Raw genomic sequence first — 56,197 nt, forward strand, 5'->3', positions numbered from 1 at the left:
GGTCGCCGAAGAAGCGTGCGAGGCCCGTGCGCGCGAGCGCCGCCTCGACGTATGCGCGATAGCTGTTGCTCGCGCAGGCCGTCGTCAACGGGATCGCGGCCAGCGCCGCATCGATGCCGTCGACCATCGGCGCATTGACGGCCGCCGCCTCGACCGCGGCGCGGATTTCGACGACGTCGTCGTTCGACAGCGTGCGGCCCACCGCCTCGGAAGCACCGGCCAGCACGCGCTCGATGCGCAGCCCGAGCAGCGGCATCACGGCCGGCCGCGCATCGACGCCCGGCCAGCGGGCATCGAGTTCGTGCACGAGCACGTCGGCCGCCACTGCCTCGCTGTCGATCAGCACGCCGTCGCAATCGCAGATCAGGACGTTCGTCGCGCTCATTTGACCGCCCCGAACGTGAGCCCGCGCACGAGCTGCTTCTGCGACAGCCAGCCGACGATCAGGATCGGCGCGACCGCCAGCAGCGACGCCGCGGACAGCTTCGCCCAGAACAACCCTTCGGGGCTCGAGTACGACGCGATGAACACGGTCAGCGGCGCGGCGTTCGAACTCGACAGGTTGATGCTCCAGAACGCCTCGTTCCACGACAGGATCACGAGCAGCAGCGCGGTCGATGCAAGCCCCGGCAGCGCCATCGGCATCAGCAGGTAGACGATCTCCTGCCACGTCGATGCGCCGTCGATGCGCCCGGCTTCGAGGATGTCCTTCGGGATTTCGTTGAAGTACGTGAAGGTCATCCACACCGCGATCGGCAGGTTGATCAGCGTGTAGACGATCACGAGCCCCGACACCGTGTCGAGCAGCCCCGCGTTCTTCCACAGCAGGTAGATCGGCACCAGCACGCCGACCGACGGCATCATCTTCGTCGACAGCATCCACAGCAGCACCTTCTGCGTGCGGTGGTTCGGGAAGAACGCCATCGCGTACGCGGCCGGCACCGCGAACAGCAGCGAGATCACCGTGACGCCGGCCGAGATCAGCACCGAATTCCACGCGAACGCGAAGTAGTTGCTGCGCGCGAACACCTCGCGGAAGCTGTCGAGGGTCGGCATGAAGAACAGCGTCGACGCGTATGCCTGCTGCTCGGTCTTGAACGCGGTGATCGCCATCCAGAAGATCGGGAAGAACAGCAGCAGCGCGATCAGCCACGCGAGCGTGCCGGGCAGCGCGCGCCGCACGAGGTCGAATGCAGCCGGCGCGCGCCGGCCTGCGATAGTCAGATCGCTCATTTTTCGTACTCCCCCTTCAGGTTGCGCGCGAGCATCCGCACGAGGAAGAACGACACGACGTTCGCGACCACCACGGCGATGATGCCGCCCGCGGACGCGAGGCCGACGTCGAACTGCTGCAGACCGAGCGCGTAGATCAGGTAGGACAGGTTGGTCGTCGCGTCGCCGGGGCCGCCGCCGGTCGTCGTGTAGATCTCCGCGAAGATCGACAGCAGGAAGATCGTTTCCATCATCACGACCACGGCGATCGCACGCTTCAGGTGCGGCAGCGTGATGTAGAAGAACATCGCGATCGGGCCCGCGCCGTCGATGCGCGCGGCTTCCTTCTGCTCCTGGTCGAGCGACTGGATCGCGGTGAACAGGATCAGGAACGCGAACGGCAGCCACTGCCACGCGACGATGATGATCACGGCGGTGAGCGGGTAATCGGCGAACCAGTCGATCGGCGTCATCCCGAGCGCGCGCATCGCGTTCGCGACGAGCCCGTACACCGGATGCAGGATCATGTTCTTCCAGATCAGCGCGGACACCGTCGGCATCACGAAGAACGGCGCGATCGCGAGCAGGCGCGCGACGCCCTGCCCGTAGAATTTGCGGTCGAACAGCACGGCCATCAGCACGCCGCCGACCACGGTGATCGCGAGCACCGCGCCGATCAGCACGAGCGTGTGCCAGATCGCGGGCAGGAACGACGGATCGGTGGCGAGGAAGCGGTAGTTGTCGAACCCGGCGAAACCCTTCACGTCGGGGTTCAGCAGGTTGTAGCGCGAAAACGAATACCAGATCGTCATCGCGAGCGGAATCGACATCCACAGCAGCAGCACCGCGACGGATGGCGACACGAGCCAGCTCGCGCCGCCGCGCGCGCGGCGCGGCGCGCCGGGCGGCGACGACGCGTCGCCGACCGACGGCGCGTGAGCGTGACTCAGGGGAAGACGCAGGTGACGCATGATCGGAGTCCCTCCGGTTGATGCGCGGGCGCGAACGGCCTGCCCGCGTTTCAGCTTCGCCGGCCCGCGGCGTGTGCAACGGCGCACGCCGCAGGCCGCACGACGGCTGACGCGTTACTTCTTGTAGCCGGCCTGCCGCACCGCGCGGTCGGCGGCGGCCTGGCCCGCGGCGAGCGCCTGGTCGACCGTCATCTGGCCCGCGACCGCACCGGCGATCGACTGGCCGACCACCGTGCCGAACGACTGGAATTCAGGAATCCCGACGTACTGCACACCCGTGTACGGCACCTTCTTCAGCGACGGATCGTTCGGATCGGCCGTCTCGATCGCCTTCAGCACGAAGTCCGAGAACGGCGCGGCGGCCTTGTACTCGGGCCGCTGATACGTCGACGTGCGCGTGCCCGGCGGCACCGACGCCCAACCCTCGTCCTTGCCGACCATCTCGATGTACTGCTTCGACGTCGCCCACGCGATGAACTTGCGCGCGGCATCCTGCTGCTTCGACGTCTTCGGCACCGCGAGCGCCCACGCCCACAGCCAGTGCGAGCCCTTCGGCGTGGCGGCGACCGGCGCGGCCGCGAAGCCGATCTTGTCGGCCACCTGCGACTGCTGCTTGTTGTAGAGCATCCCGGCCGCGACCGTCGCGTCGATCCACATCGCGCACTTGCCCGATGCGGTCAGCGTCAGGTTCTCGTTGAAGCCGTTCGAGCTCGCGCCCGGCGGCCCGTTCTTCTTCAGCAGGTTCACGTAGAAATTGATCGCCTTCTTCCACTCGGGCGACGTGAGCTGCGCGTTCCAGTTCTCGTCGAACCAGCGCCCGCCGTACGTGTTCACGACCGTCGACACGAACGCCATGTTCTCGCCCCAGCCGGCCTTGCCGCGCAGGCAGATCCCGTAGGTGCCCTTCGACTTGTCGGTGAGCTTGTCCGCGAATTCCGCGATCTGGTCGTAGGTCGGCTGATCGGGCATCTTCAGCCCCTTCGCCGCGAACAGGTCCTTGCGGTAGAACGTCATCGAGCTTTCGACGTAGAACGGCAGCGCGTAGAGCTGGCCGTTGTACGACAGGCTGTCGCGCGCGGTCTTCACGATGTCGTTCAGGTCGTAGTCGGCCGGCAGGCCCGTCATCGGCGCGAGCCAGCCGCGCTTGCCCCACTGCGGCGTCTCGTAGGTGCCGATCGCCATCACGTCGAACTGGCCGCTGCCGGTCGTGATGTCGGTCGTCGCGCGCTGGCGCAGCACGTTCTCCTCGAGGATCACCCAGTTCAGCTTGATGTCGGGGTTCGCCTTCTCGAACGCCGGCGACAGCTTCTTCAGCTCGATCATGTCGGGGTTGTTCAGCGTCGCGATCGTCAGCGTGCCGGCGGACGCGGCGCAGGCCGCCGTCGCGAGCGCGGCTCCGGCGAAGCAGCGTGCGGCGGCGTCGAGCATCTTTCGTTGCATGGCATGTCTCCTGTGTTTGTTCGAAGTGTCGTCGGTCTTGCGTCGTTTCCTTCGCGGCCCGTCACGCCGGCCGCTGCATTCCGCACGCGCGCGCATAGTGCGCGATCACGTCGCGTATCCGATGGCGCACCCACGCACGCGGCTCCCTGGCGAGCCCGCCCGCGCGGCACGCCGCGTAGACGTCCGGCAGCCATTGCGCGACGAGCGTCTCCGGCACCGGCTGCCGCGCGAGGTTGCCGAACAGCTGCTCGACCGCGGCCGCGACGGCCGGCTGCAGCCAGTAGTAGCGAATGCGGTCGCTGTAGCTAAACTGGCGCGCGAGCCGCTGCTCCGTCTCGTCGCCTCGGTAGTACGGCGCCCAGTGTTCGGGCTGCGCGCGCATCGCGGTGTCGACGACGTCGCGCAGCCGCGAGCGCTGCGCGACGTCGTCGATCAGCGCATCCTCGATGAACGTCAGCGCGAACAGCGCCTCGCGCAGCGCGAACGTCAGCGCGGGGCCGACCTTCAGCACCGCGAAGTGGTCGCGCACGAGCGCGGCGAGCGCGCCTTCGGTCTGGTAATCGGTCGAATGCGCCTCGAATACGAGGCGCGGTGTCTGCAGGATACTCGCGCCGAGCGACGCCGCCTTCGCACTGTCGTAGTCGAGCACGTGGCGATCGTCGAAGTCGACACCCGGCTGCGCGACGATCGCGACGACGCGCGTCCATGCATCGTCGAGCCCGGCTGCCGCAAACGCGCGGCGGTGCGCGTCGAGCGTCGCCGCGATGCTGTCGCTGCGCGTGACCGCGATCCGCGCGATCGCCGCATCGTCCCCGTCGTTCGCACTGCCGCTCACTTCGCCGCCGGGTGTCGGCACCTCGGTGCCGATCACGTAGACGGGCGCGATCCCGGCGCGCTGCGCCGCAGCTTCCGCCGCGCGGCACAGCTCGGCCGCGCGTGCGGCGATCGTGCGGTCGTCGAGCCGTACCGGATCGTCCGCGCACGCCATGCTCGCATCGAGATGGATCTTCTCGAAGCCGGCCTCGACATAGGCGGCGACCATCGCGACGGCCTCGCGCATCGCGTCGGCCGCGCGGCGATGGCGCCACGGATTCGGGCCGAGGTGATCGCCGCCGAGCACGAGCGCCGACGGCGCGAGCCCGCAACGCGCGGCGATCGCATCGACGTCGCGGCGGAAATCGGCGGGCGTCATGCCCGTATAGCCGCCGAGATGGTTCACCTGGTTGCAGGTCGCCTCGATCAGCAGCGGCGAACCGTCCGCGCGCGCAGCCTCGCACGCGGCCTCCAGCACGAGCCGGTGCGCGCTGCAGATCGAATAGATGCCGCGCTGCGCGTCGGCGCGGTTCGCGTCGAAGATCATCCGCAGCACCGCGTCCGCATGCGCGGTGCGCGGGCGTTCAGCGAAGGACGTCAGGCCGGACATGCGACACCTCGTTCGGTCAGGAAGCGGTCGATCTCGGCCGCGCTGCTGTTGCCTTCCATCGGGCCGCGCCGCGTGACCGCGATCGCGCCGGCCGCGTTCGCGCGGCGCAGTGCGGCATCGATCGGCACACCCGCGACGAGGCTCGCGACCAGCGTGCCGCCGAAGCAGTCGCCGGCGCCGGTCGGGTCGACTTCGGCGACCGGAAAGGCCGGCGCGTCGACGCGGTTCGCACGGTCGAACGCGACGCTGCCCTCCGCGCCGCGCTTCAGCACGACGCGCTCGAGCAGCGGATGCGTCGCGAGCAGGCCCGCGATCGCGCGCTCGGCCGGCTGCGGGCCGCAGAAGAACGGCAGGTCGGCCTCGCTCGGCAGGAACAGGTGGCACGCGGCGAGCATCTCGTCGAGCGCCGCGCGCATCGGACGAAAACTCAGCATCTCAGGGCGCACGTTCGGATCGAACGATACCTTCGCGCCGGTGCGCGCGGCCTCGATTACGCCGCGCTGCACGGCGGCGATCGCCGATTCGCTCGTCAGCGACGAACCCATCACATGAAAGTAGCGGCAGCCGTCGAACATCGCGGTATCGACATCGGATGCATCGACGCACGCGGCCGCGCTGGTGGACAGCGTAAACACGAAGCTGCGCGAGCCGTCGTCGCGATACGCGACGAACGCGGTGCCGGTCGGGCGTGCGACGCGGCGGATGCGCGCGACCTCGACGCCGTCGCGTTCGAGCCGCGCGACGATCGCGTCGCCGAACGCGTCGCGGCCGACGCAGCCCGCATACGCGACACGCGCGCCGAGCCGCGCGGCCTGGTCGGCGAAGATCGCCGGCGCGCCGCTCGGGAACGGCCCCGCGAACAGGCCGGGCATCTCGAAACCCTGGCCGCGCTCGGCGGCGACGAATTCGGCGAGCAGTTCGCCGGCGACGACGATCTCGGCCATCAGGCGTGCCCTCCTCGTTCGCCGGCGGCCACTTCGTCGCAGGCCGGCCGGCAGGTTACGCGTGCGAGCGGCGCCATGTCAGCTCATCCAGTTGCCGCCGTCGACGTTCAGCGTCTGGGCGGTGATGTAGTCGGCGTCGGCCGACGCGAGGAACAGCGCGGCACCCGTCAGGTCGCCCGGCACGCCCATGCGGCCGAGCGGCACGGCTTCGCCCACGAGCCGCTTCTTCTCGCCGAGCGGCCGGTTCTCGTAGCGCGCGAACAGCGCGTCGACCTGCTCCCACATCGGCGTGTCGACGACGCCCGGCGCGATCCCGTTCACATTGATCCGGTGCGGCGCGAGCGCGAGCGCGGCCGATTGCGTATAGCTGATCACCGCGGCCTTGGTCGCGCAGTAGTGCGAAACGAGCGCCTCGCCGCGACGGCCGGCCTGCGACGACATATTGACGATCTTGCCGCCGTGCCCCTGCTCGACCATTCGCTGCGCGACCGCTTGCATCAGGAAGAATAGCCCTTTGACGTTGACCGCGAACAGCCGGTCGAACACGTCCCACGATTCGTCGAGGATCGGGCGCATGTCGAACAGCGCCGCGTTGTTGAACAGGATGTCGACGCCACCGAAGCGTTCGACCGCCGTTGCGACGATCCGCTCGATGTCGTCGCGGCGCGTGACGTCCGCGGTGACGGCCACCGCGCGGCCGGGGTTCGCCTCGATCAGCCGCGCGAGCGAGCCGCCGGCGGGCTTCAGGTCGACGAGCACGCAGCGCGCGCCCTCGTCCAGATAGCGTTGCGCGACCGCCTCGCCGATGCCGCTTGCGGCGCCCGTCAGGATCGCGACCTTGTCTTCCAGTCTCACTGGCTGTCTCCGGTTCATTCTGCTGTACGACGGCCACGAGGTGAGCGAACGCTCGCTGACCGATCAATTGCTCTGTTAGTGATCGAATGATCGGATACGCGATTCGCGCTGTCAAGACGATGCGACGGCTTTCTATGACGCGCTGCGGCACAGGGGCGCACGATGACGTCCCGCCGCGCCCGCACCGCAAGGCGCGGGGCGCACGGTGCGGCGCAGTGGCATCGACGATGAAGGGGACGGAGCGAGGACGGAAAAACGGAATTCGCGCTGCACGGCGCGACGATACGTTATATCATCGCCGTACTTTGTTTCATCGCCCTGCTTCACGCCATGGCTACCTCCTCGTCCATTGACGCCCGGCTGTCCCGGGCCGACGCATTCGCCGCCGAGCACGGGCTCGCGTGGACGCCGCTGCGCCGTCAGGTCTACGAACGCGTGCTGGCCGCGCAGCGCCCGATCGGCGCATACGACCTGCTCGCCGAACTCGAACCGCAGCGCGGCCGCGTGCCGCCGACCACCGTCTATCGCGCGCTGGATTTCCTCGTCGAGCACGGCTTCATCCACCGGATCGAATCGAAGAATGCGTTCCTCGCGTGCTGCGAGATCGGCGTGCCGCACGAAGGTCAGTTCCTGATCTGCGATTCGTGCGGCGACACCGTCGAGATTCCCGGCGGCGATCTCGCGAAGCAGCTGTCCGCGAGCGAGCCCGCGCACGGTTTCGAAGTCCACCACCAGGTCGTCGAGCTGAGCGGCCTGTGCGGACACTGCAAGCGCAAGCCCGCCCAGCGCTGACGTCGTATCGCGCGGCTCACGCGCCGCCCTTCCAACGAGGAGTTCCATGTCCATTGCCCTGAAGTGCGTGCCGCGGCGCGCCTTGTCGCCTGTCCGCTGGCTGGCCACCGCCGTCGCCACGCTGTCGTTCGCCGCGCCCGTGGTTGCGCAGGCGGCGACCGTCAACGTCGTCGCCGCCGAGAATTTCTACGGCGACGTCGCATCGCAGATCGGCGGCCGCCACGTCGCGGTCACGAGCATCCTCAGCAATCCCGACCAGGATCCGCACCTGTTCGAAGCGAGCCCGAAGACGGCCCGCGCGCTCCAGCGCGCGCAGGTCGTGATCTACAACGGCGCCGACTACGATCCGTGGATGGGCAAGCTGCTCGGCGCATCGAAACAGGCGAAACGCGCGACGATCGTCGTTGCCGACCTGGTCGGCAAGAAGGCCGGCGACAACCCGCACCTCTGGTACGACCCGGCGACGATGCCGGCGGCCGCGCGCGCGATCGCGGCCGAGCTCGGCCGCGCCGACCCGGCGAACAAGGCCGACTACGATGCGAACCTGCAGAAGTTCGTCGCGTCGCTGAAGCCCGTCGACGACAAGGTCGCCGCGCTGCGCGCGAAATACAAGGGCGTGCCCGTGACGGCCACCGAGCCCGTGTTCGGCTACATGTCGGATGCGATCGGCCTCGACATGCGCAACCAGCGCTTCCAGCTCGCGACGATGAACAACACCGAAGCCAGCGCGCAGGATGTCGCCGCGTTCGAGAACGACCTGCGCAAAAAGCAGGTGCGCGTGCTGATCTACAACAGCCAGGCCGAAGAACCGATGACCAAGCGCATGCTGAAGATCGCGCGCGACGGCGGCGTGCCGACCGTCAGCGTCACCGAGACGCAGCCGGCCGGCAAGACCTTCCAGCAATGGATGGCCGGCCAGCTCGACGCGCTCGGCAACGCGCTTGCAGCCGGCAAGTAATAGCTAACCGTAACGACATGACCGCCACTCCCCACGCACTCGCCGTCGATCGCGTCACGCTCGAACTGGGCGGACGCACGATCCTGCGCGATGTCAGCTTCTCGATCGAACCCGGCGAATTCGTCGGCGTGCTCGGGCCGAACGGCGCGGGCAAGACGACGCTGATGCGCGCGGTGCTCGGCCTCGTGCCCGTGTCGGCCGGCACGCTGTCCGTCGGCGGCGTGCCGGTCGTGCGCGGCAACCCGTCGATCGGCTACATGCCGCAGATCAGGAGCGGCCTCGCGAACCGCCGGATGCGCGGCTACGACTTCGTCGCGATGGCCGCCGACGGCCACCGCTGGGGCTTGCCGCACACGAACGCGGCCACGCGCCGCGACGTCGATCGCGTGCTCGATCTCGTCGGCGGCCAGACGCTCGCGCGCCGGCCACTGTCCGAGCTGTCGGGCGGCGAACGCCAGCGCCTGCTGCTCGCGCAGTGCCTGCTCGGCAATCCGAAGCTGCTGCTGCTCGACGAGCCGCTGATCAGCCTCGACCCGAACCACCAGCGCGGTGTCGTCGAACTCGTGCGCAACGTGCAGCGCGAGCTCGGCATCACCGTACTGTTCTCCGCGCACGAACTGAATCCGCTGCTGAACGCGCTCGACCGCGTGCTGTATCTCGGCAACGGCGTCGCGGCGCTCGGCACCGTCGACGAGGTGATCACGAAGCCGGTGCTGTCGCGGCTCTACGGGTCGCCGATCGACGTGATGCGTGTGAACGGCAAGATCTTCGTGATGTCCGGCGACGTCGAGGTCGAGAAACACGACCACGAACACGAGGACGACGACGGTCACTCGCACGGCGGTGGCGGCGGCCACGGCCATCACCACCACGGACACGCTCATCCCGGGCATTCGCACGATGTTTGAATACGACTTCATGATCAACGCCTTCGCGGCGTCGGGCATCGTCGCGGTGCTCGCGGGCATCGTCGGCTACTTCCTGGTGCTGCGCGGGCAGACCTTCGCCGGTCACGCGCTGTCGCACGTCGGCTTCACAGGCGCGACGGGCGCGGTGCTGCTCGGCATCTCGCCGATCTGGGGGATGGTCGGCTTCACGCTCGCGGCCGGGATCGGGATGGGCGCGCTCGGCGAAAAGCTCGCGGGCCGCGACGTCGCGATCGGTGTGATCCTGTCGGGTGCGCTCGGCTTCGGCCTGCTGTTCCTGCATTTCTATACGTCGTTCGCGACGCAGGTCACCGCGCTGCTGTTCGGCAACGTGCTCGCGGTGAGCCACGACACGCTCGCGGTGCTTGCGGGCATCGGCGCGGTGAGCCTCGCCGCGCTCGCGCTGATCGCGCGGCCGCTGCTGTTCGCGTCGCTGCAGCCGGAACTGGCCGAAGCGAAGGGTGTGTCGCTGCGCACGGTGTCGATGCTGTTCCTCGCGGTGTGCGCGCTCGCGGTGGCCGCGGCGACGCAGATCGTCGGCGTGCTGCTCGTATTCACGTTGCTGGTCGGGCCGGCGGCGGCCGCGCAGAACGTGTCGACGCGACTATCGACGGGCGTGCTGCTCGCCGCGCTGTTCGCGCTGTTCGAGGCGTGGGCCGGCATCGTGCTCGCGTATCACACTGATTGGCCGACGAGCTTCTGGATCACTGCGCTGTCGGCGCTCGTGTACGGAGCGAGCTTGTTGCGGCGCAACTGATCGCCGTCCGACGGATCGCCGTCCGATGCAAATGAAAACGCCGGCGTGCCCGAGGGCAGCGCCGGCGTTTTTTTATGCATTCGCGATTTCGCGCGGAACGTCGTATGCGTTATCGGCTTACCTTCCCGCTCACCGAGCCAGCACCCGCGCATGATGCTCAATGTGATCGGCGATGAACGTCGAGATGAAGTAGTAGCCGTGGTCGTAGCCCGGATGACGGCGCAGCGTCAGCGGCTGGCCGGCCTTCGCGCACGCGGCTTCGAACACGTCGGGATTCAGCTGGTTCGCGAGGAACTGATCGGCCAGCCCCTGGTCGACGAGGATGCCGTCCGCGAACTTCGGCGCATCGGCGCGCGCGACGAGCTCGCTCGCGTCATGCGCCTTCCACGCGTCGCGATCGTCGCCGAGGTAGCCCGAGAATGCCTTCTCGCCCCACGGGCAGCGCGTCGGCGCGGCGATCGGCGCGAACGCCGACACCGACCGGTACAGGCCCGGATGGCGCAGCGCGAGCGTCAGCGCGCCGTGCCCGCCCATCGAGTGGCCGAAGATCCCGAGCCGCGTACCGTCGATCGGCAGCTCGGCCGCGACGAGCTCGCGCAGCTCGCCCGTCACGTACGACTCCATCCGGTAATGCGTGGACCACGGCGCCTCGGTCGCGTCGACGTAGAAGCCCGCGCCGACACCAAAATCCCACGCGTCGGTTTCACCCGGCACGCCCGCGCCGCGCGGGCTCGTGTCGGGCATCACGAGCGCGATGCCGTGCTGCGCCGCGTATTGCTGCGCACCGCCCTTGATCGCGAACGTCTCGTCGGTGCACGTGAGCCCCGCGAGATAGAACAGCGCCGGCACGCGGCCGTGCGCCGCCTGCGGCGGCAGGTACACCGAGAACTTCATCGGCAGGCCGATGGCCGCCGAATCGTGACGGTAGAAGCGCTGCTCGCCGCCGTGGCACGCATGCGAGGAAACGAGTTCGAGCATGACGGTGCGCTCCCGGTCAGTACAGCACGACCGAGCGGATCGACTCGCCGGCCTTCATCAGGTCGAAGCCTTCGTTGATCCGCTCGAGCGGCAGCGTGTGCGTGATCAGGTCGTCGATGTTGATCTTGCCTTCCATGTACCAGTCGACGATCTTCGGCACGTCGGTGCGGCCGCGCGCGCCGCCGAACGCCGAGCCCTTCCACTCGCGGCCCGTGACCAGCTGGAACGGACGCGTGCTGATTTCCTCGCCCGCCGCGGCCACGCCGATGATGAACGACTGGCCCCAGCCCTTGTGCGTGCATTCCAGCGCCTGGCGCATCAGCTTCACGTTGCCGACGCATTCGAACGAGTAGTCGGCGCCGCCGTCGGTCAGTTGCACGATGTGGTCGACGACGTTCTCGACTTCGTTCGGGTTGATGAAGTGCGTCATCCCGAACTTCTTCGCGAGCTCGACGCGCTTCGGATTGATGTCGACGCCGATGATCTTGTCCGCGCCGACCATCTTCGCGCCCTGGATCACGTTCAGGCCGATCCCGCCGAGGCCGAACACGACCACGTTCGCACCGGCCTCGACCTTCGCCGAGTACACGACCGCGCCGACGCCCGTCGTCACGCCGCAGCCGATATAGCAGATCTTGTCGAACGGCGCGTCCTCGCGCACTTTCGCGACGGCGATTTCCGGCACGACGATGTAGTTCGAGAAGGTCGACGTGCCCATGTAGTGGAACAGCGGCTTGCCGTCGAGCGAGAAGCGCGACGTCGCGTCGGGCATCAGGCCCTTGCCCTGCGTCGCGCGGATCTTCTGGCACAGGTTGGTCTTGCGCGACAGGCAGAACTTGCACTCGCGGCATTCCGGCGTATAGAGCGGAATCACGTGATCGCCCTTGCGCACGGTGCCGACGCCGGGGCCGACGTCGACCACCACGCCCGCGCCTTCATGGCCGAGGATCGCCGGGAAGATTCCTTCCGGATCGGCGCCCGACAGCGTGTAGTAGTCGGTGTGGCAGATGCCCGTCGCCTTCACTTCGATCAGCACTTCGCCTGCGCGCGGCCCTTCGAGATCGACTTCCTCGATCGTCAGCGGCGCACCCGCCTTCCAGGCAATCGCGGCTTTCGTTTTCATCGTGTCACTCCTGTGTGTCTGTGAGGTCGGCCCGCACGCGCGCATCGGCGCCCGCCGGGTTCCATGCAAAGCTGTCGAAGCCGTGCCGCGCGGCATCGCGCGCGACACGAAGAAAGCATTCCGTGCTCGCCATGATGGCCGGTCCCGCCACGCGCCGCGTGCGGGAAACGGCCGCCGGCTTGCCACGATGCGTCATCGCTGGCGCAAAAGAACAAGTGTTCGAGTTTAAACGCCCGTCGTGAACCATGCATCCGTGCGCACGTACAGATCGATGAAGCGCGCATGACGCGCGGCCAGCGAGCGGTCGTCGCGCGGCACCGCGACCGGCGACGCGGCCGGCGCCAACGCACGCAATGCGTCTTCCCGCCAGTGCCCGATCGCGACGCCCGCGAGCAGCGCGGCGCCGCGCGTCGCGGCATTCGGACAGTCGATCGCGTGCAGCGACGCGCCGAGCGCGTCGGCGAGCAACTGGCGCCAGCGCGGATCGACCGAGCCGCCGCCCGCGAGGCGCAGCGTGGTCACCGGGTCGCGGCGATCGGCATCGCGGATCGCGTCGAGCCCCGCGCGCAACGCGAACGCGACGCCCTCGAACGCCGCGCGCATCATCGCGCCGCGCGTATCGCCGAGCCCGAGGCCGAGCCAGCCGCCGCGCGCATCGGGGTTCATCCACGGCGAACGCTCGCCCGTCAGGTACGGCAGGAAGCACAGCCGTTCCGACACCGGCTGCGCGAACGCATCGTCATACGCGTCGGCCCATCCCGCATAGCCGAGCCAGCCGCGCACGGCCTCGAGCGCGAGCCCGACGTTCTGCATCGCGGCCATCGTGTAGTAGCCGCCGCCGGCCGCCGTGCGATAGCGATGCAGCCCGCGCCGCGCGGGCGGCAGCGCATCCGCGAGCACGACGATCTGGCCGCCGCTGCCGGTCGTCAGCAGGGCGTCGCCCGCGGCAACCAGCCCGCTGCCGAGCGCCGCGCAGGCGGTGTCGGCGGCGCCCGTCGCGAGCGGCACGCCGGTAGGCAGCCCGAGCGCGGCGGCCGCCTGCGCGCCGAGCGTGCCGCAGCGCGCAGTCGATGCACGCACCGGCGCGAAGCGGTCGGCCGGCAGGCCGAGCGCGTCGATCAAGGTGACGTCCCACGCGCCGTCGGGTGTCGCCAGCGCGGTCGCGCACGCGTCGCTCGGATCGGCCGCGACGTCGCCGCCGAGCGCGATGCGCAGCCAGTCCTTCGGCTGTACGGCCCGGCGCGCGGCGCGCAGCGCATCGGGTTCGTGCGCGGCCAACCAGCACAGCAGCGGGCCGGCCATGCCCGGCGCGACGGGATTCGGTGCATCGGGCCAGACCGCCGCGTCCGCTTCGCGCACCGCGCGCGTGTCGGGCCACAGCAGCGCGGGTCGCACCGGCCGGCCGGCCGCGTCGATCAGCACGACGCCGTGCATCTGGCCCGAGAAGCCGATCGCGGCGACCTGTGCGCGCTCGCCGGCCGGCAGCCGCGCGGCCGCGCGCACGAGCGCCTGCCACCACGTATCGGGCGCGATCTCGGCCCAACCGGGCTGCGGCGACGACAGCGCGTAAGGTTCGCTCGCGACTGCCCGCTCGGCGCCATCGGCATCGAGCGTGACGAGTTTGACGGAGCCGGTGCCGAGGTCGATTCCGAGCAGGCGCATGACGGTAGGAAAATTCGTATGAACGGATCCCGATGATAACGGGATCGCGATACGCGCCCCGGTTTTTACCGTCCGCTCGATGCGCCGGATGCGCGCTCGAAATCATGGGTTTCACCGGGCTGCACCTTGCGTGCAAAAGCGGCCGTTCGCGGGTTAACCCGGCACGATTTCTCGACACCCCTTTTTGCCACTATGCGCGCGGCCCGATACACACCATAAAGCGGCCCATATTTGACATGGGGGCCGGCGCTATTTTGAAGGGCTATAAAACCGGGGAACCTCACTCCTGCGGCTGTTTCCCGATGATCGACACCCTGCTCCATGCCGAATTGGCATATCGAACCAGCAAAGAACGGAATAGTACCCAGCGCTCTTGTTGCGTGGATTCATTCCGCATAACTTCGTATCACCCCGAAAACAAGATCATGGAGTGAGACAGATGCAATCGAACACGGTCCATCCGTGCGATGAGGTGCTGCCGACCGGCAAGCTGGTAACGCTTGGCCTGCAGCACGTCCTCGTCATGTACGCCGGCGCCGTCGCCGTGCCGCTTATCGTCGGCGCGGCGCTCAAGCTGCCGAAAGACCAGATCGCGTTCCTGATCAGCGCCGATCTGTTTTCGTGCGGCATCGCCACGCTGATCCAGACGCTGGGCCTGTGGATCTTCGGGATCCGCCTGCCCGTCATCATGGGCTGCACGTTCGCCGCAGTCGGCCCGATGATCGCGATCGGCACGAACCCCGGCCTCGGCATTCTCGACATCTTCGGATCGACGATCGCGGCCGGCATCATCGGCATCGTGCTCGCGCCGATGATCGGCAAGCTGTTGCGGTTCTTCCCGCCGGTGGTCGTCGGCACCGTGATCGCGGTGATCGGGCTGTCGCTGATGGAAGTCGGCATCAACTGGGCGGCCGGCGGCGTCGGCAACCCCGAGTACGGCAGCCCCGTCTATCTCGGCCTGTCGCTGCTCGTGCTGACGCTGATCCTGCTGATCAACAAGTTCGGCCGCGGCTTCATCGCGAACATCTCGGTACTGCTCGGCATCGTCGCCGGCTTCGCGATCGCGTTCGCGATCGGCCGCGTGAATACCGACGGCGTCGCGCACGCACCGTGGGTCGGCATCGTGATGCCGTTCCACTTCGGCATGCCGCACTTCGACCCGCTGTCGATCGTGACGATGGTCACGGTGATGTTCGTCACGTTCATCGAATCGACCGGCATGTTCCTCGCGGTCGGCGACATGGTCGATCGTCCGGTCAACCAGGAGCGCCTGGTGCGCGGCCTGCGCGTCGACGGCCTCGGCACGCTGATCGGCGGCATCTTCAACTCGTTCCCGCATACGTCGTTCTCGCAGAACGTCGGCCTGATCGGCGTGACGGGCGTGAAGAGCCGGTTCGTGTGTGCGACGGGCGGCGTGATCCTCGTGCTGCTCGGCCTGTTCCCGAAGATGGCGCAGGTCGTCGCATCGGTACCGCCGTTCGTGCTCGGCGGCGCAGGCATCGTGATGTTCGGGATGGTCGCCGCGAACGGCATCAAGGTGCTGTCGAAGGTCGACTTCGTGAACAATTCGCACAACCTGTTCATCGTCGCCGTGAGCGTCGGCATGGGCCTCGTGCCGGTCGTGTCGCCGCACTTCTTCTCGAAGCTGCCGCCGGCGCTCGCGCCGATCCTGCACAGCGGCATCCTGCTGGCCTCGGCCTCGGCCGTGATCCTGAACATCGTGTTCAACGGCGTGAAAGGCGAAAAGGATGCGCGCTGCGAGATTCGGCGCGCCGGGCACGACTTCGACGGGCGCCCCGTCGACGTGCACCACTGATCGCCCCGCGCCCGACGACGGCGCGACGCGGTAAAAGCAAGACGCCACGGCATGCCGTGGCGTTTTGCTTTGGGGGTGACGAAGCAGGTGGCGTGTTCACGGCGGCCACTCCTCGCGTCGCGAGGCGGGTCAGCGGAGACGCTGGGCAGCGCGGAATGCAGATGGGCCACGCAGGGCGATGTGGCCGGCGTCATCGACGTCACCGAAGTCCGATGCAGTCGTCGTCACGCCGACCATCTTCGCGCGATTCAGTCGTACAAAAGAAAACGCCACGGGCTTTCGTCCGTGGCGTTTTCGTTTCCGCGTACAGCCGGTTCGAAGGACAAGCACGCGAAACAGCGCCTGCCCTGCGTTGCGCTTACCCGTTCGTCGTCGCTGCCGACGCCGCCGCCGGAGCAGCTGCCTTGTCGTAGTCGGCCGGTGCATCCGGCGCGCGCGGCGTTTCGCCGGCCCGCTGGATCCACCCGCCGCCCAGCGCGCGATACAGGTCGACCAGGTTCGTCCAGCGCGCCAGACGCGCGCTGATCAGCGTCTGCTGCGCCGAATACAGGTCCGTCTGCGCGGTCAGCACCGACAGGTAGCTGTCGACGCCGTTCTTGTAACGCAGGTCCGACAGGTCGTAGCGACGCTGCTGCGCGTGCTCGTTGCGCTCCAGCGCCGCGATCTGCTGGTCGTACGTGCCGCGTGCGGCGAGACCATCCGCCACTTCGCGGAACGCCGACTGGATCGCCTTCTCGTAGTTCGCGATCTCGATGCGCTTCTGCACATTCGCGAGGTTCAGGTTAGCAATGTTCTGACCACCTTCGAAGATCGGCATCGTGATCTGCGGCGCGAACGACCATGCGGCCGTGCCGGCCTTGAACAGGCCGCCCAGCGTCGGGCTGCCGGTGCCGAACGCACCCGTCAGCGAGATTCGCGGGAAGAACGCCGCGCGCGCCGCGCCGATGTTCGCGTTCGCGGCCAGCAGCGTCTGCTCGGCCTGCATCACGTCGGGACGACGCGTCAGCAGATCCGACGGCAACCCGGCCGGCACGTCCGTCAACAGGTTCTGCGCGTCGAGCGGCATGCCTGCCGGCAGATCGTCCGGCAGCGGCTCGCCGATCAGCAGCACCAGCGCGTTCAGCGCCTGCGCGCGGGCACGGGCCTGCGCCTGCTGGTTCGCGAGCGCCGTCTCGACCACCGTCTGCGCCTGGCGCAGTTCGAGCTCGGAGCCCGTGCCGTTGTCGAAGCGCAGCTTCGTCAGGTCGTACTGCGCCTGAGCGGACTTCAGCGTGTCCTCCGTGACCTTCAGCAGGTCGTCGGTCGACAGCAGCGTCAGGTATTGATCGGCCACCTGCGACACCAACGAGATTTCCGACGCCTGCCGTGCGTACGACGTCGACAGGTACTGCGCGAGCGCCTGGTCCTTCAGGCTCTGCACGCGGCCGAACAGATCGAGCTCCCACGACGCCGACAGCCCGACGTTGTAGGCGCGCGAGATGTACGGCGCACCGGTCTGCGAAAGGCCCTGCGGCACGCGCTGGATGTTGCCCGTGCCCGTACCGTCTAGCGTCGGGAACAGGCCCGCGCGCGTGATCTGGTACTGCGCGCGCGCCGCCTCGATGTTCAGCACCGACACGCGCAGGTCGCGGTTGTTCTTCAGCGCGATCTCGATCAGCCGCTGCAGGCGCGGATCGACGAAGAATTCGCGCCAGCCGATGGCGGTCGCCGCCTGGCCGTTCGCGCTGCGCGCGCCGGCAGCGCCCGGCTGCGTCGCATAGACGCCGCCGGCCGGGTACGCCTGCGCGACGGGTGCATCGGGGCGCTTGTAATGCGGCGCCATCGTGCAGCCCGTGGCAAAGAGCGCGACCGCGATTGCAGTCAAAGCGTGTTTTTGCATCATCACTGTCCCTTGTTGCCTTCGTCGCCGTTGCCCGGCTTCTCTTCGTGGTGCGAGTGCTCCTGAGCCAGGCGCAGCGCCTCGTCGACGTCTTCCTTCTCGCCGCTGAAGATCGCGCGGATCTTCACGAAGAACATCGGGATCATGAAGATCGCGAGGAACGTCGCCGTGATCATCCCGCCGATCACGCCCGTACCGATCGCGTGCTGGCTGGCCGAACCCGCGCCGTTGCTGATCGCGAGCGGCATCACACCGAGAATGAACGCGAGCGACGTCATCAGGATAGGACGCAGCCGCAGGCGCGCCGCTTCCAGCGCGGCCTCGATCGGCCCCATCTTCTCCGTCTGCTGCAACTCTCGCGCGAATTCCACGATCAGGATCGCGTTCTTCGCCGACAAGCCCACGGTCGTCAGCAGGCCGACCTGGAAGAACACGTCGTTCTCGAGGCCGCGCATCGTGGCCGCGAGCAGCGCACCGATCACGCCGAGCGGCACGACCATGATCACCGAGAACGGGATCGACCAGCTTTCATACAGTGCCGCCAGACACAGGAACACGACGAGGATCGAGATCGCGTACAGGATCGGCGCCTGCGAACCGGACTGGATTTCCTGGAACGACAGGCCCGTCCACGAATAGCCGATACCGACCGGCAGCTTCTTCGCGAGCGTTTCCATCGCGGCCATCGCCTGACCGGTCGACTTGCCCGGTGCGGCCTGACCCTGGATTTCCATCGCCGACACGCCGTTGTAGCGCTCGAGCTTCGGCGAACCATACGTCCAGTGACCGGTCGCGAACGAACTGAACGGCACCATCCCGCCCGACCCGTTGCGCACGTACCAGATGTTCATGTCTTCCGGCGTCATCCGGAACGGCGCGTCTGCCTGCACGTAGACCTTCTTGATCCGGCCGTCGGTGTCGAGGAAGTTGTTCACGTACTTCGACGCCCACGCGATCGAGAACGTCTGGTCGATCGCATCCGCCGTCACGCCCAGCGCATTCGCCTTTTCGCGGTCGATGTTGACCTTGTACTGCGGCGTATCGTTCAGGCCGTTCGGACGGACACCTTGCAGCGTCGGATCCTTCGAAGCCATCCCGAGCAGCTGGTTACGCGCGGCCATCAGCGCATCGTGGCCGAGGCCGGCGTTGTCCGTCAGCTCGAAGTCGAAGCCGGCAGCCGTACCGAGTTCGGGAATCGACGGCGGGTTGAACGGGATCACGATCGCGTCCTTGTAGCCCGCATAGCGCCCGAACATCCGGCCGATCAACGCCTGCACCTTCTGGTTCGCATGCTGACGCTGCGAGTAATCCTTCAGGCGCACGAACACGAGACCGGAGTTCTGGCCGCGGCCCGCGAAGCTGAAGCCGTTGACCGTGAACGCCGATTCGACGATTTCCTTCTCGTCCTTCAGCAGGTAGTCGGAAATGTTCGCGAGCGTCTTCGCGGTCGTTTCCTGCGTCGAACCCGACGGCGTCTGCACGATCACGAACATCAGGCCCTGGTCTTCATCGGGCAGGAACGACTTCGGCAGGCGCACGAACAGCAGCCCGACCGCGACGATCACGACCAGATAGATGATGAGCCAGCGGCCCGAGCGCTTGATCACGTGGTGCACGCCGACGTGGTACTTGTCGCGGCTGTTGTTGAACGTGCGGTTGAACCAGCCGAAGAAGCCCTTCTTCTCTTCGTGATGCCCTTGCGGGATCGGCTTGAGGATCGTCGCGCACAGTGCCGGCGTCAGAATCAACGCGACGAGCACCGACAGCACCATCGCCGACACGATCGTCAGCGAGAACTGGCGATAGATGGCGCCGACCGAGCCGCCGGAGAACGCCACCGGCACGAACACCGCCGACAGCACGAGCGCCACGCCGACGAGTGCGCCGGTGATCTGGCCCATCGCCTTGCGGGTCGCCTCCTTCGGCGACAAGCCCTCTTCGGCCATCACGCGCTCGACGTTCTCGACCACCACGATCGCATCGTCGACCAGCAGGCCGATCGCGAGCACGAGGCCGAACATCGACAGCGTGTTGATCGAGAAGCCCACCATCGACATGATCGCGAACGTACCGAGCAGCACGACCGGCACCGCGATCGTCGGGATGATCGTCGCCCGCAGGTTCTGCAGGAACAGATACATCACGAGGAACACGAGCACGATACCTTCGAGCAGCGTCTTGACCACTTCCTCGATCGACAGCTTCACGAACGGCGTCGTGTCGTACGGATACTTCACGACGAGGCCGTGCGGGAAGAACGGTGCCAGTTCGTCGATCTTCGCGCGCACGGCCTTCGCGGTGGCGAGGGCGTTCGCGTTGGTCGCGAGCTGGATACCGAGTGCCGCGGTCGGCTGACCGTTGTACTTCGTGTCGAAGTTGTAGTTTTCGCCGCCAAGGCCGATCTGCGCGACGTCCTTCAGGCGAACCTGCGAGCCGTCCTGGTTGACCTTCAGCAGGATGTTGCCGAACTGCTCGGGCGTCTGCAGCAGCGTCGATTCGGTGATCGTCGCCTGCAGCATCGTGCCCGGCTTGGCCGGCGTGCCGCCGAGCTGGCCGCCCGCGATCTGCACGTTCTGCGCGGTGATCGCCGAGCTGACGTCGACCGGCGTGAGGCCGTAGTTGGTCAGGCGGGTCGGGTCGAGCCAGATCCGCATCGCGTACTGCGAGCCGAACAGCGTGACGGTACCGACGCCGTTCAACCGGCTGATCGGATCCTTCACGTGCGACGCCACGAAGTTCGCGAGGTCGTACTTGTTCATGCTGCCGTCTTCGGAGTTGAAGGCGAGCACCAGCAGGAAGCTGCTGCTCGACTTCGTCACCGACAGGCCGAGCTGCTGCACGACCTGCGGCAGAACCGGCGTCGCGAGCGACAGCTTGTTCTGCACCTGGACCTGTGCGATGTCGGCGTTGGTGCCCGGCGCGAAGGTCAGCGTGATCGTCGCGTTGCCCGAGTCGTCACTCGTCGACGACATGTACAGGAAGTTGTCGAGACCGCTCATCTGCTGCTCGATCACCTGCGTCACCGTGTCTTCCACCGTCTTCGCGGAAGCGCCCGGGTAGTTCGCGGTGATCTGGATCGATGGCGGCGCGATCGTCGGATACTGCGAGATCGGCAGCGTGAAGATCGCCGCAACCCCGGCCAGCATCAGGATGATGGCGATCACCCACGCGAAGATCGGGCGATCGATAAAAAACTTTGCCATGAAGCAGGCTCCCTGTTATTGCGCGCTCGAAGCAGCGGCGGCACTCGCGGGCGCGGCGCCCGATGCGGCGGCACCGGAAGCGGCAGCGGCGCCGGAACCGGCGGCAGCCGGCGCGGCGGAGGCAGCGGCGCCCGACGCGGCATCGGCCGCCGGTGCGAGCTGGGCGGGGACCGTCTTCACGGTCGCGCCCGGGCGCACCTTGTCGACGCCCTGGACGATCACGTGATCGCCCGCCTGCAGACCGCTTTCGACGACCCAGTTCGCGCCCTGCATGCCGGTCGTCTTCAGCGGACGCGGCTCGACCTTGTTGCTGGCGTTCACCACCATCGCGATCGCCTGCCCCTTCTGGTCATGCGTGACGCCGATCTGCGGCACCAGGAATGCGTTCTCGTTCACGCCTTCCTCGATCCGTGCGCGCACGAACATCCCCGGCAGCAGCACGCGGCCCGGGTTCGGGAACACCGCGCGGATCGTCACCGAGCCGGTGGTCTGGTCGACCGTCACGTCCGAGAACTGCAGCTTGCCCGCTTCCGAGTAGGTCTTGCCGTCTTCCAGGATCAGCGACACCTTCGCCGCGCCCGGGCCGCTCGTCTTCAGGCGGCCGCTCTGCACGTCCTGGCGCAGCTTCAAACCATCGAGGCTCGACTGCGTGAGGTCGACGTACACCGGATCGAGCTGCTGCACGGTCGACATCAGCGTCGCCTGGCTCGCCTGCACGTACGCGCCCGGCGTCACTTGCGAGATGCCGACGCGGCCCGTGATCGGCGAGACGACATCCGTATAGCCGAGGTTGATCTGCGCGGTGTCGACCGCTGCCTTGCCGGCCGCGACGTCCGCCGCGGCCTGCCCTTGCGTGGCCACTGCGTTGTCGTAGTCCTGCTTGCTGACCGCGTTCGCGGCGACCAGCACCTTGTAGCGCGCGACCAGCGCGTTCTGCGTGACGAGGTTCGCCTGCGCCTTCGCGAGCGTCGCCTTCGCGCTGTTCAGCGCGGCGACGTACGGCGCCGGGTCGATCTTGTACAGACGCTGGCCGGCCTTGACGTCGGTGCCTTCGGTGAATTCACGGCGCAGCACGATGCCGTCGACCCGTGCGCGGACCTGCGCGACGAGGAATGCACTGGTGCGGCCCGGCAGGTCGGTGAAGACCGGTACGGCTTGCGGTTGGACGGTGACGACGCCGACTTCCGGCGTTTGCGGCGGCGGTGCCGATTCTTTTTTCCCGCACGCGGCCAGGAAAACGGCGGCCGTCGCGACAGTGATTAAGCGGTATGGAACCCGTTCGACGCGCATGGAGCGACCTCTGTGTATAACCAATGGAATAAGTGCCGCACCCGACCGGAGCGCAACACGGATGCGCCTCGCGGCGCAGATCGAACACCTGAATTACTGGACTGCCAGATACAGCACGTCGGCACGAGACCTCCATGCCGACGGGGATGCCGCGAACTGCGGACAGGTACTAGGGCGGGAATCAGCAGAGTGGGATATTAACTGATTGCCACTTGGGTCATTCGATCGTAGGGTGGTATTGTATATACATTCACGAATGTATGTAAAAAGCCCGGTTGCGCTCCGCCGACTGTCCAGTCTTACGAATTGTTACCAGTGGCAAGCATAGCCCGTCCGCAAGACGGCTGCGAGGGTTGCAGACCCTATATTCACCTACGACCGATCCATTCAGGCCTGCACATGGTCAGACGTACCAAGGAGGAGGCGCTCGAGACACGCAACAGCATTCTCGACGCCGCCGAGCACGTGTTCTTCGAGAAGGGCGTGTCGCACACGTCGCTCGCGGACATCGCGCAGCACGCCGGCGTGACGCGCGGCGCGATCTACTGGCACTTCGCGAACAAGAGCGAACTGTTCGACGCGATGTTCGACCGCGTGTTTCTGCCGATCGACGAACTGAAGCGGATGCCGCTCGACGCACCGGGCGGCAATCCGCTCGAGAAGATCCGGCAGATCCTGATCTGGTGCCTGCTCGGCGTGCAGCGCGACTCGCAGCTGCGGCGCGTGTTCAGCATCCTGTTCATGAAGTGCGAGTACGTCGCGGACATGGAGCCGCTGCTGCAGCGCAACCGCGCCGGGATGAGCGAGGCGCTGCACATGATCGACGCCGATCTCGCGGTGGCTGTGGGACTCAAGCTGCTGCCCGAGCGGCTCGATACGTGGCGCGCGACGCTGATGCTGCACACGCTCGTCAGCGGCTTCGTGCGCGACATGCTGATGCTGCCCGACGAGATCGACGCCGAGCAGCACGCGGAAAAACTCGTCGACGGCTGCTTCGACATGCTGCGCTACAGCCCGGCGATGCTGAAGGACAGCGACTGACGGCGCGGCGGGGTGTGCTGCCCCGCCCCCGGCTGCCTCGTCAGGCCGCCTTCGCGCGCTGCGCACGGGCCCGCCGGCTCGACGCGGCCACCGAATCGCGCGCCGGCATCGGTGCGCCGGCCAGGCCCGCGATCCACGCGTCCGTCGGCATCACGGCCGCGAAATTCGACTGGAACACCACCGTGTACGCGCGGTGAATCTCCTCGGCGCTCGCCACGCCCGCTTCGTTCTCGTAAGGCAGCGCGCCCGTCGCGTCGGCCAGGTATTCGACCTTCAGCCCCGCATGCGCCGCGTGATAGACCGTCGCCGCATTGCAGTTGTGCGTCATGTAGCCGGCCACCGCGACCGTGTCGATCCCGTGCGCATCGAGCCACGCGGCGAGATCGGTCCCGGCGAACGAACTCGCCAGCGTCTTCTCGATCAGGTGCGCATACGGCCGGCTCGCGACCACCGCGTGCAGCGCGACGCCGTCGGAGCCCGGCGCGAAGATCGGCGCACCGGCCGGCGCGACGTGCTGCACGACGATCACGGGCACACCGGCCGCGTGCGCGGCGTCGATCGCGCGACCGATGTTCGCGAGCGACACGTCGAGCGGCGGATACTCGATCGGCAGGTTGCCCGTCACGTATTCGTTCTGGACGTCGATCACGATCAGCGCACGGCGGGCGGCAGGACTGGAAACGGAAGACGGGACGGCGTTCGCATTCGACATGGCGGGCTCCTGGCTGGGGGCGCGGCCCCGCCCCGGAACGGGGCGGCCAGCGGCGCGATGCGATGCATTGTCGGGCCGCGTCGTTCACGCGGACAGTGGCCCGATAGCCATTCTTCGATAAAATCGGGCCATCGCCATCCCGGAGCCCGTCATGGCCGCTGCCGCGCTGCCCACCCCGCCCGTTCCGACCGTCGTCGCCGTGATCGCGTACGACGGCATCAGCCCGTTCCACCTGTCGGTGCCGTCCGTCGTGTTCGGCAAGGAACGCGACGCGGCCGCGTCGCCCGTGTTCGAGTTTCGCGTCTGCTCGGCCGAACGCGGCCCGCTGTCCACGACGGGCGGCTTCACGATCACCGCGCCGTACGGGCTCGACGCGCTCGACGATGCGGACATCGTGATCGTGCCGGCGTGGCGCGACCCGGACGAAGCGCCGCCCGACGCACTGCTCGACGCGGTCCGTGCGGTCGCCGCGCGCAGTGCACAGCTCGTCGGGCTGTGCCTCGGCGCGTACGTGCTCGCCGCGGCCGGCCTGCTCGACGGCCGCCCGGCCACCACGCACTGGGCGTGGGCCGATGATTTCGCACAACGCTTTCCGCGCGTAAAGCTCGATCCCGACGTGCTGTACGTCGACGACGGCAACCTGATGACATCGGCCGGCACGGCAGCAGGCCTCGATTGCTGCCTGCACGTCGTGCGGCGGCGCTTCGGCTCGGACGCCGCGAACCAGATCGCGCGCCGCCTCGTGATCCCGCCTCACCGCCAGGGCGGCCAGGCCCAGTACGTGCCGCAGCCGGTCGCCGCGCACCCGCGCGATGCGCGGCTCGCGGGCCTGCTCGACTGGGTGCGCGCGCACCTCGACGCCGCGCACAGCGTCGATTCGCTCGCCGAACGCGTGCTGATGAGCCGGCGCACGTTCACGCGCCACTTCCGCCAGGCGACGGGCACGACCGTCACCGCCTGGCTGCAGGCCGAGCGGCTCGCACGCGCGCAGCACCTGCTGGAAACCACCGGACAATCGATCGACGCGATCGCGCAGGCGGCCGGCTACGGGTCGAGCGTGTCGCTGCGCCAGCATTTCGCGGGCGCGCTGGGCACGTCGCCGTCTGCGTATCGAAGGGAATTTCGCGGCACCGGAGCCGGAGCCGACGCCGGCCCGGTGTAACGCCGGCCGCTCAGCCGCCGTTGATCCAGCGCGCGGCGTAAAGCAGCAGCGCGACGATCACGATCATCGCCGCCCAGGCCCAGACCGGCACCGTGCCGGAGCCGCGATGCGGGAGCGCGCTGGCCGCGCGCCCCGTCAGCGCGCCGCCCAGGTGCGGCGGCAGCGCACGCTTCGTCGCGGCCATCAGCGACGCGGGCCGCAGGAACACATGCTGGCGGCGCTGCGCGGCCGAGCGCGCACGATTCGGCGCGAGACCGTGCTTGGCCTGCACGACCGCGCAGAACTCGCGGAAGAAATCGTCGGTCCATTCGCGCAGCGCGTTGTCGATCTGCCGCCCCGGCAACTCGGCAAGCGGCCCGCTCGCCGTCGCCCAGACCACGTACTCGATGCGCGTGGCGTTCACGTCGTCATCCGGCATCAGCACGAGCTCGACCTGGCCGCGCAGCGCGCCGAGGCCGTCGGCGCGCGCCTTGAAGTTGAGCACGCGGCGCGGCCGCCCTTGCGCATCACCCTGCTCGGCGGCGACGTGAACGCGCACGTCGTAGCGCGCGCGCAGCGGGCCGAGCGGTACCGTGATCGTCAGCGCGAACTCGCCGTGCGCAAGCTTCACGAACGATTCGCAATGGTCGAAGCTGGCGCGCAGCAGCGCGAGATCCTCGAACGCCTCCTGCACGACAGGTGGCGCGAGCGCGACGCGTAACGTGTCGTTCAATTCCATGACGCCTCCCCGATGAACGCGCGCCGCATCAGGACGTCTCGACGAGACTGTCGATCCGTGCGACATCGAAAGCGACGTAGTGCGCAAGCACGGCCGCCGCCTCCCGCGGTTCCTCGTAACTCCATGCGGCGTTCTCGATCACGCCGTCTTCCGTCTGCAGGTCGAAATGCACGGCCTGCCCCCTGAACGGGCACGCGCTCGTGAAACCCGACTTCACGAGCCGACGCATGTTGACGTCGCCGCGCGGCAGGTAGTGGATGTCCGGCAGTCCCGTTTCGCGCACGGTCAATGCACCGTGCGAATCGGCGTACGTGATGCCGCGATGGATCACGCGAACGCGATGGCGGTTCGGCACGATTTCGAGTCGAGGGTCGGCTGCATCGGACATCGTTTCTCCTTCGGGCGGCCCGGCAGGCAAACCGGGCGCAGGAAACGAAAAAGCCACGGCATGGGTGCCGTGGCTTTCATTATGGGCGAAACTTCGTCCGATTGCGCGACCGGGGCCCGGGCCGCGCGCGGCGGGCTACTGCGCGCTCCACTGGAACGCGGCTTTCGCGCCGCCCTTCGCGCCGACGGTGACGGTGCGCGCCTCATCGTTGCCCTGGTACGTCGCATGCACCGTATAGCGACCCGGCGGCACCTGCACGAGCATGTACGGGCCGCGCGCATCGGTCTTCAGCACTTCGGCGCCCTTGCCGTCAACGATCCGCACCTGGACGTCGGCCAGGAACTCGCCGCCCTTGCCGGTAAAGCGCAGCGCCAGCGGCCACTTCGCCTCGTTGCGCTGGAACGCCGTCGATTCGTCCTGCCCGACGCCGCCGGACACGAAGGTGACATCGCCCTGCTGGCGCGCGGCGGGCAAGCCGTCCGACTGCGCGTACGCGCCGGTCGCACCGGCTGCGAGGCCGGCGGCCAGCGCCGCGGCGACGGCAAATCGGGACACGTTGCGTAGATATTGCATGGCTCTCTCCTTGGGGTCGGAACACATACGGGCGCTGCGTCACGCGGTCGAGCGGCGGCGGCGCCTGCCACGGCCGGCCGGGCCGGCCGTCGGCTGTACCGGTCAGCTCAGGTCGACCGGCACGAAGATCTGCGCATTATCGCGCTGGATCAGAAGAGCAAGACTGTTGCCCGCGCCCTTGACCGCGTCGCGCAACTGCTCTGGGCTCGTGACCGGGCGGCCGTTGACCGCGAGAATCACGTCGCCGGGCTGGATGCCCGCATTGGCGGCCGGGCCACCGGCCTGCTGCACGATCAGCCCGTGCGACAGGTTGGCGGCACTGCGCTCCTGCGGCGACAGCGGACGCACCGCGACACCCAGGCGGCCTTGCTCGACCGGCCCGCCGTCGTTCGACGCGAGCTTCGCATCGGCCATCGCGCCGAGCGTCACGCTGAGCGACTTCTTCGACTTGTCGCGCCAGATCTGCAGGTCGGCCTTCGAACCGGGCTTCAGGTTCGCGATCTGCGCGGGCAGCGACGTCGAATCGGCGACAGGCGAACCGTTGACCGACAGGATCACGTCGCCCGGCTGCAGGCCGGCCTTCGCGGCCGGACCGTTCGGATCGACCGAGCTGACGAGCGCGCCGTCCGGCTTCTGCAGCCCGAACGAACTCGCGAGCGTCTGGTTCAGCCCCTGCACGGCGACGCCGAGGCGGCCGCGGCTCACGTGGCCCGTCTTCACGAGCTCGTCCTTGACCTTGATCGCCTCGTTGATCGGGATCGCGAACGACAGGCCCTGGAAGCCGCCCGTCTGCGAGTAGATCATCGAGTTGATGCCGATCACCTCACCCTGCAGGTTGAACAGCGGCCCGCCCGAGTTGCCGGGGTTCACCGGCACGTCGGTCTGGATGAACGGCGTGTAGTTCTCGTCCGGCAGCGCGCGCGACTTCGCGCTGATGATGCCCGACGTGACCGTGTTGTCGAAGCCGTACGGCGAGCCGATCGCGACGACCCACTGGCCGACCTTGCTCTGTGCCGGATCGCCGATCTTCACGGTCGGCAGGCCGCTCGCGTCGATCTTCAGCACGGCGACGTCGGACTGCTTGTCGGAGCCGACGACCTTCGCCTTGTATTCGCGCTTGTCGGTCAGCTTGACCGTGACGACGTTCGCGCCGTCGATCACGTGCGCATTGGTGAGGATGTACCCGTCCGGACTGACGATGAAGCCCGACCCGAGGCTCGCGCTCGGCTGGTCGTCCGGCTGCGCGTCGCCGCCCATGCCCGGCACCTGGCCGTAGAAGTGCTTGAAGAACTGGTAGAACGGGTCGCTCGGGTCGATCGGCAGCTGCGGCTGCTGCACGCGCCGCGACACCTGCTTCACGACGTGCTTCGCGCTGATGTTCACGACGGCCGGGCCGTAAGTCTCGACGAGCCCGGAGAAATCGGGGATGCCGGTCTTCGCGGCCGCTTCGGCCGGCATCAGCGCGGCCTGCGCGGGCGTGATGATCTGCGGATCGGCGCGGCGGGTACCGGCGAAATAACCGGCTGACAGGGCGGCCGCCACGGCGACCGCGACGGTGCCGCGCGCAAGGAATCGGGTGTTCATCGTAGGACCTCCTCTTTGTTAGGACGCAGCGTAACGACGCTGACTTAAAGGAGGCTTAATCAGCCTTAAGCGGGGCTTAAGCGGCCGCCCGGCGGCACGCTTCACGCGGATTCGGACGGCTGCGGCGCCTCGGCCGGCATCTCGGCGTCGCGGAACACGACGCTGACGAGCAGGCCGCCCGCCGCCGCGTCGCCGAGCGACACCGTCGCGCCCTGCTGGGCCGCGACGCGCTTGACGATCGCGAGCCCGAGCCCGCTGCCCGCGACGTCGGTGCGTGCCCGCGCGGAGCTGTCGCGGTAGAAGCGGTCGAACACGCGCTCGCGCTCGTCGGCCGGGATGCCGGGCCCGCTGTCGCCGATCTGGACGCAGGCGCGGCCGGCCGCGTCGCGGGTCAGCGACACGTCGATGCGCCCGCCGTCCGGCGTGTACTTCACCGCGTTGTCGAGCAGGTTGCCGAACATCACGCGCAGCGCGCCGACGTCCGCGACGACGCTCGCCGCGCGCGTCTCCTCGAAACCGAGATCGATGTCGCGCCGCTGCGCGAGCGGCGCGTGCGCGGCCACGCATTCGGCGAGCAGCGTCTGCAGGTCGACCGGTTCGCGCATCGTCGCGCCGTCCGGTTCGGCGCGCGCGAGCGCGAGCAGCTGCTCGGTGAGGCGCGTCGCGCGCGACACGCCGTCCAGGAGATCCGCAACCGCCTCGCGGCGCGACGCGTCGTCCTTCGCGCGGGCGACGAGCTGCGCCTGGATCTGCACGGCCGCGAGCGGCGTGCGCAGTTCGTGCGCGGCGTCGGCGACGAAGGCCTTCTGCGTATCGAGCGCGGCCGACAGCCGCGCGAGCAGCCCGTTCAGCGCACGTACGAGCGGCTGCACCTCGAGCGGCAGGCGCGCGTCGGGCAGCGAATCGAGCGCCTCCGGCCGGCGCGCCTCGACCGCGCGCGTCACGCGGCCGAGCGGCGCGAGCCCGCGCCCGACGATCACCCAGACAGCCGCGCCGAGAAACGGCAGCAGCACGATCAACGGCCACAGCGTGCGCAGCGCGACGTTCGCCGCGAGCCGGTTGCGCACCGACAGCGGCTGCGCGAGCTGCACGACGTTGTCGCCGACGATCGCGCCGTACACGCGCCATTCGCCGCGATCGGTGCGCTCGGTCGAGAAGCCGAGTTCCGCGCGCGGCGCGATCGGCGCACGCGGATGCGAGAAATACATCAGCACGCCGTTGCGGTTCCAGATCTGGATCACGATGCCTTCGTCGCCGTTGGTGCGCGAGCCGAACACCTGCGAGAACGGCTCCGACGGCAGCGCCGCGGCGATTTCCTGCAGCTGGTAGTCGAACAGTTCGTTCGCTTCCGCGAGCGCCTGCCGGTAGATGAGCCAGCCCGCGATGCCCACGCCCGCGACGACGATCGCGAGCAGCCAGATCAGCAATTGATGACGAATCGACCTCACGCGTCAGCTTTCCTTGACGACCATGTAGCCGAGCCCGCGCACGTTGCGGATCAGGTCCGAGCCGAGCTTCTTGCGCAGCGCGTGGATGTAGACCTCGACCGTGTTGCTGCCGATCTCCTCGCCCCAGCCGTACATCTTCTCCTCGAGCTGGCTCTTCGACAGCACCGCGCCCGGCCGCGCGAGCAGCGCCTCGAGCAGCGCGAACTCGCGCGCGGACAGCGCGACGGGCACGCCGTCGAGCGTCACCTGGTGCGAAGCGGGGTCGAGCGTCAGCGCGCCGTGGCGGATCAGCGATTCGCTGCGCCCGGCCTGGCGGCGGATCAGCGCGCGCATCCGCGCGCCGAGTTCATCGAGGTCGAACGGCTTGACGAGGTAGTCGTCGGCGCCCGCGTCGAGCCCCTTCACGCGGTCGGCAATGGCGTCGCGCGCGGTGACGATCAGCACGGGCAGCGACAGCCCGCGCGCGCGCAGCGTGCGCAGCACGTCGACGCCGTCGCGCTTCGGCAGGCCGAGATCGAGCAGCAGCAGGTCGTACGTCTCGCCGCCGAGCGCCGTGAGCGCCGCGTCGCCGTCCTGCACCCAGTCGACCGCAAAGCCGTCCGAGCGCAGCGCCTTGCGCACGCCTTCGGCAATCATTCGATCATCTTCGACAAGCAGTATCCGCATCGGGACTGGCATCCATGGGGCGAGTCAAACACGCCGACCATTGTAGCGCCGCGAATCGCGTGCGCGGCACCCTGCAATGCAACAGTAAGGCGGGTTGCAAGGGGCCTGCGCGGACTTGTCTCTACAATGTGCGCTTCGGCGCCGCCGCGCGCCCTGCCCGAGCCCCTGCTTCTCCCGTATTCGCCCATGCCGATTTCCGATCTTTCCGTCCGGTTCGCCCCCCGCGCCCGCCTGTGCCTGCGCGCAGCCGCCGTCGTCGCCACCTGCACGGCCCTCGCGTTCGCACCGTCCGCGCAGGCCCGCAAGCATTCCCCCAAGGGAGCGCGCAAGACCGCCGTCGTATCGCCCGCCGCGCGTGCGGCCGGCCTGCCGGCGTCCGTGCTCGTCGCGCTGCAGCGCGCGAAGGTGCCGGCCTCGGCGATGAGCGTCGTCGTCGAGCGCGTTGGCGATCCCGAACCGCTGATCGCGTGGAATGCGAGCCGGCCGATGCTGCCGGCCTCGACGATGAAGCTCGTGACGACCTTCTCGGGCCTGTCGATCCTCGGCCCCGACTACCGCTGGCGCACGACCGCGTACACGGACGGCACCATTGACCCCGACGGCACGCTGCAGGGCAACCTGTACATCAAGGGCACCGGCGATCCGAAGCTCGTGCCCGAAGAGCTGATCGACCTCGTCGACAAGCTCCGCAAGGCCGGCGTCAAGCGCGTGGCCGGCGGCCTCGTGCTCGACAAGAGCTATTTTGCGGCGTCGACGCGCGACCTGCCGTCGTTCGACGACGATGCCAGCGCGCCGTACAACGTCGGCCCCGATCCGCTGCTCTACGCGTTCAAGGCCGTATCGTTCACGGTCACGCCGGGTGAAGACGGCAAGGTGGCCGTCGACGTGCTGCCGCCGCTCGCGAACCTGTCGATCGACAACCAGCTCGTCGAAGGCTCGGGCTCGTGCAGCGCGGCCGCCGCGGCCGCGCGCCCGACGCTGTCGGCCGGCGGCGGGATCATGACGGCCTCGTTCGCGGGCGACTATCCGCTGCGCTGCGGCGCGCACACGACCAACCTCGCGATCCTCGATCACACGACGTTCTTCGCGCGCGGCTTCCTCGCGCTGTGGCAGCAGGACGGCGGCACGATCGCAGGGCCCGTGAGCGAAGGCAAGGTGCCGACCACCGCGCGGCCCCTCGCCGTGCATCACAGCCCGGTGCTCGGCAGCATCGTCTACGACATCAACAAGTTCAGCAACAACGTGATGGCGCGCAACCTGTTCCTGACGATCGGTGCGGTGAGCGGCAAGCCGCCCGCGACGCCCGAACAGTCGAGCCGCGCGATCCAGGCATTCCTGCAGAAGAACGGCATCGCGATGCCCGATCTCGTGCTCGAGAACGGCTCGGGCCTGTCGCGCGAAGAACACGTGAGCGCGCTGTCGCTCGCCGCGCTGCTGCAGGCCGCGAACGCGAGCCCCGTCGCGCAGACCTTCGTCGATTCGCTGCCGATCGCCGGCATCGACGGCACGATGAAGAACCGCCTCACCAACGCCGGCGTGCTCGGCAACGCGCACATCAAGACCGGCACGCTGCGCGACGTGCGCGCGATCGCGGGCTATGTCGGCGGCGCCGACGGCCAGAGCTACATCGTCGTCAGCTTCATCAACAACGATCACGCGGAAGGCGCGCGCGCCGCGCACGACACGCTGCTCGAGTGGATCTACGCGGGCGCGCACTGACGCGCCGCACCCCGCGCATCGGGTCGCCCTCTCGGGCGGCCCGAGCCGTTTTCCGCCGCTCCGAACACGGAATTTCGCCCTCCCCGGTTTGAAACGCCTCCGCCGCCGGCGCGCGACGCGCCGTGCGCCAATCGCGCCCGTAAAACAGGGCCGCACCGCCGGGCCCCGCGCCGCGAGGCTTCCGTAGAAACCCTGTCCTCAGAGGGAACCCTCTACGCTGCCCCCTCGCCTAGCGCGTGGCGATTGCGTAGGCTGTTGGCCTGACCGATATCTACAACGGGCCATACGCCCGGCCTCATGGCTTGCAGGGGAAAGAAGGAGACACGCCCATGCGATTCGACGTCGAATTGCTTCTGCTCGCGCTGGCGCCCGTCTTCCTGCTCTGCATCGCGTGGGAGGCCTGGCACCTCGCCCGCACCCGTGCGCAGGACCATCTCTATGCGTGGCGCGACACGCTGTGCAATGCGGCGCTCGCGCTGATGCACCAGGGCGCCGACAAGATCGCATGGCTGTTCGTGATCCCCGTCTACGCGTACTGCTACCAGCACTATCGCCTGTTCACGTGGCACGACAGCTGGCTGTCGTTCGCGGTGCTGTTCGTCGCCCAGGACTTCCTCTACTACGTGTTCCATCGCGCGAGCCATCGCGTGCGCTGGCTGTGGGCCGCGCACGTCGTGCACCACTCGTCCGAGCGGATGAATTTCTCGACCGCGTTCCGCCAGAGCCTGATGTACCCCGTCGCGGGCATGTGGGTGTTCTGGCTGCCGCTCGCGTTCGCCGGCTTTCCGCCGCAACAGGTCGTCGGCATCGTGCTGATCAACCTCGCGTTCCAGTTCTTCGTGCACACGCAGGCGATCGGCAAGCTCGGCTGGCTCGAATACGTGCTGAACACGCCGTCGATCCACCGCGCACACCATGCACGCAACGCACGCTACATCGACCGCAATTACGCAGGCGTCCTGGTGATCTGGGACCGCCTGTTCGGCAGCTATGTCGAAGAAACGCCCGACGACCCGCCGCAGTACGGGATCGTCGAGCGGCTCGGCTCGAACAACCCGCTCGTCGCGACGTTCCACGAGTGGGTGTCGATGGCGTCCGACGCGTTGCGCGTCGACGGATGGCGCAACAAGCTGCGCGCGATTTTCGGCCCGCCCGAATGGGCGAGCGCTTATCATGCGCAGATTGCCGAGGCCGCGAACCAGGACCCGCGCACCGTGCCGATGGCGGCTGCGCGTAACCAATAAACCGTTTCAGCCAACGGCCGCCGCGCAGCCCGGAACCGAGCAGGCACGCGGCAGATGAGAAACACATCAGGCCATATCAACGAGGAGATCGAACGATGCAGACACAACAACACGCACCTTCCCGCACCCGTCAGCGCATGCTGCGCACCGCGCAGGCCGCGATCGCCGGCGCCGCGCTCGCGCTGCTCGCCGCGTGCGGCGGCGGTGACGACAACAACAGCAGCAGCGCATCGAACACGCCGCCGTCGGGCGTGAAGATGCAGATCGTGTCGTTCGGCGACAGCCTGTCCGACGCGGGCACCTACTCGCAGATCAAGCTCGGCTTCGGCGGCGGCCGCTTCACGACCAACCCGGGCCAGGTGTGGACGCAGAACGTCGCGCAGTACTACGGCGACACGCTGCAGCCCGCGAACCAGGGCGGCTTCGGCATCCCGCTGCAGGCCACCGGCGGCCTCGGCTACGCACAAGGCGGCTCGCGCGTGACGCTGCAGCCGGGCATCGGCCACGCGGACGCCAGCGTGCCGAACGCCGACTACGCGCAGGCCACGACGACGCCGATCGCCGACCAGGTCAAGCAGTACATATCGCAGCACGGCAGCTTCAACGCCGGCCAGATCGTGCTGGTCAACGGCGGCGCGAACGACATCTTCTACCAGGCGCAGGTCGCGCAGGCACAAGGCAACACGCCGGCCGCGCAGCTCGCGGCCGCACAGGCGATCGGCCTGGCCGCACAGCAGCTCGGCGGCATCGTCCAGCAGATCGTCGCGGCCGGCGCGACGCACGTATTCGTCGCGAACGTGCCGGACATCGGCGGCACGCCGCTCGCACTGCAGGGCGGCACGCAGGCTGCGTTCACGCAACTGTCGGGCCTGTTCAACAAGACGCTCGTCGGCACGCTCGCCGCGCTGAAGGTCGACCCGACGAAGTATGCGGTGGTCGATGTGTTCACGTGGCAGGACGGCATCGCGGCCAACTACCAGGCGAACGGTTTCAGCGTGTCGAACACCGACACCGCCTGCAACCTGAAGGCAATGGTCCAGGCCGCCACGCAGTACGGCGTCGCGAACGCAACCGCATTCGGCTCGTCGCTGTTCTGCTCGCCGCAGACCTACACGGTCGCGAACGCGGACCAGACCTACATGTTCGCCGACACGGTCCACCCGACGACGCACCTGCACGCACTGTTCGCGCAGTTCGTCGAACAGCAGATCGCGAAGTCCGGCGTCGGCAAGTAAGCGGCCGGCCACGCGCCCAAACGAAAACGCCCGACCGGTTCGCCGGTCGGGCGTTTTTCATGCGTGAAGCGAAACGGACGTCAGTCGCGCGCTTCGAACGCGGCCGCCGCGCGGCCGAGGCGATCGTTGACCGCGATCCATTCGACGGTCTCGGGCAGTTTCTCGACGAGGATGCGTGCGACTTGCGCACGATCGAGCGCGCGCAGCATCCCGTACAGGTCGCGTGCATAGGCTTGCGGATCTTCCGGCGCCGCGACGAAATGCACGCCGTCGGCCTGCGCCCAGTGCCCCGCGCGCGATGCACGGGCGACGAGCGCAACGCGTTCGCCATCGGTTTGCGCAGCCGCGAGCAGCGGTCCGAGCGCATCGAACGGCAGCAATGCGAGCGGCGTGCGCGGCGCGTAATGCGCTTTCAGCGTGCCCGACGCGCGCGGTGCCGTTGCATCGCTGCCGTCCGGCAGCTGTGGCGCGCGGCCAAGCACGTCGGCGATCTGTTGCGGCGTCACGTGGCCCGGGCGCAGCAGCGCCGGGAAGCCGCGCGACAGGTCGAGGATCGTCGATTCGATGCCGACTTCGGATGCGCCGCCGTCGAGCACGTGCACGGTGTCGCCGAATTCGTCGCGCACGTGCTGCGCGGTCGTCGGGCTCACGTGGCCGAACCGGTTCGCGGACGGCGCCGCCACCCCGCCGTGGCCGCCGCGCCGCGCGCTGAATGCGGCCAGCAGCGCCTGCGCGACCGGATGCGACGGACAGCGCAGCCCGACCGAATCCTGCCCGCCGCTCACGGCGTCCGGGATGCGTGCATGGCGCTTCAGGATCAGCGTCAGCGGGCCCGGCCAGAATGCGTCGATCAACGCGTGCGCGTCGGGCGGCAGGTCGTCGGCCCAATAGCCGGGATCGCCGCCCGGCGGCAGATGCACGATCACCGGATGGTTCGCGGGCCGCCCTTTCGCCGCGTAGATGCGCGCGACGGCTTCGGGGTTCGCTGCATCGCCGCCGAGCCCGTAGACGGTCTCGGTCGGGAACGCGACGAGCTGCCCCGCGTCGAGCAGCGCGGCGGCCGCGTCGATCTGGGCAAGCGTCACGGACTTCGGGAGATCGATGGGCATCGGCCGGCGCCTCAGTCGAGCGGCACGCGCAGCAGCTGCGCGCACGCGGTGGCGGCGGCAACGGCTTCGTCGCGCGTCTCGGCCGTGAAGTTCACGTGGCCCATCTTGCGGCCGACCCGTGCGTCTTCCTTGCCGTACAGGTGCAGGTGCGCAGCCGGCATCGCGGCGACCGTGTCCCACGGCGGCGTGACGGCATCGGCCGCTGCCCCGTTGGGGAACCACACGTCGCCGAGGATGTTCAGCATCGCGGCCGGCGAATGCTGGCGCGGGTTGCCGAGCGGCATGCGCGTCATCGCGCGCACCTGCTGCTCGAACTGGCTCGTTGCGCACGCATCGACCGTGTAGTGGCCGGAGTTGTGCGGGCGCGGCGCCATTTCGTTCGCGACGAACGAGCCGTCTTCCAGCACGAAGAATTCGACGCACAGCACGCCGACGTAGCCGAGCGTATCGGCGATCCGCACGGCAGCCTGCTGCGCCTCTGCGACGCGCGCGGCATCGGCGGCCGGCGCCGGCACGACCGTCAGCGCGAGGATGCCGTTGTGGTGCACGTTCTGCGCGAGCGGGAACGCGGCCGAGCGGCCGTCCGCGCCGCGCGCGATCAGCGCCGACACTTCGTATTTCAGCGGCAGGCGCTTCTCGAGCACGCAGGGCACGCCGCCGAGCGCCGCATGGGCGTCGCGCGCTTCCTGCGCGGTGCTCACCCGCACCTGGCCCTTGCCGTCGTAGCCGAGGCGCGCCGTCTTCAGGATGCCCGGCAGCACCGCGCCGAGCGCGGCATCGTCGAGCGCGGCGAGCGCCGCCGACGATTCGATCACGACGTGCGGCGCGACGGGCACGCCCGACGCCTCGATGAAGCGCTTCTCCGCGATCCGGTCCTGCGCGACCGCGACGCAGCGGCCGGCCGGCGCGACGAACGTCGTGCGCGCGAGGAAATCGAGGCTCGCGGCCGGCACGTTCTCGAACTCCGTCGACACCGCGTCGCACAGATCGGCCAGTTCGGCGAGCGCGGCTTCGTCGTCGTACGCCGCGCGCAGGTGGCGGTCGGCGACCGCGCCGGCGGGGCTCGTCGGATCGGGGTCGAGCACGGCGACGCGATAGCCCATCGACTGGGCGGCAAAGCAGAACATGCGGCCGAGCTGGCCACCGCCGACCATGCCCAGCCACGCGCCGGGCAGGATCGGGGAAACGGAATCAGGAGTTGCGGTCATGTCAGTGGTCGGTCGCGGCGGAACGCGGAAATGCCCGCCGCAGTGGGAAAATCCGGCGCCGGCCGCGTCGCGCGGCCGCGCGCCATGCCGTCATTCCAGCGGCGGCAGCACCATCGCGTGCGCGGCTTCGTTCTGGCGCACGCGGAACGCGGCGAGCCGGTTCGCATAGTCGACCGAATGGCCGGACAGGATCGACACGGCGAACAGCGCGGCATTCGCGGCGCCGGCCTCGCCGATCGCGAACGTCGCAACGGGCACGCCCTTCGGCATCTGCACGATCGAATGGAGCGAATCGACGCCCTTCAGGTACTTGCTCGCGACCGGCACGCCGAGCACGGGCACCGTGGTCTTCGCGGCCAGCATGCCGGGCAGGTGCGCGGCGCCGCCGGCGCCCGCGATGATCGCCCGCAGCCCGCGCTCGCGCGCCTTCTCCGCATAGTCGAACATCTCGTCGGGCATCCGGTGCGCGGACACGACCTTCGCTTCGTACGGTACGCCGAATTCCTGCAGGATCGCGACCGCGTGCTTCATCACGTCCCAGTCGGAACTCGAACCCATCAGCACGCCGACGAGCGGCGCACTGTGCGTGTGGGCAGTCTGGACTTCGCTCATTGTTCCTTTCCTCGATCAGGCAAGCGACTGGCCGGTGATGCGCTCGAGCGCTTCCTGGTACTTCGCGGCCGTCTTCTCGACGACGTCGGCCGGCAGCGCCGGCGCCGGCGCCGTCTTGCCCCACGGCTGCGCCTCGAGCCAGTCGCGCACGAACTGCTTGTCGAACGACGGCGGGTTCGTGCCGACTTCGTACTGGTCGGCCGGCCAGAAGCGCGACGAATCGGCCGTCAGCGCTTCGTCCATCAGGTACAGCTTGCCGTGGTTGTCGAGGCCGAATTCGAACTTCGTGTCGGCGATGATGATGCCGCGCGTCGCCGCGTAGTCGGCCGCTTCCTTGTACAGCTTGATCGAGATGTCGCGGATCGTCGCGGCCAGCTCGGTGCCGATGCGGCGCTCGGTTTCCTCGAACGTGATGTTCTCGTCGTGCTCGCCCATCTCGGCCTTCGCGGCCGGCGTGAAGATCGGCTCGGGCAGCTTCTGCGCGTTCTGCAGGCCTTCCGGCAGCTGCACGCCGCACACGGCGCCCGACGCCTGGTATTCCTTCCAGCCGCTGCCGGCCAGGTAGCCGCGCACGACCGCTTCGATCATGATCGGCTCGAGGCGCTTGACGACCACGCCGCGGCCCTTCACCTGCTCGACCTCGTCGGCCGCGACGACCGCTTCCGGCGCGTCGCCCGTCAGGTGGTTCGGCACGATGTGCGCGAGCTTGTCGAACCAGAAGTTCGCCATCTGGTTCAGCACGCGGCCCTTGTTCGGAATCGGCTCGCCCATCACCACGTCGAATGCCGACAGACGGTCGGTCGTGACGATCAGGAGCTTGTCGTTGCCGACCGCGTAGTTATCGCGGACCTTGCCGCGACCGAGGAGCGGCAGCGAGCGGAGCGTGGATTCGTAAAGGGTAGACATCGTCTTTTCGCAGATAAGGAGCCAAACAAAAAGGGAAACGCCGTTCCCCGCGGCAGGCGGGAACGGCGGTCTTGCAATACGTCGGCGAACCGGTGGGCGACAACGCCCGGCGGTTGCCGGCCGGCCCTTGTTCGGCCGGACGGAACGGCTGCCGGGGCCGGATCAGATCCGGCAACCGGGCGGCCAGCCCCGGCCTTGCGGCGGGGGCAATCGTACTACAGTCTCAGCGCACGACCTGCGCGAGCGCGCCGGACTTGTACTGCTCGGCGATCTTGTCGAGCGATACCGGCTTGATCTTGCCGGCCTGGCCTTCGCAGCCGAACGCGAGGTAACGGTCGACGCAAACCTGCTTCGCCGCTTCGCGCGCGGGCTTCAGGTAGTCGCGCGGATCGAACTTGCCCGGGTTCTCGAACAGGTAGCGGCGGATCGCGCCGGTGATCGCGAGACGCAGGTCGGTGTCGATGTTGATCTTGCGCACGCCGTGCTTGATGCCTTCCTGGATTTCCTCGACCGGCACGCCGTAGGTTTCCTTCATGTCGCCGCCGAATTCGCGGATCTCGGCCAGCAGCTCCTGCGGCACCGACGACGAACCGTGCATCACGAGGTGCGTGTTCGGGATGCGCGCGTGGATTTCCTTGATGCGCTGGATCGACAGGATGTCGCCCGTCGGCTTCTTCGAGAACTTGTACGCACCGTGCGACGTGCCGATCGCGATCGCGAGCGCGTCGCACTGCGTGAGCTTCACGAAGTCGGCGGCCTGCTCCGGATCGGTCAGCAGCTGCTCGCGGGTCATCGTGCCTTCCGCGCCGTGGCCGTCTTCCTTGTCGCCCTTCATCGTCTCGAGCGAGCCGAGCACGCCGAGTTCGGCTTCGACCGTCACGCCGATCGAGTGCGCCATCTCGACGACCTTGCGCGACACGTCGACGTTGTACTCGTACGACGCGACCGTCTTGCCGTCGGCTTCGAGCGAACCGTCCATCATCACGCTCGTGAAGCCGCTGCGGATCGCGGCCGTGCAGACTGCCGGCGACTGGCCGTGATCCTGGTGCATCACGACCGGGATGTGCGGGTACGACTCGACGGCTGCTTCGATCAGGTGGCGCAGGAACGGCTCGCCCGCGTACTTACGCGCGCCGGCCGATGCCTGCATGATCACGGGCGCGCCGACCTGGTCCGCCGCCGCCATGATCGCCTGGACCTGCTCCAGGTTGTTCACGTTGAAGGCCGGCAGGCCGTAACCGTGCTCTGCCGCGTGGTCCAGCAATTGACGCATTGATACGAGAGGCATTGTGGAACTCCTTGGAATGAAAACCGGTGCGCCCTGACGCCGGCGCGGCAGCCGGCCCCGATTGGACCGGGGCGGCGCGGCGCGGCTGAGCGTCGAATAGCCGCATTTTATCGCGAAGCGCCTCCGATTCCGACCGCCCCGTGGCGCCCGCTCGCAATTTGTTACGTTCGCACGGCACAATGCGGGCAAAAAAGAGAAAAAAAGCCGCGCGGGGCTTCGGACCCCACGCGGCTTTCGGGTAAAAAACGGTGCCGGATCGATTTTCAGCCGATCCGGACGGACGGTCACGAGGCCGGCCCGATGCCCGGCCGGCGCTCGACTCAATAGTGCTCGCCCACCCGCACGATCTTCAGCGTGTTCGTGCCGCCCGCCTGCCCCATCGGCTCGCCGACCGTCAGCACGACCATGTCGCCGTGCTGCACGTAGCCCTGCTTGACGACGATCTCGAGCGCTGCCTGCAGCGCCGAATCGCGGTCGCTGTTGAAGTCGACGTGCAGCGGCGTCACGTTGCGGTACAGCGCCATCGTGCGTTCGCTGCCGACGCGCGGCGTCAGCGCGAAGATCGGCACGTGCGTGTAGTGACGCGACATCCACAGCGCGGTCGCGCCCGATTCGGTCAGCGCGATGATGGCCTTCGCGCCGAGGTGGTACGCGGTGAACAGCGCGCCCATCGCGATCGACTGGTCGATTCGCGTGAACGTGCGGTCGAGGAAATCCTTGTCGAGTTCGACCTCTTCGGACTTTTCCGCTTCGACGCAGACGGCCGCCATCGTCTCGATCGTGACGACTGGGTACTTGCCGGCGGCCGTCTCGGCCGACAGCATCACCGCGTCGGTGCCGTCGAGCACCGCGTTCGCGACGTCCGACACTTCCGCGCGGGTCGGCACGGGGGCGTGGATCATCGACTCCATCATCTGCGTCGCGGTGATCACGAGCTTGTTCGACTCGCGCGCCATCCGGATCATCCGCTTCTGCAGCGCCGGCACGGCCGCGTTGCCCACTTCCACCGCGAGGTCGCCGCGCGCGACCATGATGCCGTCGGACGCGTCGAGGATGCTCTGCAGCGCCGGGATCGCTTCCGCGCGCTCGATCTTCGCGATCATCTTCGGCTTGATGCCGTACGGCGCGCCCGCGATGTTCGCGAGCTGGCGCGCCATTTCCATGTCGGTCGCGTTCTTCGGGAACGACACTGCCACCAGATCCGCGCCGAGCGACATCGCGGTGCGGATGTCTTCCATGTCCTTCGCGGTCAGCGCCGGCGCCGACAGGCCGCCGCCCTGGCGGTTGATCCCCTTGTTGTTCGACAGCTCGCCGCCCACCTTGACGATCGTGTGGATCTCGTCGCCGAGCACGCGCTCGACGGTCAGCACGATCAGGCCGTCGTTCAGCAGCAGCAGGTCGCCCGGCCGCAGGTCGCGCGGCAGTTCCTTGTAGTCGAGGCCGACGCGCTCGTCGTTGCCGAGTTCGCAGGCGGCGTCGAGGATGAACGGCTGCCCCGGCACGAGCGTGGTCTTGCCGTTCTCGAACTTGCCGACGCGGATCTTCGGGCCCTGGAGGTCGGCCATGATCGCGATCTCGCGGCCAACCTTGCGGGCGGCCTCGCGCACCATCTCGGCGCGCTGGCGGTGATCGTCGGCCGTGCCGTGCGAAAAATTGAGCCGCACGACGTCGAGGCCCGCCTGCATCATCTGCAGCAGAATCTCCGGCGAACTGGAAGCCGGGCCGATCGTGGCGACTATCTTGGTGGCGCGCTGCATGAAACTCCTCATCTGGATCAAGGTGGATGCGCTGGGTGAAACGCTGCGAGAGCCGGAAGCGGCGGGCCCAGCGGCGGCCGTTCCGGGGGGCGTGCCGGTGCTTGCGCCCGGCATCGCTTTGTTCTGAATCTCGTGGTGCTGGTCGGCCGCGTCGCCGGCGGCCGCCGGTGCGCGCGGGGCGGTGTTCGCCCGCGCGGGCGCGCGTTTGCGCTTGCCCGCGCCGGCCGGCTGCTCCGCTTTCGCGGAGCGCGCGGCCTTCGTCACCCCTGCGCGCGCCGCCACGCTCAGGCCGCCCGCGTTTCGAGCACTTCCACCGCCGGCAGCTTCTTCCCTTCGAGGAACTCGAGGAAGGCGCCGCCGCCCGTCGAGATGTAGCTGACCTGGTCGTGGATGCCGTACTTCGCGATGGCCGCGAGCGTGTCGCCGCCGCCCGCGATCGAGAACGCGGACGATTTGGCGATCGCGTCGGCGAGCGTCCTGGTGCCGTTGCCGAACTGGTCGAACTCGAACACGCCGACCGGGCCGTTCCACACGATCGTGCCGGCCTTCTCGAGCTGGCTCGCAAGCGCCTTGGCGGTATCCGGGCCGATGTCGAGGATCATGTCGTCCGCTTCGATGTCGGCGACCTGCTTCACCGTGGCCACGGCCGTCGGCGAGAATTCCTTCGCGGTGACGACGTCGGTCGGGATCGGCACCGACGCGCCGCGCTCGCGCGCTTCGTCGATGATCGCCTTCGCCTCGTTGACGAGGTCGGCTTCCGCGAGCGACTTGCCGATCGACAGGCCGGCCGCGAGCATGAACGTGTTCGCGATGCCGCCGCCGACGATCAGCTGGTCGACCTTGCCGGCCAGCGACTTCAGGATGGTCAGCTTGGTCGACACCTTCGAGCCCGCGACGATCGCCACCAGCGGGCGCGCCGGGTTGCCGAGCGCCTTGCCGAGCGCGTCGAGTTCGGCGGCCAGCAGCGGGCCCGCGCATGCGACCGGCGCGTACTTCGCGATCCCGTGGGTGGTCGCTTCCGCGCGGTGCGCGGTGCCGAACGCGTCGTTCACGTACACGTCGCAGAGCTTCGCCATCTTCTGGGCGAGCTCGTCCGAGTTCTTCTTCTCGCCCTTGTTGACGCGGCAGTTCTCGAGCAGCACGACCTGGCCCGGCGCGACGTTCACGCCGTTCTCGACCCAGTTCGACACCAGCGGCACGTCACGGCCGAGCAATTCGGCGAGGCGCTTCGCGACCGGTGCGAGCGAGTCTTCCGGCTTGAATTCGCCTTCGGTCGGACGGCCGAGGTGCGACGTGACCATCACGGCCGCGCCGGCGTCGAGCGCGGCCTGGATGGCCGGCACGGACGCACGCACGCGCGTGTCTTCGGTGATGTTGCCCTGGTCGTCCTGCGGGACGTTCAGGTCGGCGCGGATGAACACCCGCTTGCCGGCGAGCTGGCCGGCGGCGATCAGGTCGGTAAGACGCTTGACTTGGCTCATGTTGGACAAATTGAAGTAGTGGATGGGGAAAGGGGGTTCACGCTGGACGTGCGCGGGCTGCCGCGAAGGGGCGCCGGATGCGGCCGTGGCTGGCGGTTCGCATGACGCGCACGGGTAAAAAATCTCGAACGGGCATTCTAGCCGATCCACCCGGCAGACTGACCCGCAGGCGGCGAATTCCGCCTATTTGGGATCGCACGCGGCAGCGGACACGTTGCCGCAGCGCAGCAATACATGAGCGCGAGCGGCCGGCGCCCGGCCAGCCGGAGCGGCGGCTCATCAGAAGACCAGGCGCAGCGCGGTGAACACGAGCATCCCGACGACGATCGTGCCGAGCATGCTGCGCCGCCACAAGAACCAGCCGAGGCCGGCGAGCGCTGCGTAGAACGGATGGTTGGACAACGCGAACGACAGCCCGGCCGGCGTTTCGAGCACGTCGGGCAGCACGACGGCGACCAGCGCGGCCGCCGGCGCGTAGCGCAGCGCGCGCTGCGCGCGTTCGGGCAGCACGGTGCGCTCGCCGCCGATCAGGAACAGGGCGCGCGTGACGGCCGTGACGACCGTCATCCCGATGATGACGATCCAGATCTCCGTCGCGCTCATTCCACTTCCTTTTCGTGCACGGTTTCGGTGCGGATGCGCCGCCAGTCGGCCCGTTCGACGAAGAAGTCGGCCGTACAGCCGGCCGCGAGCGCGGCGAGCACCGCGAGCGGCAGCGCAAGCCGGTACGGCAGGTCGAACGCGATCAGCGACACGATGCCCGCGACGGCAACGGCCGCGAGCGTCGAGCGGTTCGCGACCGCCGACACCATGATCGGGATCAGCGCGAGCGTGCCGGCCAGTTCCAGCCCCCAGCTCGCGGGGAAGAAGCTCGCGAGCAGGATGCCGGCGAGCGACGACACCTGCCACGATGCCCAGCTCGCGAGCGCCATCCCCCAGAAATACGCTTCCTTGCCCGGCACGTGGCCGTAGGCAAAGCCCTGTTTCTGGAACAGCAGGTAGATCACGTCGCCGTTGAAATAGCCGATCGCGAGGCGCCGCCACAGCGGCAGGTAGGAAAAATGGGGCGCCAGCCCGGCGCTGAAGATCACGAAGCGCATGTTGACCATCGCGGCCGTGAGCAGCACGGTCCAGATCGGCAGCTTCGCCGCGAGGAGCGGCAGCACCGCGAGCTGCGACGAGCCCGCGTAGACGAAGATCGACATCGCACTCGCCTGCCCGAGCGTCATGACCGACTTGCTCATCGCGATGCCGGTGACGAGGCCCCAGGACAGGATCGCCATCAATGTCGGGGAATAGTCGCGCGCGCCCTGGATCAGCGCGAAGCGGTCGGTGGCGGACAATCGAGCGAGCATCGGAAAGCGGGCCGCAGCGGGCGGTTCGTCGGGGCGCCGGCGCCTCCTGCCGGTACGTCCCGTCGTTATTGGAATCGGTACCGGACGATTATAGCGCCGCCCCTGTGCCGACCGACCGGATCGCCGCCAAATGACGCTAAAATAAGCGTCTTTCCGGCTCAACGCTGCATACAACCGCATCCCAGGAGAAATCTATGTCAATGGCCGACCGCGACGGCAAGATCTGGATGGACGGCAAGCTGATCGACTGGCGCGACGCCAAGATCCACGTCCTGACCCACACGCTGCACTACGGCATGGGCGTCTTCGAGGGCGTGCGCGCGTACAAGGCGGCCGACGGCAGCACCTCGATCTTCCGCCTGCGCGAGCACACGAAACGTCTGCTGAATTCGGCGAAGATCTTCCAGATGGACGTGCCGTTCGACCGCGAGACGCTCGAAGCCGCGCAGCTCGCGGTCGTGCGCGAGAACAAGCTCGACTCGGGCTACCTGCGCCCGATCATCTGGGTCGGCTCGGAAAAGCTCGGCGTGGCCGCGAAAGGCAACACGATCCACGTCGCGATCGCCGCGTGGCCGTGGGGCGCATACCTCGGCGAAGACGGCCTCGCGAAGGGCATCCGCGTGAAGACGTCGTCGTTCACGCGCCACCACGTGAACGTGTCGATGGTGCGTGCGAAGGCATCGGGCTGGTACGTGAACTCGATCCTGGCGAACCAGGAAGCGACCGCCGACGGCTACGACGAAGCGCTGCTGCTCGACGTCGACGGCTACGTGTCGGAAGGCTCGGGCGAGAACTTCTTCCTCGTGAACAACGGCAAGCTGTACACGCCCGACCTGTCGTCGTGCCTCGACGGCATCACGCGCGACACGGTCATCACGATCGCGAAGGACGCCGGCATCGAGGTCATCGAGAAGCGCATCACGCGCGACGAGGTCTACACGGCCGACGAGGCGTTCTTCACCGGCACGGCCGCTGAAGTCACGCCGATTCGCGAGCTCGACAACCGCACGATCGGCAGCGGCGCGCGCGGCCCCGTCACGGAAAAGCTCCAGTCGGCGTTTTTCGATATCGTGTCGGACAAGAACGCGAAGTACGCGCACTGGCTGACGAAGGTCTGAGCGCGCCGCGCCACCGACCGCCCCACAAAAGAGTGATAAGAGAAAGTCTCATGAGTGAAATCAAGGAAATGCCGCTGGTCGAGCTGACGGCCAAGGATCTTCCCGCCTACTGCCCGAACCCGGCCATGGCGCGCTGGAGCGCCCATCCGCGCGTCTTCATCGACGTGTCGCACGGCGAAGCGCGCTGCCCGTACTGCGGTACGCGCTACAAGCTGCGCGACGGCGAGGTCGTCAAGGGCCACTGAGCCCGGGCGGCCGGGCCCGCGGGCCCGCCGACTCGCAAGGCGGCGCAGCCGGACCTCCGGCGCGCCGCCCTTCTCCATTCTGGCAACCCGAACGCGGCGCCCGTGCGCCGTGCTTCATTACGACATCGGAAGTCGACCTGATGCGTCGAGCGCTGGTTATCGCACCGAACTGGATCGGTGACGCATTGATGGCGCAGCCGCTTTTTGCGCTGCTGAAAAAACTCCATCCCCGCATCGCGATCGATGCCGTCGCACCCTCGTGGGTGGCGCCGGTGCTTGAGCGGATGCCCGAGATCCACGATGTTTACGCGACCGATCTCGCGCACGGCAAGCTGCAGCTGCTGCGCCGCTGGCAGCTCGCGAGCGACCTGCGCGACGTCGGCTACGACGCGGCGTACGTGCTGCCGAACTCGCTGAAGTCCGCCGTGATCCCGTGGCTCGCGAACATCCCGCTGCGGATCGGCTACACGGGCGAGCACCGCTACGGGCTGCTGAACGTGCGGCACGCGAACCCCGACAAGTCGGGCGAGCGGCCGCCGATGACGACCCACTATGCGGCGCTCGCGTACGCGCCCGGCGCGAAGCTGCCCGAGTCGATGAAGACGCTGCCCGCGCCGCGCCTCGACGCCGACCTGAACGAGACGGCGCGCGTGTCCGCGCGTTTCAATCTCGATACGCGCAAGCCGCTCGTCGTGTTCTGCCCGGGCGCCGAATACGGCCCGGCCAAGCGCTGGCCGCCCGAGCACTTCGCGACGCTCGCGACGATCGTCCACCAGTCGTTCCCGTATACGCAGATCGTCGCGCTCGGCTCGCAGAAGGACGCGGCGGCCGCGCAGGCGATCGCCGACCACGCGCCGAACGTACGCAACCTGTGCGGGCAGACGTCGCTGTCGGAGGCGTGCGCGCTGATCGCGCGCGCGAACGCGGTCGTCACCAACGATTCGGGGCTGATGCACGTCGCGGCCGCGCTGCGCCGGCCGCTCGTCGCGCTGTACGGATCGACCGATCCGCGCCACACCCCTCCGCTGTCGGACCTGGCGAAGGTACAATGGCTGCATCTCGAATGCAGTCCCTGCTTCGAACGCGAGTGCCCGCTTGGCCACCTGAAGTGCCTGCGCGAACTCGGTCCCGAGCAGGTATTCGGCGATTTGCGCGGCATGCTCGTCGGGCAGCGCTGACCCTGGCCGGCAGCGTCGCACGGCGCGCCGGGCAATCCGATTCACCGGTGTACGGCGGCTCCATCCGGGCCGCCGTGCTGAATACGGCGCGCGACGCGCGCGAGAGATAACCCCGATGCCACGTTTTGCCCGCCTTTTCGAAGCCGCTGCCGATACGCTGAACGCCTACTACCAGGCCGTCGCCGATGCCAATCTCGACGCGCTGCTGGCGTTGTGGATCGACGAGGATTTCGCCAGCTGCGTATGGGCGGACGGCGAGCATCTGCACGGCCTCGACCAGATCCGCAGCGGGCTCGCGAACCGGCTCGCCACGCGCCCCGTGACGATCGAGCCGCTCGACATCCGCGTGTACGACAGCCTCGGCACGGTCGTGTATACGATCGCCGAAGCGCATCAGCAGGCCGACCTGACGGCCGAACCCGACATGGTTTTCGCGACGTACGTGATGATTCACGAACGCGGCGAATGGCGCATCGCGCACATCCACGCGAGCCCGATTCCCGAACAGGCGGCCGGGCAGTTCGCCGCCAAAATCCGTCACGGTCAGGGCCCGCTGCACTGACGAAGAGACGAAGCAACGCATACGCGGGGCGATCATGAGTACGGCTTCTCCGCCCACCTCGCCGCTGACCGGGGCCCCGGCCCCAGACGACGACACACTGCGCTATCGCGCACCGCGCTGGCTACCGAACAGTCACGCGCAAACCATCGTGCCCGCGCTGTTCGCGCGGCGTCCGGTTGTCGCTTACCGGCGAGAGCGATGGGAAACCCCCGACCACGACTTCATCGATCTCGACTGGGTCGCCCATCTCGACAGTGCGGCGCCGGCGCCCGACGCGCCGCTGTTCGTGCTGTTCCACGGCCTCGAAGGCAGCTCCGGCTCGCACTACGCGCTCCAGATGATGGCTGCCGCACGCGCGAAGGGCTGGCACGCGGTCGTCCCGCACTTTCGCAGTTGCAGCGGCGAGATCAACCGCCAGCCGCGCTTCTATCACCTCGCCGACAGCGCCGAAGTCGACTGGATCCTGCGCCGGCTCGCCGCGCAGCATCGCGGGCCGCTCGTCGCGGCCGGCGTGTCGCTTGGCGGCAACGTGCTGCTGCGCTGGCTCGGCGAGCATCGCAGCGACACGTCGATCGTGCGCGCCGCCGCCGCGATCTCGACACCGATCGACGTCCATGCGGGCGGCCGCGCGCTGTCGCAGGGGTTTGCGATGGTCTATACGCGCAGCTTCCTGAAGACGCTCAAGCGCAAGGCGCTCGCGAAGCTCGACCAGTATCCGGGGCTGTTCGACCGCGAAGCGATGCTGCAGGCCGTGACGATGCGCGACTTCGACGAAGTCGTGACCGCGCCGCTGCACGGCTTCGCGGACGCCGACGACTACTGGACGAAGGCGACGACACGGCCGTTGCTGCCCGCGATCGACGTGCCGACGCTGATCCTCAACGCCCGCAACGATCCGTTCCTGCCCGAATCGGCGCTGCCCGGCCCGGCCGACGTGTCGCCGGCCGTCGAGCTCGACCAGCCCGAGACCGGCGGGCACGCGGGATTCATGACCGGGCCGTTCCCCGGCCGCCTCGACTGGCTGTCGGCGCGGGTGTTCGGCTATTGCTCGAAATTCGTCGACCATGGATGACATCGTCAGGCAAGCACTCGCCAAATGGCCGGACGTGCCGCACTGCACCGGCTGGCTGCTGCTCGACCGGCGCGGCGCATGGCGGCTGCGCGACGACGCCGCGCAGGCGGCCGGCGAGCTCGGCTCGCCGATCCGGCATGCGGCGCTGAACGCGTTCATCGGCCGCAACTACGAATGCGATGCGCAGGGCCAGTGGTTCTTCCAGAACGGGCCGCAGCGCGTGTACGTCGAGCTCGCCTATACGCCGTGGGTTGTCCGGCTCGCCGAGCGCGACGGGCAACTCGTGCTCACCGACCAGACGGACGCACCGTTCGAACCCGACGAAGCCTGGCTCGACGATGGAGGCGGCGTGCTGTTTCGCGATGGCGGCACGCAGCGCATCGCGGCGCTGCACGATCACGACCTCGGGCTGTTCGCCGATCACGCCGATTTCGACGCCGAGCCGCCCGTGCTGCGCTGGCGCGCCGGCCGCACGCTGCCGCTCGGCAGCATCGTCTGCGCGGACGTGCCTGCCCGGTTCGGCTATGTCGCGAGCCCGGCACGCCACGCCGGCCACGCGGCCGGCAGCGGCAACTGACGCGCAGCCGCGCGACGGCCGCTATCCGCGGCCGTTCTTCTCGTCCTCGCGCTCTTCCTTGTAGCGCGCCTCGAATTCCAGCAGCCGCGCGCCGATGATCGACTGTTCGTAGAACGACACGTCCTTCGCATCGCGCGCTTCCTTCAACTGCCGGATCGCCGACGGCCACGCGCCGTCGATCGCGAGTTTCTCCGCGAGCGCGCGGCGCCGCGCGAGCACGTCGCCCTTTCCGTCGCTCGCCTTCGCGAGATAGTCCCACCAGTCCGGCTGCTCGGGATCGGCCGTCGCCTGCGCACGCGCGAGCGTCTGCGCTTCGGCAAAACGGCGTGCGGCGATCAGCGCCTGCAGATGCGCGACGATCGCCGCGTGCGACGCCGGCCAGCGCCGCTGCGCGAGCGCCGCGAGCCGCACCGCGTCGTCGGTCCGGCCCGCGCGGCGCGCGATCTCGGCGGCCAGCACGTCGAGGCTCGGCGAACTCGTGTCCGGATCGCTCTCGCGCCGCTCGCGCGCATCGAACCCCGCGCGCGCCGACGCGAGTGCCTTGCCGGCCGCGTCGTATTCACCGAGCAACAGGTTCGCGAGCGCGATGCCGTACCAGTTCGCCGCGACGTTCGGCGCCGTGCGATCGTCGATCTCGAGCTGCATCCGGCGCGCCTCGGCCGCGATGTCGGTCGGCGCGCGGTTCTGCAGGATGCGCAGCCGCGCACGCACGAACCCGTATTCGGCCGACTGGCGCGGTTGCCGGTACGGTGCACGGCGCGCACGATCCTCCATGTCGGCGATCCGCTCGCCGGTCAGCGGGTGCGTGCGCGCATACGCCGGCACGCCCGCGTCGCCCATCGACGCACGGTCGAGCCTTTCGAAGAAGCCCGGCATCCCATACGGGTCATAGCCCGCGCCCGCGAGCAGCTGGAAGCCGACGCGATCGGCCTCGCGCTCGGCCGAACGCGAGAAGCGCAGCTGGTTGTCGACCGCGTACGCCTGCCCGCCCATCGCGATCGCGCTGCCGAGATCGCCGCTGCGCGCCAGCACGCCGGCCAGCACGCCGAGCAGCATCGTCGCGAGCGCCGTGTAGCCGGTCGTCTTGCTCGCGCCGATCATCCGCGCGATGTGCCGCTGCAGCACGTGACCCATCTCGTGGCCCACCACCGACGCGAGCTCCGACTCCGTCTGCGTCGTGACGACGAGCCCGCTGTTGATCCCGATGAAGCCGCCCGGCATCGAGAACGCATTGATCTGCGGATCGCGCACCGGGAACAGGTCGAAATCCGGCGTGTAGCCGCCGATGAAACGCGCGGCGGCCGCGGCCGCGAGCCGCGCCGCCATCGCGTTCAGGTAGTCGCGCACGAGCCAGTCGTCGAGATAGTCGGGATCGCGCCGCACTTCGCGCATCACGCGCTCGCCGAGCCGGCGCTCGGCCTGCGGTGTCAGCGAACCGCCGGAACCGTCGCCGAGATCGGGCAACTCGAGCGCGCGAAGCGGCGCGCGCAGGCTCGCGACCGGCGCCGCCGCGCCGCCGGCGTCCGAGAACCGGCTCTCCGCGCCGCCGTACGTGCCGAACACGCCGGTCGCGATGCCGGACGGCATGGTGGAAATCTCCGGCGAGCCGCCGGTCGCCGGCTCGAGCGGTGGCGCGGATGCGCTCTGCGCATGGCCGCCCGGCGGCAGCGCGAGCGCCGCCGACAGCAACACGGCAAGCAACTGTTTGACACGCATGGCAGGATGAAAGCGACGCCGACCCGCACGAGCGGTGCGCATCGCGGCGTTTGGTCTGAATATTCGGGCCATTGTACCGGCGCCGCGGCGACTGTCCCGTGCCGCGCGTGCGTCATCTGCGCCCCCGGCGACGCAGACGCCGCTGCTATGATAGGCGCCCGTTGCGCAGTTGGATCGGGTCGTTGCGCCGGTATCGGATTCGGTGCCCAGCCGATCGAGACGCAGGATCGAGGGACGTGCGCGCGCACTCCGTTCCACTAGAGGAAGACATGTCAGGACTCACCCATTTCGATGCCGCCGGCCATGCGCACATGGTCGACGTCGGCGGCAAGCAGGAAACGCAACGCATCGCGATCGCGCGCGGCACGATCCGGATGCTGCCGGCCACGTTCGCGCTGATCCGCGACGGCAAGGCCAAGAAAGGCGACGTGCTCGGCGTCGCGCGCATCGCGGCGATCCAGGGCGCCAAGCGCACGGCCGACCTCATCCCGCTGTGCCACCCGCTCGCGCTGACGCGCGTCGCCGTCGACTTCGAACTCGACGACGCGCTGCCGGGCGTCCACTGCGTCGCGCAGGTCGAGACGTTCGGCCGGACCGGCGTCGAGATGGAGGCGCTGACGGCCGTGCAGGTCGGGCTGCTGACCGTCTACGACATGTGCAAGGCCGTCGATCGCGGGATGCTGATCACCGACGTGAGCGTGCGCGAGAAGCGCGGCGGGAAGTCGGGGGACTGGAAGGCGGGAGATACGGCGGAGTGAACGCCCGGGCGCCGCCGGCCCGTTATTTCGAGATAAAACCGTTTATCTCATACAATTACCGGATTCCGCACGAGAGAGCGTGCGAACCAGCACAACAAAAGCGAGCACTGGTGATGAATTCGCAAGCGTTAAGAAGCGCCTTGCTGGCCGGACCGGTCCAGCACGAGCGCCTGGTCAAACTGGATACCCCGCTCGGCCCCGACGTCCTGCTGCCGCATCGCGTTACGGGGCGATCGCGGCTCGGTCGCCATTTCGAGTTCACCGTCGATACCGTGTCGGTATCCGACGACCTCGAACTCAAGAAACTGATCGCGCAGCCGGTGACGCTGTGGATCCAGCAGACCGACCAGTCGTACGCGCCCCACCACGGCTACGTGCATGCGGCCCGCCGGCTCGGCTCGGACAGCGGCGTCACGCACTATCAGATCGCCTTTGCGTCGTTCCTGCACTTCCTGAAGTTCCGCCGCGATCAGCGCATCTGGCAGGACCGTTCGGCGGACGACATCATCGCCGACGTGCTGAACCAGCATCCGCAGGCCAAGGGCCGCTTCACGTTCAAGCTCTACCAGCCGCTGCCGTCGCGCTCGTTCTGCATGCAATACGAGGACGACTGGAATTTTGTGCATCGCCTGATGGAATCGGAAGGCCTGTACGGTTTCTGGGAACAGGACAAGGACGGCAAGTCGCACCGGCTCGTCATCGTCGATCGCATCGACGCGTTGCCCGCGCTGTCACCGCGAACCGTTCGCTTTCATCACGCGGGCACGGGCGACGAAGCCGACACGCTCGTCCAGTTCACCGGTACGCGCACGCTGCGAAGCGTCGCGCGCACCACGCGCACGTTCGACTACAAGCAGCCGCCCACCGCGTCGAATCCGAAAGCCACCCATACGCCGACGATCGCCAATCAGGGTGATCTGCCGCCGCAGCTCGAAGTCTACGAATACACGGGTGCCTACACGTATCCCGAGCAGTCACGCGGCGACCATCTGTCGAAGATCTGGATGGAAGAGCAGGAATCGCACGCCAAGCGCTTTCACGGTGTCGGCGGTGTGCGGCGCATGGACGCGGGACGCACGTTCGAGTTCGCGGAACACCCCGAACACGACAAGGACGACGCCGGCCAGCGCGAATTCGCCGTGATCGAGACGGCGTGGGTCATCGTCAACAACCTGCCTGTCGCGGACGGAGGCGCCCATGCCGCGTTCCCGCACAGCTTGCGGGCCGAAGTCGACGACATCGTGCAGGCACGCGGCGGCGATGCATCGCGCGTTCCCCATGCCGACGGCAGCGAGGGCTTTTTCCAGGTCAGCGTCGAAGTGCAGCGCACGACCGTCCCGTTCCGCAGCCCGCTCGAGCATGCGAAACCGCCGATGCACCTGCAATCGGCGATCGTCGTCGCGCCGCAAGGCGAGGAAGTCCACACCGACGAGCTCAACCGGGTCAAGGTCCGCTTCCACTGGGACCGCCTCAACGACGGCGACGAGCGAGCATCGTGCTGGCTGCGCGCCGCGACGTCGGACTCGGGCAGCGGTTATGGCGCCGTCCACCCGCACCGCGCCGGCGAGGAAGTGCTGGTCGATTTCCTCGGCGGCGACTGCGATCGCCCGATCGTCGTCGGCAAGCTGTACAACGGCGCGACGAGCCCGCAGTGGCACAGCAACGGCATCCTGTCCGGATACCGGTCGAAGGAATACGCGGGTGCCGGCTACAACCAGCTGGTGCTCGACGATGCGACCTCGCAGAACCGCGTGCACCTATACAGCAGCCAGGCCAACGCGCACCTGCATCTCGGCTACCTGATCGACCACACGGGCAACAACCGCGGCAGCTATCTCGGCAGCGGCTTCGACCTGCGCTCGGACGCATTTGGCGCGGTTCGCGCGAACCGCGGCCTGTACGTCACGACGTATCCGAAACCGCCGGCGAGCCAGCCGCTCGACGTCCAGGAGACGCAGCAGCAGCTCGTCAGGGCGGAAGGCCTGATGGAGGCCATGTCGGAGGTCAGCGCGCAGCATCAGGGCGAGTCGCTCGACCCCGGCCACTCGGCGCTCAAGCAGTTCACCGATGCGACGCAGAACAGCGTGAGCGGCGGCGCGTCGGGCGGCCGGACCGCCGGCGGCGGGACCGGCAGCGCCAATGCGTTCAAGGAGCCCGTGATGCTGTTCGGCAGCCCGGCCGGCATCGGGATGTCCACGCAGCAGTCCGCGCAACTTGCCGCGGACCAGCACATCAACCTCGTCAGCGGGCAAAGCACGCACGTCGCCGCCGGGAAATCGCTGATCGCGAGTGTCCTCGACCGGATCAGCCTGTTCGCGCAGAACGCGGGGATCAAGCTTTTCGCCGGCAAGGGCAAGGTCGAAGTGCAGGCGCAGGCAGACAACATCGAGCTGACCGCGCAGAAGGCGCTGAAGCTGATCGCCGTCACGCAATCGATCGAAGGCGCCGCGGCAAAGGAGATCCTGCTGACGTCCGGCGGCGCCTACATCCGCATCGCGGACGGCAACATCGAGGTGCACGCGCCCGGCAAGATCGACATCAAGGGCGCGCAGCATGCGTTCAGCGGCCCCACGCACCTGTCGCAAACGATGCCGACGCTGCCGAACTCGTCCGGCAACTACGACCAGGCGTTCATCGCGCACTGGGCCGGCACCGACATTCCGGTCGCGAACACGCGGTACCAGATGTTCTCGAACGGCAAGCTGCTCTCGGAAGGCGTCACCAACGCGGCAGGCGAAACCGGGCTCACGCAGAGCCACGTGCCGCATGACGTCGTCGTCAAGTTTCTAGGGAAATCGAATGGCTGACGGACAACAGAAGAACAACGTCCTGGGCACGGGTTCGAGCATGCTGACGCCCACCGGATACAAGGATCGGCCGAAGGTGGGTATCCAAAGCTGCGACAAGTATGCGACGCCCGCCGCCGATTCCATCGTCGGCACTTGCCCGTTCTACTACCAGCCGCTGCACGGCGAGTACTGGGAAACGGTCGAGAAAGTCAGCACATCGAGCGCATGGGAGACCGTCAAGAAATTCGCCTCCTCGTGGGATCCATGGAAAGACAAGGAAGTCGCTCGCAAACTGCTGCATCGGCGGGAAAAGCTGCTGGAACTCAAAAGCAAGGATTCCGACTGGTCACGCCACGGCAACTTCATGATGCGCCATATCGGATGCGGGCACAAACCACCCGACTACTACGTCAGTTACGGCTATTACTATTGTTCGGATTACGGCGAAAATCTTTATCCCACTCTCACAAAAAAGGGAAAGGACTGGCTGAATCACGCCCGGTGGTGGCTTCAGCGCTACATCGAAATCGGACTGCAGCAAAACATGCAGGGAGACCAGATCGCATTCACGAGTGCGAAGCCAGGAAACGGCGAGCTCTCGATGCAAGTGGAACGATACGAATTGGAGCTCGAAAACAACGGAGATACGTTCAAGACCTTCGCCTTCGTCACGCATCCATTGGCTTATCTGGACGGCGGGCTGGCCGGCCTGCCCGTGTCGGATCTCATCAAGATCGGCAGACGACCCAACATCGAAGAATGGGGTGACGGGCGCACGCGCCAACAGGCGATCGATGCGGGCATTCCCGTCGCCAAGGCAAAAGCTCGGGAGTGGAGCAAGGATGCGGTCGACAAGGCCCGTGAATGGGGCTCGGACGCCGCAGACAAAGCGCGCGAGTGGGGTTCGGACGCGACTGACGAAGTCAACCGCGCACTGGATCGCCTGCTGAAAAAGTGACATGCAAAAACACAAACGCTGGAAATGGGTCGCCGGGGGTCTCGTTGCCCTGGCCATTGCAACATACGGGTACGTAAACATGACGACGAGCTGGGAGACGATTTCGACAAACTTCATGCGGGACGACACGCCATACGGCGGCGGCAACTTCCGCATCAAGGGCAGTGACGTGATGAGCGTCAAGCTCACCAATCCCCAGGTGACGTTCAAGCCCACGGCCGAGTCGAATGAACCGCAGCGGCCCGAGCCGACCGAGGCATGGATGAACGACACCGGCGAGTTGCTGAACCGCATGACGATCAGTTTCTTCCGCGGCACCATCGACGGCGGGATGAAGCGCCAATTCCAACAGGTTGGCCAGAATGCCGCCTGGTGGTACTCGCCCGACTGGACCGTTCAGTTCATCAGCACGTCGTGGATGAACTACAAGGCCCCCGAGGCACACGGCGGCGAGGCACCACAAACCACGAAGCTCTGGAAGTCGCTCAACGGCGGCCAGACATGGTCGCAGTTGCAATGGCCAGAACACCAGAACATCGGGCGCCTGCTCTTCGTCGATCCGCAGCGCGGCTACGCGATCGGCTGGGGGCCGCGCGTATGGCGGACGGTGGACGGCGGAAATACGTGGCAGGCGATCGACGTGCCGGCCAATGCCAGCGTCGCAGGCAAGACACGCAAGAACTTCAACGCTGTCAGTCTCGGTCCGGACGGCGTCCTGCGCATCGCCTACTCGATCGCACCGACGGCCGAAACGCCCGCGCACAGTCTGATCGACCGGCTCGACTGGCA

At 68.0% G+C, this 56,197-nt stretch carries 51 protein-coding genes (2 of these 51 running past the window's edge); 21 read left to right on the top strand and 30 right to left on the bottom strand.

All coding sequences use genetic code 11. The features are described from left to right. The 7 genes from AC5LXX_RS13370 to AC5LXX_RS13400 form a co-directional block, all read right to left on the bottom strand. A protein-coding gene (locus AC5LXX_RS13370) for an HAD family hydrolase (RefSeq protein ID WP_493409748.1) crosses the window boundary here: on the bottom strand, nt 1-385 show its 5' portion. The gene continues 302 nt to the left of window position 1, outside the view; the window shows 385 of its 687 coding nt (coding positions 1-385); the start codon lies at nt 383-385; the stop codon falls past the left edge of the window. Further along, nucleotides 382-1,233 (bottom strand): carbohydrate ABC transporter permease, encoded by an 852-nt coding sequence (locus AC5LXX_RS13375; RefSeq protein ID WP_493409749.1) that lies wholly within the window; start codon nt 1,231-1,233, stop codon nt 382-384. Before AC5LXX_RS13375 ends, AC5LXX_RS13370 begins: the two co-directional genes overlap by 4 nt. Further along, nucleotides 1,230-2,183 carry a carbohydrate ABC transporter permease gene (locus AC5LXX_RS13380; protein ID WP_006496497.1) on the bottom strand — a complete coding sequence of 318 codons (954 nt, stop codon included), beginning with the start codon at nt 2,181-2,183 and terminating at the stop codon, nt 1,230-1,232. Before AC5LXX_RS13380 ends, AC5LXX_RS13375 begins: the two co-directional genes overlap by 4 nt. A 114-nt stretch (nt 2,184-2,297) precedes the next feature. Continuing rightward, nucleotides 2,298-3,623 carry an ABC transporter substrate-binding protein gene (locus AC5LXX_RS13385; RefSeq protein ID WP_493401459.1) on the bottom strand — a complete coding sequence of 442 codons (1,326 nt, stop codon included), beginning with the start codon at nt 3,621-3,623 and terminating at the stop codon, nt 2,298-2,300. 61 nt (nt 3,624-3,684) lie between these two features. After that, nucleotides 3,685-5,046, bottom strand: a complete 1,362-nt coding sequence (locus AC5LXX_RS13390) for a D-tagatose-bisphosphate aldolase, class II, non-catalytic subunit (protein ID WP_493409750.1) — start codon at nt 5,044-5,046, stop codon at nt 3,685-3,687. Continuing rightward, nucleotides 5,034-5,990, bottom strand: a complete 957-nt coding sequence (locus tag AC5LXX_RS13395; protein WP_493409751.1) for a sugar kinase — start codon at nt 5,988-5,990, stop codon at nt 5,034-5,036. Before AC5LXX_RS13395 ends, AC5LXX_RS13390 begins: the two co-directional genes overlap by 13 nt. A 78-nt stretch (nt 5,991-6,068) precedes the next feature. After that, nucleotides 6,069-6,845: an L-iditol 2-dehydrogenase gene (locus AC5LXX_RS13400; RefSeq protein ID WP_493409752.1), complete on the bottom strand. Its 777-nt coding sequence runs from the start codon at nt 6,843-6,845 to the stop codon at nt 6,069-6,071. A 330-nt stretch (nt 6,846-7,175) separates the two neighbouring features. Between AC5LXX_RS13400 and AC5LXX_RS13405 the strand changes: the two genes are divergently transcribed. The 4 genes from AC5LXX_RS13405 to AC5LXX_RS13420 are packed head-to-tail and all read left to right on the top strand — an operon-like array spanning nt 7,176 to nt 10,278. Then, nucleotides 7,176-7,637, top strand: coding sequence for a Fur family transcriptional regulator (locus tag AC5LXX_RS13405; protein WP_124456414.1), 462 nt, complete (start codon nt 7,176-7,178; stop codon nt 7,635-7,637). A 46-nt stretch (nt 7,638-7,683) separates the two neighbouring features. Next, entirely contained in the window at nt 7,684-8,595 is a 912-nt protein-coding gene (locus AC5LXX_RS13410) for a metal ABC transporter solute-binding protein (protein ID WP_493409753.1), read from the top strand. Nucleotides 8,596-8,612: 17 nt separating this feature from the next. Next, complete coding sequence (locus AC5LXX_RS13415; protein ID WP_493409754.1) at nt 8,613-9,503, top strand: ABC transporter ATP-binding protein; 891 nt, start codon at nt 8,613-8,615, stop codon at nt 9,501-9,503. After that, a complete protein-coding gene (locus AC5LXX_RS13420) occupies nt 9,496-10,278 on the top strand; it encodes a metal ABC transporter permease (RefSeq protein ID WP_027810962.1) in 783 nt (260 codons plus the stop codon). Before AC5LXX_RS13415 ends, AC5LXX_RS13420 begins: the two co-directional genes overlap by 8 nt. A 129-nt stretch (nt 10,279-10,407) precedes the next feature. Here the strand turns inward: AC5LXX_RS13420 and fghA are convergent, their stop codons facing one another. From fghA to AC5LXX_RS13435, 3 genes are all read right to left on the bottom strand, one after another. After that, nucleotides 10,408-11,256, bottom strand: coding sequence for an S-formylglutathione hydrolase (gene fghA, locus AC5LXX_RS13425; RefSeq protein ID WP_493409755.1), 849 nt, complete (start codon nt 11,254-11,256; stop codon nt 10,408-10,410). Nucleotides 11,257-11,272: 16 nt separating this feature from the next. Beyond that, nucleotides 11,273-12,379: an S-(hydroxymethyl)glutathione dehydrogenase/class III alcohol dehydrogenase gene (locus tag AC5LXX_RS13430; protein WP_006483756.1), complete on the bottom strand. Its 1,107-nt coding sequence runs from the start codon at nt 12,377-12,379 to the stop codon at nt 11,273-11,275. 225 nt (nt 12,380-12,604) lie between these two features. Beyond that, nucleotides 12,605-14,041: a xylulokinase gene (locus tag AC5LXX_RS13435; protein ID WP_493409756.1), complete on the bottom strand. Its 1,437-nt coding sequence runs from the start codon at nt 14,039-14,041 to the stop codon at nt 12,605-12,607. Nucleotides 14,042-14,480: 439 nt separating this feature from the next. On the opposite strand from AC5LXX_RS13435, the gene AC5LXX_RS13440 reads away from it, so the two are divergent. After that, nucleotides 14,481-15,857: a nucleobase:cation symporter-2 family protein gene (locus AC5LXX_RS13440; RefSeq protein ID WP_059497633.1), complete on the top strand. Its 1,377-nt coding sequence runs from the start codon at nt 14,481-14,483 to the stop codon at nt 15,855-15,857. Between the two features lie 358 nt (nt 15,858-16,215). Here AC5LXX_RS13440 and AC5LXX_RS13445 read toward each other — a convergent pair whose 3' ends face one another. Genes AC5LXX_RS13445 through AC5LXX_RS13455 form a run of 3 tightly spaced genes read right to left on the bottom strand, consistent with a single transcriptional unit; the run spans nt 16,216 to nt 22,229 of the window. After that, nucleotides 16,216-17,739 (bottom strand): efflux transporter outer membrane subunit, encoded by a 1,524-nt coding sequence (locus AC5LXX_RS13445; RefSeq protein WP_493409757.1) that lies wholly within the window; start codon nt 17,737-17,739, stop codon nt 16,216-16,218. Next, nucleotides 17,739-20,939 (bottom strand): efflux RND transporter permease BpeB, encoded by a 3,201-nt coding sequence (gene bpeB, locus AC5LXX_RS13450; protein WP_493409758.1) that lies wholly within the window; start codon nt 20,937-20,939, stop codon nt 17,739-17,741. Before bpeB ends, AC5LXX_RS13445 begins: the two co-directional genes overlap by 1 nt. A 15-nt stretch (nt 20,940-20,954) precedes the next feature. Beyond that, on the bottom strand, nt 20,955-22,229 hold the full coding sequence (locus tag AC5LXX_RS13455; RefSeq protein ID WP_493409759.1) for an efflux RND transporter periplasmic adaptor subunit: 1,275 nt from the start codon (nt 22,227-22,229) through the stop codon (nt 20,955-20,957). 399 nt (nt 22,230-22,628) lie between these two features. On the opposite strand from AC5LXX_RS13455, the gene AC5LXX_RS13460 reads away from it, so the two are divergent. Continuing rightward, nucleotides 22,629-23,270, top strand: coding sequence for a TetR family transcriptional regulator (locus AC5LXX_RS13460; RefSeq protein WP_322083195.1), 642 nt, complete (start codon nt 22,629-22,631; stop codon nt 23,268-23,270). A gap of 40 nt (nt 23,271-23,310) precedes the next feature. On the opposite strand, the gene AC5LXX_RS13465 is transcribed toward AC5LXX_RS13460, so the two are convergent. Next, nucleotides 23,311-23,982: a cysteine hydrolase family protein gene (locus AC5LXX_RS13465; RefSeq protein ID WP_493409760.1), complete on the bottom strand. Its 672-nt coding sequence runs from the start codon at nt 23,980-23,982 to the stop codon at nt 23,311-23,313. 151 nt (nt 23,983-24,133) lie between these two features. On the opposite strand from AC5LXX_RS13465, the gene AC5LXX_RS13470 reads away from it, so the two are divergent. Beyond that, a complete protein-coding gene (locus AC5LXX_RS13470; RefSeq protein WP_493409761.1) occupies nt 24,134-25,144 on the top strand; it encodes a helix-turn-helix domain-containing protein in 1,011 nt (336 codons plus the stop codon). A 10-nt stretch (nt 25,145-25,154) separates the two neighbouring features. On the opposite strand, the gene AC5LXX_RS13475 is transcribed toward AC5LXX_RS13470, so the two are convergent. From AC5LXX_RS13475 to AC5LXX_RS13500, 6 genes are all read right to left on the bottom strand, one after another. After that, nucleotides 25,155-25,862, bottom strand: coding sequence for an SRPBCC family protein (locus AC5LXX_RS13475; protein WP_493409762.1), 708 nt, complete (start codon nt 25,860-25,862; stop codon nt 25,155-25,157). 28 nt (nt 25,863-25,890) lie between these two features. Beyond that, nucleotides 25,891-26,250 (bottom strand): DUF427 domain-containing protein, encoded by a 360-nt coding sequence (locus AC5LXX_RS13480; RefSeq protein WP_493409763.1) that lies wholly within the window; start codon nt 26,248-26,250, stop codon nt 25,891-25,893. 135 nt (nt 26,251-26,385) lie between these two features. Further along, nucleotides 26,386-26,823, bottom strand: a complete 438-nt coding sequence (locus AC5LXX_RS13485; protein ID WP_493409764.1) for a carboxypeptidase regulatory-like domain-containing protein — start codon at nt 26,821-26,823, stop codon at nt 26,386-26,388. Between the two features lie 102 nt (nt 26,824-26,925). Continuing rightward, nucleotides 26,926-28,407: a DegQ family serine endoprotease gene (locus AC5LXX_RS13490; RefSeq protein ID WP_493401476.1), complete on the bottom strand. Its 1,482-nt coding sequence runs from the start codon at nt 28,405-28,407 to the stop codon at nt 26,926-26,928. Nucleotides 28,408-28,508: 101 nt separating this feature from the next. Further along, the gene (locus AC5LXX_RS13495; protein ID WP_493409765.1) at nt 28,509-29,855 is read right to left on the bottom strand and encodes an ATP-binding protein; all 1,347 of its coding nucleotides are present in this window, start codon (nt 29,853-29,855) and stop codon (nt 28,509-28,511) included. 3 nt (nt 29,856-29,858) lie between these two features. Beyond that, entirely contained in the window at nt 29,859-30,521 is a 663-nt protein-coding gene (locus AC5LXX_RS13500) for a response regulator (RefSeq protein ID WP_124453804.1), read from the bottom strand. A 186-nt stretch (nt 30,522-30,707) separates the two neighbouring features. Here AC5LXX_RS13500 and dacB point away from each other — a divergent pair, with 186 nt between their 5' ends. The 3 genes from dacB (at nt 30,708) to AC5LXX_RS13515 (ending at nt 34,719) form a co-directional block, all read left to right on the top strand. Beyond that, nucleotides 30,708-32,240, top strand: a complete 1,533-nt coding sequence (gene dacB / locus AC5LXX_RS13505; RefSeq protein ID WP_493409766.1) for a D-alanyl-D-alanine carboxypeptidase/D-alanyl-D-alanine endopeptidase — start codon at nt 30,708-30,710, stop codon at nt 32,238-32,240. Between the two features lie 329 nt (nt 32,241-32,569). Next, nucleotides 32,570-33,484, top strand: a complete 915-nt coding sequence (locus tag AC5LXX_RS13510; RefSeq protein WP_493409767.1) for a sterol desaturase family protein — start codon at nt 32,570-32,572, stop codon at nt 33,482-33,484. Between the two features lie 95 nt (nt 33,485-33,579). Then, nucleotides 33,580-34,719, top strand: a complete 1,140-nt coding sequence (locus tag AC5LXX_RS13515; protein ID WP_493409768.1) for an SGNH/GDSL hydrolase family protein — start codon at nt 33,580-33,582, stop codon at nt 34,717-34,719. Between the two features lie 80 nt (nt 34,720-34,799). On the opposite strand, the gene AC5LXX_RS13520 is transcribed toward AC5LXX_RS13515, so the two are convergent. The 6 genes from AC5LXX_RS13520 to pyk all read right to left on the bottom strand — a co-directional run bounded on the left by AC5LXX_RS13520 (nt 34,800) and on the right by pyk (nt 41,599). Further along, on the bottom strand, nt 34,800-35,828 hold the full coding sequence (locus tag AC5LXX_RS13520) for an L-threonylcarbamoyladenylate synthase (protein WP_493409769.1): 1,029 nt from the start codon (nt 35,826-35,828) through the stop codon (nt 34,800-34,802). A gap of 11 nt (nt 35,829-35,839) precedes the next feature. Continuing rightward, nucleotides 35,840-37,036 carry a 5-(carboxyamino)imidazole ribonucleotide synthase gene (locus AC5LXX_RS13525; protein WP_493409770.1) on the bottom strand — a complete coding sequence of 399 codons (1,197 nt, stop codon included), beginning with the start codon at nt 37,034-37,036 and terminating at the stop codon, nt 35,840-35,842. 90 nt (nt 37,037-37,126) lie between these two features. Beyond that, nucleotides 37,127-37,648 carry a 5-(carboxyamino)imidazole ribonucleotide mutase gene (gene purE / locus AC5LXX_RS13530; RefSeq protein WP_069257477.1) on the bottom strand — a complete coding sequence of 174 codons (522 nt, stop codon included), beginning with the start codon at nt 37,646-37,648 and terminating at the stop codon, nt 37,127-37,129. A 15-nt stretch (nt 37,649-37,663) separates the two neighbouring features. Continuing rightward, entirely contained in the window at nt 37,664-38,554 is an 891-nt protein-coding gene (locus AC5LXX_RS13535; RefSeq protein WP_175032501.1) for a phosphoribosylaminoimidazolesuccinocarboxamide synthase, read from the bottom strand. 223 nt (nt 38,555-38,777) lie between these two features. Then, the gene (fba, locus tag AC5LXX_RS13540; RefSeq protein ID WP_050014549.1) at nt 38,778-39,842 is read right to left on the bottom strand and encodes a class II fructose-bisphosphate aldolase; all 1,065 of its coding nucleotides are present in this window, start codon (nt 39,840-39,842) and stop codon (nt 38,778-38,780) included. 320 nt (nt 39,843-40,162) lie between these two features. Continuing rightward, entirely contained in the window at nt 40,163-41,599 is a 1,437-nt protein-coding gene (pyk, locus tag AC5LXX_RS13545) for a pyruvate kinase (protein ID WP_124453793.1), read from the bottom strand. On the opposite strand from pyk, the gene AC5LXX_RS13550 reads away from it, so the two are divergent. Beyond that, nucleotides 41,598-41,726 (top strand): hypothetical protein, encoded by a 129-nt coding sequence (locus tag AC5LXX_RS13550; protein WP_021164118.1) that lies wholly within the window; start codon nt 41,598-41,600, stop codon nt 41,724-41,726. The genes pyk and AC5LXX_RS13550 overlap by 2 nt on opposite strands. A 157-nt stretch (nt 41,727-41,883) precedes the next feature. Here AC5LXX_RS13550 and AC5LXX_RS13555 read toward each other — a convergent pair whose 3' ends face one another. The 3 genes from AC5LXX_RS13555 to AC5LXX_RS13565 all read right to left on the bottom strand — a co-directional run bounded on the left by AC5LXX_RS13555 (nt 41,884) and on the right by AC5LXX_RS13565 (nt 44,435). Then, entirely contained in the window at nt 41,884-43,080 is a 1,197-nt protein-coding gene (locus AC5LXX_RS13555) for a phosphoglycerate kinase (protein ID WP_124453791.1), read from the bottom strand. Nucleotides 43,081-43,359: 279 nt separating this feature from the next. Next, a complete protein-coding gene (locus AC5LXX_RS13560; protein ID WP_322083202.1) occupies nt 43,360-43,683 on the bottom strand; it encodes an AzlD domain-containing protein in 324 nt (107 codons plus the stop codon). Next, nucleotides 43,680-44,435, bottom strand: coding sequence for an AzlC family ABC transporter permease (locus AC5LXX_RS13565; protein ID WP_493409771.1), 756 nt, complete (start codon nt 44,433-44,435; stop codon nt 43,680-43,682). The genes AC5LXX_RS13560 and AC5LXX_RS13565 overlap by 4 nt, the downstream gene beginning before the upstream one ends. 194 nt (nt 44,436-44,629) lie before the next feature. On the opposite strand from AC5LXX_RS13565, the gene AC5LXX_RS13570 reads away from it, so the two are divergent. From AC5LXX_RS13570 to AC5LXX_RS13595, 6 genes are all read left to right on the top strand, one after another. After that, complete coding sequence (locus AC5LXX_RS13570) at nt 44,630-45,553, top strand: branched-chain amino acid transaminase (protein WP_493409772.1); 924 nt, start codon at nt 44,630-44,632, stop codon at nt 45,551-45,553. 50 nt (nt 45,554-45,603) lie between these two features. Further along, a complete protein-coding gene (locus AC5LXX_RS13575; RefSeq protein ID WP_006749970.1) occupies nt 45,604-45,798 on the top strand; it encodes a zinc-finger domain-containing protein in 195 nt (64 codons plus the stop codon). 140 nt (nt 45,799-45,938) lie between these two features. Beyond that, nucleotides 45,939-46,976, top strand: coding sequence for a lipopolysaccharide heptosyltransferase II (gene waaF / locus AC5LXX_RS13580; RefSeq protein WP_006477936.1), 1,038 nt, complete (start codon nt 45,939-45,941; stop codon nt 46,974-46,976). A gap of 115 nt (nt 46,977-47,091) precedes the next feature. Then, the gene (locus AC5LXX_RS13585; protein WP_034178922.1) at nt 47,092-47,538 is read left to right on the top strand and encodes a nuclear transport factor 2 family protein; all 447 of its coding nucleotides are present in this window, start codon (nt 47,092-47,094) and stop codon (nt 47,536-47,538) included. A gap of 34 nt (nt 47,539-47,572) precedes the next feature. Next, a complete protein-coding gene (locus tag AC5LXX_RS13590) occupies nt 47,573-48,610 on the top strand; it encodes a hydrolase (RefSeq protein WP_493409773.1) in 1,038 nt (345 codons plus the stop codon). Beyond that, nucleotides 48,603-49,187: a DUF2946 family protein gene (locus tag AC5LXX_RS13595; RefSeq protein ID WP_493409774.1), complete on the top strand. Its 585-nt coding sequence runs from the start codon at nt 48,603-48,605 to the stop codon at nt 49,185-49,187. Before AC5LXX_RS13590 ends, AC5LXX_RS13595 begins: the two co-directional genes overlap by 8 nt. A gap of 21 nt (nt 49,188-49,208) precedes the next feature. Here AC5LXX_RS13595 and AC5LXX_RS13600 read toward each other — a convergent pair whose 3' ends face one another. Beyond that, entirely contained in the window at nt 49,209-50,903 is a 1,695-nt protein-coding gene (locus AC5LXX_RS13600; protein ID WP_493409775.1) for a M48 family metalloprotease, read from the bottom strand. 269 nt (nt 50,904-51,172) lie between these two features. Between AC5LXX_RS13600 and moaC the strand changes: the two genes are divergently transcribed. From moaC to AC5LXX_RS13620, 4 genes are all read left to right on the top strand, one after another. After that, the gene (gene moaC, locus AC5LXX_RS13605; protein WP_493409776.1) at nt 51,173-51,661 is read left to right on the top strand and encodes a cyclic pyranopterin monophosphate synthase MoaC; all 489 of its coding nucleotides are present in this window, start codon (nt 51,173-51,175) and stop codon (nt 51,659-51,661) included. Nucleotides 51,662-51,774: 113 nt separating this feature from the next. After that, nucleotides 51,775-54,468, top strand: coding sequence for a type VI secretion system Vgr family protein (locus AC5LXX_RS13610; protein ID WP_493409777.1), 2,694 nt, complete (start codon nt 51,775-51,777; stop codon nt 54,466-54,468). After that, nucleotides 54,461-55,408, top strand: coding sequence for a hypothetical protein (locus AC5LXX_RS13615; protein ID WP_493409778.1), 948 nt, complete (start codon nt 54,461-54,463; stop codon nt 55,406-55,408). The genes AC5LXX_RS13610 and AC5LXX_RS13615 overlap by 8 nt, the downstream gene beginning before the upstream one ends. Nucleotides 55,409-55,487: 79 nt before the next feature. After that, nucleotides 55,488-56,197 carry the 5' portion of a WD40/YVTN/BNR-like repeat-containing protein gene (locus tag AC5LXX_RS13620; RefSeq protein WP_493411129.1) on the top strand. 457 nt of this gene lie beyond the right edge of the window, so only the first 710 of its 1,167 coding nucleotides appear in the window; it begins with the start codon at nt 55,488-55,490; its stop codon lies beyond the right edge, outside the window.

The organism is Burkholderia torrens (assembly GCF_984668525.1).

Excerpts from the sequence above, each read along its gene's own strand:
- AC5LXX_RS13525 (WP_493409770.1), bottom strand. The coding sequence starts at position 37,036 with ATGACCGCAACTCCTGATTCCGTTTCCCCGATCCTGCCCGGCGCGTGG.
- AC5LXX_RS13475 (WP_493409762.1), bottom strand. The coding sequence starts at position 25,862 with ATGGAATTGAACGACACGTTACGCGTCGCGCTCGCGCCACCTGTCGTG.
- AC5LXX_RS13375 (WP_493409749.1), bottom strand. The coding sequence starts at position 1,233 with ATGAGCGATCTGACTATCGCAGGCCGGCGCGCGCCGGCTGCATTCGAC.
- AC5LXX_RS13520 (WP_493409769.1), bottom strand. The coding sequence starts at position 35,828 with ATGCCCATCGATCTCCCGAAGTCCGTGACGCTTGCCCAGATCGACGCG.
- AC5LXX_RS13405 (WP_124456414.1), top strand. The coding sequence starts at position 7,176 with ATGGCTACCTCCTCGTCCATTGACGCCCGGCTGTCCCGGGCCGACGCA.
- bpeB (WP_493409758.1), bottom strand. The coding sequence starts at position 20,939 with ATGGCAAAGTTTTTTATCGATCGCCCGATCTTCGCGTGGGTGATCGCC.
- AC5LXX_RS13575 (WP_006749970.1), top strand. The coding sequence starts at position 45,604 with ATGAGTGAAATCAAGGAAATGCCGCTGGTCGAGCTGACGGCCAAGGAT.
- AC5LXX_RS13455 (WP_493409759.1), bottom strand. The coding sequence starts at position 22,229 with ATGCGCGTCGAACGGGTTCCATACCGCTTAATCACTGTCGCGACGGCC.
- AC5LXX_RS13415 (WP_493409754.1), top strand. The coding sequence starts at position 8,613 with ATGACCGCCACTCCCCACGCACTCGCCGTCGATCGCGTCACGCTCGAA.
- AC5LXX_RS13435 (WP_493409756.1), bottom strand. The coding sequence starts at position 14,041 with ATGCGCCTGCTCGGAATCGACCTCGGCACCGGCTCCGTCAAACTCGTC.
- AC5LXX_RS13555 (WP_124453791.1), bottom strand. The coding sequence starts at position 43,080 with ATGAGCCAAGTCAAGCGTCTTACCGACCTGATCGCCGCCGGCCAGCTC.
- pyk (WP_124453793.1), bottom strand. The coding sequence starts at position 41,599 with ATGCAGCGCGCCACCAAGATAGTCGCCACGATCGGCCCGGCTTCCAGT.
- AC5LXX_RS13610 (WP_493409777.1), top strand. The coding sequence starts at position 51,775 with ATGAATTCGCAAGCGTTAAGAAGCGCCTTGCTGGCCGGACCGGTCCAG.
- AC5LXX_RS13480 (WP_493409763.1), bottom strand. The coding sequence starts at position 26,250 with ATGTCCGATGCAGCCGACCCTCGACTCGAAATCGTGCCGAACCGCCAT.
- AC5LXX_RS13395 (WP_493409751.1), bottom strand. The coding sequence starts at position 5,990 with ATGGCCGAGATCGTCGTCGCCGGCGAACTGCTCGCCGAATTCGTCGCC.
- AC5LXX_RS13550 (WP_021164118.1), top strand. The coding sequence starts at position 41,598 with ATGAAACTCCTCATCTGGATCAAGGTGGATGCGCTGGGTGAAACGCTG.
- AC5LXX_RS13560 (WP_322083202.1), bottom strand. The coding sequence starts at position 43,683 with ATGAGCGCGACGGAGATCTGGATCGTCATCATCGGGATGACGGTCGTC.
- waaF (WP_006477936.1), top strand. The coding sequence starts at position 45,939 with ATGCGTCGAGCGCTGGTTATCGCACCGAACTGGATCGGTGACGCATTG.
- fghA (WP_493409755.1), bottom strand. The coding sequence starts at position 11,256 with ATGCTCGAACTCGTTTCCTCGCATGCGTGCCACGGCGGCGAGCAGCGC.
- AC5LXX_RS13565 (WP_493409771.1), bottom strand. The coding sequence starts at position 44,435 with ATGCTCGCTCGATTGTCCGCCACCGACCGCTTCGCGCTGATCCAGGGC.
- AC5LXX_RS13600 (WP_493409775.1), bottom strand. The coding sequence starts at position 50,903 with ATGCGTGTCAAACAGTTGCTTGCCGTGTTGCTGTCGGCGGCGCTCGCG.
- AC5LXX_RS13460 (WP_322083195.1), top strand. The coding sequence starts at position 22,629 with ATGGTCAGACGTACCAAGGAGGAGGCGCTCGAGACACGCAACAGCATT.
- AC5LXX_RS13440 (WP_059497633.1), top strand. The coding sequence starts at position 14,481 with ATGCAATCGAACACGGTCCATCCGTGCGATGAGGTGCTGCCGACCGGC.
- fba (WP_050014549.1), bottom strand. The coding sequence starts at position 39,842 with ATGCCTCTCGTATCAATGCGTCAATTGCTGGACCACGCGGCAGAGCAC.
- AC5LXX_RS13445 (WP_493409757.1), bottom strand. The coding sequence starts at position 17,739 with ATGATGCAAAAACACGCTTTGACTGCAATCGCGGTCGCGCTCTTTGCC.
- AC5LXX_RS13570 (WP_493409772.1), top strand. The coding sequence starts at position 44,630 with ATGTCAATGGCCGACCGCGACGGCAAGATCTGGATGGACGGCAAGCTG.
- AC5LXX_RS13380 (WP_006496497.1), bottom strand. The coding sequence starts at position 2,183 with ATGCGTCACCTGCGTCTTCCCCTGAGTCACGCTCACGCGCCGTCGGTC.
- AC5LXX_RS13410 (WP_493409753.1), top strand. The coding sequence starts at position 7,684 with ATGTCCATTGCCCTGAAGTGCGTGCCGCGGCGCGCCTTGTCGCCTGTC.
- AC5LXX_RS13500 (WP_124453804.1), bottom strand. The coding sequence starts at position 30,521 with ATGCGGATACTGCTTGTCGAAGATGATCGAATGATTGCCGAAGGCGTG.
- AC5LXX_RS13470 (WP_493409761.1), top strand. The coding sequence starts at position 24,134 with ATGGCCGCTGCCGCGCTGCCCACCCCGCCCGTTCCGACCGTCGTCGCC.
- AC5LXX_RS13385 (WP_493401459.1), bottom strand. The coding sequence starts at position 3,623 with ATGCAACGAAAGATGCTCGACGCCGCCGCACGCTGCTTCGCCGGAGCC.
- AC5LXX_RS13430 (WP_006483756.1), bottom strand. The coding sequence starts at position 12,379 with ATGAAAACGAAAGCCGCGATTGCCTGGAAGGCGGGTGCGCCGCTGACG.
- AC5LXX_RS13465 (WP_493409760.1), bottom strand. The coding sequence starts at position 23,982 with ATGTCGAATGCGAACGCCGTCCCGTCTTCCGTTTCCAGTCCTGCCGCC.
- purE (WP_069257477.1), bottom strand. The coding sequence starts at position 37,648 with ATGAGCGAAGTCCAGACTGCCCACACGCACAGTGCGCCGCTCGTCGGC.
- AC5LXX_RS13420 (WP_027810962.1), top strand. The coding sequence starts at position 9,496 with ATGTTTGAATACGACTTCATGATCAACGCCTTCGCGGCGTCGGGCATC.
- AC5LXX_RS13485 (WP_493409764.1), bottom strand. The coding sequence starts at position 26,823 with ATGCAATATCTACGCAACGTGTCCCGATTTGCCGTCGCCGCGGCGCTG.
- AC5LXX_RS13590 (WP_493409773.1), top strand. The coding sequence starts at position 47,573 with ATGAGTACGGCTTCTCCGCCCACCTCGCCGCTGACCGGGGCCCCGGCC.
- AC5LXX_RS13515 (WP_493409768.1), top strand. The coding sequence starts at position 33,580 with ATGCAGACACAACAACACGCACCTTCCCGCACCCGTCAGCGCATGCTG.
- AC5LXX_RS13585 (WP_034178922.1), top strand. The coding sequence starts at position 47,092 with ATGCCACGTTTTGCCCGCCTTTTCGAAGCCGCTGCCGATACGCTGAAC.
- AC5LXX_RS13535 (WP_175032501.1), bottom strand. The coding sequence starts at position 38,554 with ATGTCTACCCTTTACGAATCCACGCTCCGCTCGCTGCCGCTCCTCGGT.
- AC5LXX_RS13490 (WP_493401476.1), bottom strand. The coding sequence starts at position 28,407 with ATGAACACCCGATTCCTTGCGCGCGGCACCGTCGCGGTCGCCGTGGCG.
- AC5LXX_RS13510 (WP_493409767.1), top strand. The coding sequence starts at position 32,570 with ATGCGATTCGACGTCGAATTGCTTCTGCTCGCGCTGGCGCCCGTCTTC.
- AC5LXX_RS13595 (WP_493409774.1), top strand. The coding sequence starts at position 48,603 with ATGGATGACATCGTCAGGCAAGCACTCGCCAAATGGCCGGACGTGCCG.
- moaC (WP_493409776.1), top strand. The coding sequence starts at position 51,173 with ATGTCAGGACTCACCCATTTCGATGCCGCCGGCCATGCGCACATGGTC.
- AC5LXX_RS13615 (WP_493409778.1), top strand. The coding sequence starts at position 54,461 with ATGGCTGACGGACAACAGAAGAACAACGTCCTGGGCACGGGTTCGAGC.
- AC5LXX_RS13390 (WP_493409750.1), bottom strand. The coding sequence starts at position 5,046 with ATGTCCGGCCTGACGTCCTTCGCTGAACGCCCGCGCACCGCGCATGCG.
- dacB (WP_493409766.1), top strand. The coding sequence starts at position 30,708 with ATGCCGATTTCCGATCTTTCCGTCCGGTTCGCCCCCCGCGCCCGCCTG.